At 29.0% G+C, this 57,468-nt stretch carries 53 protein-coding genes and 1 pseudogene; 47 read left to right on the top strand and 7 right to left on the bottom strand.

Translation table 11 applies throughout. The annotated features are described in order from the left end of the window. Positions 1-489 precede the first annotated feature (489 nt). Positions 490-1,692 carry an MFS transporter gene (locus tag VJI77_RS07350; protein ID WP_323988934.1) on the bottom strand — a complete coding sequence of 401 codons (1,203 nt, stop codon included), beginning with the start codon at positions 1,690-1,692 and terminating at the stop codon, positions 490-492. Between the two features lie 321 nt (positions 1,693-2,013). On the opposite strand from VJI77_RS07350, the gene VJI77_RS07345 reads away from it, so the two are divergent. Beyond that, complete coding sequence (locus VJI77_RS07345) at positions 2,014-2,385, top strand: nuclear transport factor 2 family protein (protein WP_323988932.1); 372 nt, start codon at positions 2,014-2,016, stop codon at positions 2,383-2,385. Continuing rightward, a complete protein-coding gene (locus tag VJI77_RS07340; protein ID WP_323988931.1) occupies positions 2,385-3,275 on the top strand; it encodes a GNAT family N-acetyltransferase in 891 nt (296 codons plus the stop codon). Before VJI77_RS07345 ends, VJI77_RS07340 begins: the two co-directional genes overlap by 1 nt. 58 nt (positions 3,276-3,333) lie before the next feature. Here VJI77_RS07340 and pcp read toward each other — a convergent pair whose 3' ends face one another. From pcp to VJI77_RS07325, 3 genes are read right to left on the bottom strand one after another with little or no spacing between them, the layout of a single operon-like run. Then, entirely contained in the window at positions 3,334-3,975 is a 642-nt protein-coding gene (gene pcp, locus VJI77_RS07335; protein ID WP_323988929.1) for a pyroglutamyl-peptidase I, read from the bottom strand. 11 nt (positions 3,976-3,986) lie between these two features. After that, positions 3,987-4,988, bottom strand: a complete 1,002-nt coding sequence (locus tag VJI77_RS07330) for a DUF979 domain-containing protein (RefSeq protein WP_009354876.1) — start codon at positions 4,986-4,988, stop codon at positions 3,987-3,989. Continuing rightward, a complete protein-coding gene (locus VJI77_RS07325; protein ID WP_313961627.1) occupies positions 4,969-5,658 on the bottom strand; it encodes a DUF969 domain-containing protein in 690 nt (229 codons plus the stop codon). Before VJI77_RS07325 ends, VJI77_RS07330 begins: the two co-directional genes overlap by 20 nt. A gap of 546 nt (positions 5,659-6,204) precedes the next feature. Here VJI77_RS07325 and VJI77_RS07320 point away from each other — a divergent pair. The 18 genes from VJI77_RS07320 to VJI77_RS07235 all read left to right on the top strand — a co-directional run bounded on the left by VJI77_RS07320 (position 6,205) and on the right by VJI77_RS07235 (position 23,921). Next, positions 6,205-7,347 carry an aminotransferase class V-fold PLP-dependent enzyme gene (locus tag VJI77_RS07320; RefSeq protein ID WP_323988927.1) on the top strand — a complete coding sequence of 381 codons (1,143 nt, stop codon included), beginning with the start codon at positions 6,205-6,207 and terminating at the stop codon, positions 7,345-7,347. A 4-nt stretch (positions 7,348-7,351) separates the two neighbouring features. Further along, a complete protein-coding gene (yedE, locus tag VJI77_RS07315) occupies positions 7,352-8,455 on the top strand; it encodes a YedE family putative selenium transporter (RefSeq protein WP_323988926.1) in 1,104 nt (367 codons plus the stop codon). Between the two features lie 17 nt (positions 8,456-8,472). Then, entirely contained in the window at positions 8,473-8,679 is a 207-nt protein-coding gene (locus VJI77_RS07310; RefSeq protein WP_004831973.1) for a sulfurtransferase TusA family protein, read from the top strand. Continuing rightward, entirely contained in the window at positions 8,679-8,903 is a 225-nt protein-coding gene (locus tag VJI77_RS07305) for a DUF3343 domain-containing protein (RefSeq protein WP_323988924.1), read from the top strand. The genes VJI77_RS07310 and VJI77_RS07305 overlap by 1 nt, the downstream gene beginning before the upstream one ends. 15 nt (positions 8,904-8,918) lie before the next feature. After that, complete coding sequence (locus VJI77_RS07300; protein WP_323988923.1) at positions 8,919-10,583, top strand: peptide-binding protein; 1,665 nt, start codon at positions 8,919-8,921, stop codon at positions 10,581-10,583. A gap of 108 nt (positions 10,584-10,691) precedes the next feature. Further along, positions 10,692-11,645 (top strand): ABC transporter permease, encoded by a 954-nt coding sequence (locus VJI77_RS07295; RefSeq protein ID WP_323988922.1) that lies wholly within the window; start codon positions 10,692-10,694, stop codon positions 11,643-11,645. A 1-nt stretch (position 11,646) separates the two neighbouring features. Next, entirely contained in the window at positions 11,647-12,441 is a 795-nt protein-coding gene (locus VJI77_RS07290; RefSeq protein ID WP_323988921.1) for an ABC transporter permease, read from the top strand. Further along, the gene (locus tag VJI77_RS07285; protein WP_323988919.1) at positions 12,425-13,177 is read left to right on the top strand and encodes an ABC transporter ATP-binding protein; all 753 of its coding nucleotides are present in this window, start codon (positions 12,425-12,427) and stop codon (positions 13,175-13,177) included. Before VJI77_RS07290 ends, VJI77_RS07285 begins: the two co-directional genes overlap by 17 nt. Then, positions 13,178-13,789: an ATP-binding cassette domain-containing protein gene (locus VJI77_RS07280; RefSeq protein ID WP_323988918.1), complete on the top strand. Its 612-nt coding sequence runs from the start codon at positions 13,178-13,180 to the stop codon at positions 13,787-13,789. It begins immediately after the preceding gene. Between the two features lie 93 nt (positions 13,790-13,882). After that, on the top strand, positions 13,883-15,892 hold the full coding sequence (locus VJI77_RS07275; protein WP_323988917.1) for a hypothetical protein: 2,010 nt from the start codon (positions 13,883-13,885) through the stop codon (positions 15,890-15,892). 125 nt (positions 15,893-16,017) lie between these two features. Further along, positions 16,018-16,308 (top strand): hypothetical protein, encoded by a 291-nt coding sequence (locus VJI77_RS07270; RefSeq protein ID WP_323988916.1) that lies wholly within the window; start codon positions 16,018-16,020, stop codon positions 16,306-16,308. A gap of 101 nt (positions 16,309-16,409) precedes the next feature. Continuing rightward, positions 16,410-17,483 (top strand): acyltransferase family protein, encoded by a 1,074-nt coding sequence (locus VJI77_RS07265; protein WP_323988915.1) that lies wholly within the window; start codon positions 16,410-16,412, stop codon positions 17,481-17,483. 83 nt (positions 17,484-17,566) lie between these two features. Continuing rightward, entirely contained in the window at positions 17,567-18,355 is a 789-nt protein-coding gene (locus VJI77_RS07260; protein WP_323988914.1) for an MBL fold metallo-hydrolase, read from the top strand. 1 nt (position 18,356) lies between these two features. Further along, a complete protein-coding gene (gene rlmH, locus VJI77_RS07255) occupies positions 18,357-18,839 on the top strand; it encodes a 23S rRNA (pseudouridine(1915)-N(3))-methyltransferase RlmH (RefSeq protein WP_293440216.1) in 483 nt (160 codons plus the stop codon). A gap of 7 nt (positions 18,840-18,846) precedes the next feature. Next, on the top strand, positions 18,847-19,764 hold the full coding sequence (locus tag VJI77_RS07250) for a tRNA 2-thiocytidine biosynthesis TtcA family protein (protein WP_323988913.1): 918 nt from the start codon (positions 18,847-18,849) through the stop codon (positions 19,762-19,764). Between the two features lie 1,105 nt (positions 19,765-20,869). After that, the gene (locus tag VJI77_RS07245) at positions 20,870-21,181 is read left to right on the top strand and encodes a PadR family transcriptional regulator (protein ID WP_009354874.1); all 312 of its coding nucleotides are present in this window, start codon (positions 20,870-20,872) and stop codon (positions 21,179-21,181) included. Further along, positions 21,174-22,475 carry an HAAS signaling domain-containing protein gene (locus VJI77_RS07240; protein WP_323988912.1) on the top strand — a complete coding sequence of 434 codons (1,302 nt, stop codon included), beginning with the start codon at positions 21,174-21,176 and terminating at the stop codon, positions 22,473-22,475. Before VJI77_RS07245 ends, VJI77_RS07240 begins: the two co-directional genes overlap by 8 nt. Positions 22,476-22,547: 72 nt before the next feature. After that, positions 22,548-23,921 carry an aminopeptidase gene (locus tag VJI77_RS07235; RefSeq protein ID WP_323988911.1) on the top strand — a complete coding sequence of 458 codons (1,374 nt, stop codon included), beginning with the start codon at positions 22,548-22,550 and terminating at the stop codon, positions 23,919-23,921. A 162-nt stretch (positions 23,922-24,083) separates the two neighbouring features. Here the strand turns inward: VJI77_RS07235 and VJI77_RS07230 are convergent, their stop codons facing one another. Beyond that, on the bottom strand, positions 24,084-24,959 hold the full coding sequence (locus VJI77_RS07230; protein ID WP_313961577.1) for a 5'-nucleotidase, lipoprotein e(P4) family: 876 nt from the start codon (positions 24,957-24,959) through the stop codon (positions 24,084-24,086). A gap of 401 nt (positions 24,960-25,360) precedes the next feature. Here VJI77_RS07230 and adhP point away from each other — a divergent pair, with 401 nt between their 5' ends. The 21 genes from adhP (at position 25,361) to VJI77_RS07125 (ending at position 49,759) form a co-directional block, all read left to right on the top strand. Further along, positions 25,361-26,374, top strand: coding sequence for an alcohol dehydrogenase AdhP (adhP, locus tag VJI77_RS07225; RefSeq protein ID WP_323988910.1), 1,014 nt, complete (start codon positions 25,361-25,363; stop codon positions 26,372-26,374). 377 nt (positions 26,375-26,751) lie between these two features. Continuing rightward, positions 26,752-28,998: a formate C-acetyltransferase gene (pflB, locus tag VJI77_RS07220; protein WP_323988909.1), complete on the top strand. Its 2,247-nt coding sequence runs from the start codon at positions 26,752-26,754 to the stop codon at positions 28,996-28,998. Positions 28,999-29,088: 90 nt separating this feature from the next. Further along, entirely contained in the window at positions 29,089-29,817 is a 729-nt protein-coding gene (gene pflA / locus VJI77_RS07215; RefSeq protein WP_323988908.1) for a pyruvate formate-lyase-activating protein, read from the top strand. 226 nt (positions 29,818-30,043) lie between these two features. Further along, positions 30,044-31,501 (top strand): LCP family glycopolymer transferase CpsA, encoded by a 1,458-nt coding sequence (cpsA, locus tag VJI77_RS07210; RefSeq protein ID WP_323988937.1) that lies wholly within the window; start codon positions 30,044-30,046, stop codon positions 31,499-31,501. A gap of 16 nt (positions 31,502-31,517) precedes the next feature. Beyond that, positions 31,518-32,186, top strand: a complete 669-nt coding sequence (locus VJI77_RS07205; protein ID WP_009354758.1) for a Wzz/FepE/Etk N-terminal domain-containing protein — start codon at positions 31,518-31,520, stop codon at positions 32,184-32,186. A gap of 16 nt (positions 32,187-32,202) precedes the next feature. Beyond that, positions 32,203-32,841, top strand: coding sequence for a polysaccharide biosynthesis tyrosine autokinase (locus VJI77_RS07200; protein ID WP_313961573.1), 639 nt, complete (start codon positions 32,203-32,205; stop codon positions 32,839-32,841). Positions 32,842-32,885: 44 nt separating this feature from the next. Further along, positions 32,886-34,100: a DegT/DnrJ/EryC1/StrS family aminotransferase gene (locus VJI77_RS07195; RefSeq protein ID WP_323988907.1), complete on the top strand. Its 1,215-nt coding sequence runs from the start codon at positions 32,886-32,888 to the stop codon at positions 34,098-34,100. Positions 34,101-34,114: 14 nt separating this feature from the next. After that, complete coding sequence (locus VJI77_RS07190; protein ID WP_313961571.1) at positions 34,115-34,753, top strand: sugar transferase; 639 nt, start codon at positions 34,115-34,117, stop codon at positions 34,751-34,753. Positions 34,754-34,775: 22 nt separating this feature from the next. Beyond that, complete coding sequence (locus VJI77_RS07185; protein WP_323988906.1) at positions 34,776-36,071, top strand: ATP-grasp domain-containing protein; 1,296 nt, start codon at positions 34,776-34,778, stop codon at positions 36,069-36,071. A gap of 1 nt (position 36,072) precedes the next feature. Then, positions 36,073-37,011, top strand: coding sequence for a 1-aminocyclopropane-1-carboxylate deaminase/D-cysteine desulfhydrase (locus VJI77_RS07180; protein ID WP_323988905.1), 939 nt, complete (start codon positions 36,073-36,075; stop codon positions 37,009-37,011). 15 nt (positions 37,012-37,026) lie between these two features. After that, positions 37,027-38,007 carry an ATP-grasp domain-containing protein gene (locus tag VJI77_RS07175; RefSeq protein WP_323988904.1) on the top strand — a complete coding sequence of 327 codons (981 nt, stop codon included), beginning with the start codon at positions 37,027-37,029 and terminating at the stop codon, positions 38,005-38,007. 11 nt (positions 38,008-38,018) lie between these two features. Further along, the gene (locus tag VJI77_RS07170; protein ID WP_323988903.1) at positions 38,019-39,107 is read left to right on the top strand and encodes a sugar-transfer associated ATP-grasp domain-containing protein; all 1,089 of its coding nucleotides are present in this window, start codon (positions 38,019-38,021) and stop codon (positions 39,105-39,107) included. 9 nt (positions 39,108-39,116) lie between these two features. Further along, on the top strand, positions 39,117-40,220 hold the full coding sequence (locus tag VJI77_RS07165) for an NAD/NADP octopine/nopaline dehydrogenase family protein (protein WP_323988902.1): 1,104 nt from the start codon (positions 39,117-39,119) through the stop codon (positions 40,218-40,220). Between the two features lie 28 nt (positions 40,221-40,248). Next, positions 40,249-40,803 (top strand): acyltransferase, encoded by a 555-nt coding sequence (locus tag VJI77_RS07160; protein ID WP_218015457.1) that lies wholly within the window; start codon positions 40,249-40,251, stop codon positions 40,801-40,803. Positions 40,804-40,819: 16 nt separating this feature from the next. Next, positions 40,820-41,809, top strand: a complete 990-nt coding sequence (locus VJI77_RS07155) for a sugar-transfer associated ATP-grasp domain-containing protein (protein WP_323988901.1) — start codon at positions 40,820-40,822, stop codon at positions 41,807-41,809. Between the two features lie 14 nt (positions 41,810-41,823). Next, entirely contained in the window at positions 41,824-42,861 is a 1,038-nt protein-coding gene (locus VJI77_RS07150; RefSeq protein ID WP_323988900.1) for a threonine aldolase family protein, read from the top strand. After that, complete coding sequence (locus VJI77_RS07145; protein WP_293440257.1) at positions 42,845-44,146, top strand: O-antigen ligase family protein; 1,302 nt, start codon at positions 42,845-42,847, stop codon at positions 44,144-44,146. Before VJI77_RS07150 ends, VJI77_RS07145 begins: the two co-directional genes overlap by 17 nt. Then, positions 44,122-45,525 (top strand): oligosaccharide flippase family protein, encoded by a 1,404-nt coding sequence (locus VJI77_RS07140; RefSeq protein ID WP_323988899.1) that lies wholly within the window; start codon positions 44,122-44,124, stop codon positions 45,523-45,525. Before VJI77_RS07145 ends, VJI77_RS07140 begins: the two co-directional genes overlap by 25 nt. Before the next feature lie 148 nt (positions 45,526-45,673). Continuing rightward, positions 45,674-46,354: a response regulator transcription factor gene (locus VJI77_RS07135; protein WP_009354435.1), complete on the top strand. Its 681-nt coding sequence runs from the start codon at positions 45,674-45,676 to the stop codon at positions 46,352-46,354. Beyond that, positions 46,344-47,558: a sensor histidine kinase gene (locus VJI77_RS07130; RefSeq protein ID WP_323988898.1), complete on the top strand. Its 1,215-nt coding sequence runs from the start codon at positions 46,344-46,346 to the stop codon at positions 47,556-47,558. The genes VJI77_RS07135 and VJI77_RS07130 overlap by 11 nt, the downstream gene beginning before the upstream one ends. A gap of 773 nt (positions 47,559-48,331) precedes the next feature. Further along, positions 48,332-49,759, top strand: coding sequence for a carbohydrate-binding domain-containing protein (locus VJI77_RS07125; protein WP_323988897.1), 1,428 nt, complete (start codon positions 48,332-48,334; stop codon positions 49,757-49,759). A gap of 78 nt (positions 49,760-49,837) precedes the next feature. Here VJI77_RS07125 and VJI77_RS07120 read toward each other — a convergent pair whose 3' ends face one another. Both VJI77_RS07120 and pdxR read right to left on the bottom strand, forming a co-directional pair. Then, positions 49,838-50,191 carry a GNAT family N-acetyltransferase gene (locus tag VJI77_RS07120; RefSeq protein WP_323988936.1) on the bottom strand — a complete coding sequence of 118 codons (354 nt, stop codon included), beginning with the start codon at positions 50,189-50,191 and terminating at the stop codon, positions 49,838-49,840. A gap of 59 nt (positions 50,192-50,250) precedes the next feature. Continuing rightward, entirely contained in the window at positions 50,251-51,573 is a 1,323-nt protein-coding gene (gene pdxR / locus VJI77_RS07115) for a MocR-like pyridoxine biosynthesis transcription factor PdxR (protein ID WP_323988896.1), read from the bottom strand. A 95-nt stretch (positions 51,574-51,668) separates the two neighbouring features. Between pdxR and VJI77_RS07110 the strand changes: the two genes are divergently transcribed. The 6 genes and pseudogenes from VJI77_RS07110 to VJI77_RS07085 form a co-directional block, all read left to right on the top strand. Next, entirely contained in the window at positions 51,669-52,220 is a 552-nt protein-coding gene (locus VJI77_RS07110; protein WP_313961559.1) for an ECF transporter S component, read from the top strand. Then, on the top strand, positions 52,221-53,036 hold the full coding sequence (locus VJI77_RS07105) for a bifunctional hydroxymethylpyrimidine kinase/phosphomethylpyrimidine kinase (RefSeq protein ID WP_323988895.1): 816 nt from the start codon (positions 52,221-52,223) through the stop codon (positions 53,034-53,036). Between the two features lie 578 nt (positions 53,037-53,614). Then, entirely contained in the window at positions 53,615-53,926 is a 312-nt protein-coding gene (locus tag VJI77_RS07100; protein WP_323988935.1) for a DUF6556 family protein, read from the top strand. Positions 53,927-53,944: 18 nt separating this feature from the next. Then, positions 53,945-54,244 (top strand): annotated as a pseudogene (locus VJI77_RS07095) (thioredoxin family protein); the annotation flags it as partial. After that, the gene (locus VJI77_RS07090; RefSeq protein WP_323988894.1) at positions 54,234-54,926 is read left to right on the top strand and encodes a cytochrome c biogenesis CcdA family protein; all 693 of its coding nucleotides are present in this window, start codon (positions 54,234-54,236) and stop codon (positions 54,924-54,926) included. The pseudogene VJI77_RS07095 and the gene VJI77_RS07090, both read left to right, overlap by 11 nt. Before the next feature lie 326 nt (positions 54,927-55,252). Beyond that, positions 55,253-57,468 (top strand): GbpC/Spa domain-containing protein (locus tag VJI77_RS07085; protein ID WP_323988893.1); only part of this gene is annotated, 2,216 nt, incomplete at its 3' end.

Below are 57,468 nucleotides of genomic sequence, written 5' to 3'. Positions count from 1 at the left end.
AACACAGAAGTTAAGCTCTTAAACGTCGAAGGTACTAGTACATCTCGTACTGGGAGAATAGAAAACAGCCAAACAAAGTATAAATCACTCGAAAGAGTGATTTTTTGTTTTTAGTAAAAACACAATGCTTAACAGCAAAAATAAATAAACAAGAATGGTTATTAAGGCTTATTGGATATAGAATACAGAAGTTAATGACCTAACAGCAATCTATGATTGCGTCGTAGGTCAGATGCTAAGAAACTCCATTTGTGAAACAAATGGCAAGTTTCGACAGCGAAAGCTCTTAAACGTCGAAGGTACTAGTACATCTCGTACTGGGAGAATAGATAATAGCCAAACAAAAAAATCATCTCAATGAATGGATGATTTTTTTGTTTTAACAACTAAAGTTGAAGAGTAAAAACTCTTCGACTTTTTTTATAAAAGTCGAAATATAAAACTGATGGAAACAGTTTTTAAATTTTTTTATTCTCAGTTGTCAAATATTTAAGCAGGTTTCTTTTCAAAAAGTGTTTCTTTCGGATCGCCTGTTTTATAAAATAATACAATCAAAAATATTACTGTTATAGAAATGAAAGCAAAACAATAACTTCTGCTAATTCCAAATTCCTTTATTATAAATGTAACTAACGGATCACTTAGTATAAATGCAATTTGTACAATTACATTTTTTATTGATAATATTGTAGATTTGTAGTGTAAATCAGTTTTTGAATTTATATACATTGAAAACAGTAAGTAAAAGTAGCCTGTTATAAATCTATATATTGCATAAAAAAACATGGAAACAAAAAAATTTTTCGAAATCCACAACACAAATGTAGAAATCATTAAAAATAAAAAACAGTATTTAAGTTTTACCATGGGATTATATTTTTTTAAATAAATTTGATGAAACTTTGTTCCGAACATACTAATTATATTTGCAATCATATACATAATTCCGATATATTTTGAATTTATTTTGAAAAAGTCCAGATACTCGGGAAAATAAATTGCAACTTGCGGTATGGAAATATATGAAAGTAATAATATTAGAAATATGAAAACTTGTTTTTTAAAAATAAAAAAAGCAGTTTCAAAATTTACATTTTCTATTTGAACTTTTTCTTTTTTAGTATTTATATGTTTCTCAGATATCGATAGATACAAAAATAAATTCAATATTGATAAAACCATCGAAATTAAAAATGGAAGTCGTATATTGATATTGTATATAAAGCCTATTATGAGTCCACCGAGAATGTTTGAAATTCCACTTGATATTGATGAAATTTCAAACACTTCTTCTTCTCTTTCAAGTAAGTTCATTAACAAAACACTATTTGCTCCGGACATTCCGGCATCTCCAACAGCCATAAAAATTGCACATATTAAAAATTGGAAAAAACTCGTACTGAAAAATAATCCGACTAGAGAGAGAGTTATCATAACAGAACCGATGCATACACTTAATTTCGGAGATTTTTTATCTGCAAACAGTCCAAAAGGAATTTCAAAAATTATATTACTTATACTGGTTACTGAAAAAATAATACCTATTTTGAATATGTCTATTCCAAAATTTTTATAAAATAAAAAAATTATTGGAGAATAGAATAAAATAAAATTAGAAATGAAAGTAATTAAATAAACTTTAAATTTATTAGTATTATTTATTTTAAGAAATTTATATTCTAAAACTGACATCTATCATCTCTCCTGTTTTCTATATTCAACGTTTTTTGCTGTTTTATTCTTTCAGCAGGACATCCTCCATTACAAATCTATAAGATATGTTTTATAATACTGGCATTGTATTTTAAGTATATTGTATCATAATTCGAATAAAAAATCTAAATTATTTATAATATATTTCAAATAATTTTTTGTACAAAATATTAAACTAAAATATAAATTTAATTTATAAAAAGAACTATATTCAAACTAATTTGAATTTTCATTTTATTTTAAGTATAATATACATTATATATAAATTTAATAAAATTATTATAGAAAAAAGGAGTAAATATGTTCGATGTTTATAAATTTTTTGATATGGTTTTAAGTCAAAATGCTTTGGAGATTAAAAAATTTTTTAATGAAGATGCTTATATTGATTGGCATAATACTAATGAAAGATTTACTGTTAATGAGTTTATTGAAGTTAATTGCACTTATCCTGATAAATGGGGTGGAGAAGTTGAAAGGGTTGAACAAATCGGAAATTTACTTATTGCAGTTGCAAAAGTAATAAATGTTTTTGATAAATCTTCATTTTATGTTAATTCCTTTATATTGCTAGAAAATGGGAAAATTTCAAAACTTGATGAATATTGGGGAGATAATGGAGAAATTCCACAATGGAGAATTATAAAAAATATAGGAGTTAAAATAAAGTAATGAATTCGTTTTATAAAAATAAGAGTATAACAGATTATTTTAAATTTATTTTTTTGTTAATTATGTTTTTATTTGGATTGGTATTTAAAGCATCTACTGGAGATTATATTTTGCTTGTTGTTTTAGTATTAATTGAATTTGCTTTTAAGATTGGATTTAAATACATAAATTCTATAAGTTACACTATTTCAAATAAATTTTATAAGAATATTTTAAAGATGTTGAATATTATAAATTTTGAATTTGATTTCTTATTTGTATATTTGTTTTTTGATTCGATTTTTGAGTTTAATATAAAGTATCTTGTTGGAATGATCTTTGGTATTTTAGTTATGAGTATAATTTTCTTTTCTTTATTTGTTTCTTTAAATTTAAAATATGAAGTTTTGACATTTAGAATGGCTAATGAGTCAGATAGAGAAAGTATATTAGAAATATATCTTGAAGGAGCAGAAGCACTAAAAACTGATGGAGTTGATCAATGGCAAGGGCAATATGTTCCAAGTTTTAAAGATATTGATGAACATTTGGGAATAGACCTATATGTTTTAGAATATCATAGAAAAAATGTTTCTACAGTTTGTTTGGTTGAAGGAATAGATGAAGATTATGAAAATATAAAAGGAAAATGGAATACCTCAATTCCTTATATCAGTATTCATAAGGTAGCAACTTCTAATAAATATAAAAAACAGAGTTTTGCTAAGAAAATGATGAGCTATATTGAAAATCTTGCAAAGAGAAAGAGAATGGATTTAAGAATTGATACCCATAAAGACAATAAAAAAATGAGAAATTTTATTATCTCTTGTGGTTATAAATATACCGGTGAAGTAGTATTGCAAGGAGAACTTGAAAGACTTGCATATGATAAAGTTATTGTAAAGTAAATATATAATTAAACGAAAAAAAGGTTAGAGTTTTTAGTTTCTCTAACCTTTTTACTTTTTAATGTGTTGCTCCGCCTTCTATCTTAATGTCTTCTTTGTTTTCAACGATAGCTTCGATTGCATATTCTAATCCTTTTGCAATCAATTCTAATGGCATTGATGGCATATTTCTTTTATCTACGACTTGTTCTGGTAAAAATGGAATATGAACAAAGCCTGTTCTCATATTCGGATATTTTGTACTTGCAAGATGTGCCATTCCGTAGCAAACATGGTTACAAACGAAAGTTCCAGCTGTATTTGAAACAGAAGCAGGAATTTTGTTTTCAATCATTTTTTGAACCATAGCTTTTATAGGAATAGTTACAAGATATGCATCAGGACCATCTTTAGCGATTTTTTCATCAATTGGTTGATTTCCTTCATTATCTTTGATTCTAAAATCATCCATATTAATTCCAACTCTTTCTACTGAAATGTCTGTTCTACCACCTGCTTGTCCTACACTTAAAACTACATCTGGTTTTTCAATTTCAATAACTTCTTCAAGTTTCTTTAAACTCTTTCTTGCTACTGTTGGAATTTCTACCTTAATTATTTTTGCTCCCTTAATTTCTTCTGGTAATAATTTTACAGATTCGATTGCAGGATTGATTTTTTCTCCACCAAATGGGTCAAATCCACTAACTAATATTTTCATTTAATCATCTCCTAAAATGCCATTATTAACATAAGCACGATATGAACTAAAATCATTGCAAAAGCCATAGGTGCCTGTGTTTTTATAATCGTGTATTTGTCTTTAGTTTCTAGAATTGCACCAGGAACGATATTGAAGTTTGCAGCCATTGGAGTTAATAGAGTTCCGCAGTAACCACAAGTCATTCCAAGAGCTCCTACTACAGCAGGATTTCCACCTTGAGCGATTACAAAAGGAATACCAACGCCTATTGTGATTACAGTAAATGCAGCAAAAGCATTCCCCATAATCATAGTAAAGATTACCATACCTAAACAGTAAGCAACAACACCAGCGACTCTTCCGCCACCACCAACAACACTTCCTGCTACTTCACCAATTATATTGCCTACACCTGCTGCTGTAAATACAACTCCAAGCGCTCCTAAAAGTTGTGGTAATAAACTTGATGCTCCAACTTGCATTAATAGTCTTGTAGTATCTTCTTTCATATCATCAACTTTAGGTTTAGCGATTATAATAGCTAGAATTAGGGCGATTATTGCTGAGATTCCTAAAACTTGAGCGGTTGAGAAACCAAAAATTACATCTTTACCTTTAGCGTCAGTTCCAATTATAATTTTAAAGGATTTAAATTGTGACATAAAAAATCCAAGTCCTGCCATAATCAATGCTGGAATAAAAATTTTCCAACCAACTTTATTTGCGTTTTGTCTTCTTTCTTCTTCTGATGGTGGATTAAATTCACCAATTTTAACTTGTTTTGTAAGAGTTAAAATACCACAAGCTACAAGCATAGCACCAACAATTGCTCCACCTTGATCAGGAAGATATTTAACTAAAAATCCTCCGCATGAGAAGATAATACCAACTAAAAACCAGAATAAAAATGTACCAATTCTTGCTTCTTTATTTTTCAAACCTCTAAAGGCTGTTAAAATTGAAATTAACCCACAAAGAATATAAATAAATTCATCGATAAAAAATGTATTACTACTTATCCACTTTAACATTTTTTACACCATCCTTTCTAAGTTTCATTTCAAATAAGAAACATTGAATAACTGATAATATAATCATTGCAACACCTACAAAAAGAGAATAGTATGCTATATCAGCACCTTCGACAGCATATCCTTTATCTTTAAGTGTTGAAGCAATAAGCAAAACACCTGAAGCAACAGGGAATACATTTTGTCCAAAGAAATTACCATAATTTTCAACAGCACCAGCTAAACCTTTTAAGTCTTCTAGTTTAGTTTCAGTAAGGTCAACTGTCTTAGTAGCAGCACCTTCTGCCATTGGTAAAATTAAAGGTCTTACAAATTGAACATGTCCACCCAGACGTAAAGAAAATATTGCAGCTAACCAACGGATGAATAAATATAACCAGATAACTAAACCAGCACTAGCACCTTTGATTTTTCGTATTCCGTCAGCAGCCTTTTCTTTAAGACCATTTCTTTCCATAATACCTATTACGATAAGTGTTGTAAAGAATAAACTCATATATCTGTTTTCGACAAATCCTTTACCTATAATATTCAAAATTTCTAGAATTCCTTTTCCACCGGCAAGACCTGTTGCGAAACCTGCGATTAAAACTACAGAAATTACATCAAGTTTTAAAACAAAACCAACAACAATAATTACAATACCGATTAAAACTAAATAATTTTGCATATCTTCCTCCTATAAAATTTATTATTACTTATTTATAAAAAAATCTAAATTCTTCATTACTATACTTAATGAATATTTTCTAATATATAAGTAACTAAGTATAGTATATCATAATTTATATGTTTTTAAAATAGGAATTTTACAATATTTTAGCGATATTTTACATTTTAATCGATAAATATTTTTAATAAAAAAGTTATAATATCTATATTATAATTTAAATAAATATGTTAATTAAGATAAATTAACGGTTTATATAATTTAAACGATAAAACTTATTAAAAAATATAATTTATTTAGATATTTTTATTGAAATATGAGTAAAATTTGACAATATCGATACATTGATATATAATACTAATAGGGTTATGCCTTATGATAAACCTATTAGTATTGCGAAGCAACAAGGTTCTCGGGTACCCACCTGATGCAAAGCATCGAGGAAGGGTGAGGTTCTTCTTTCATCAAAATTACAATGAACAATGAGTTATGAAATAATTATAATATTTAATAGGAAATAAATTTTTTTCACGAAGGAGGATTAAGATGATTTATTTTGATAATGCAGCTACAACAAAAAATAAACCTGTAGAAGTTATTGATGCAGTAGTGAATGCAATGAAAAACTTTGGGAACTCCTCTCGTGGAGTTTATGAGGAGAGTTTAAGTGCTGATAGAATAGTTTTTGAAACTAGAAGAAAAATAGCAAAGATGTTTAATGTTGGGAATTCTCGTCAGGTTGTTTTTACAAAAAATGCTACAGAAAGTTTAAATATTGCAATAAATGGATTATTTTTAGAAAATGATCATATAATAACTTCTGTTTCTGAACATAATTCTGTTTTAAGACCTTTACATTATCTAAAGGAAAAAGGTGTTGAAGTCAGTTATATTGGAGTTTCTGAAAAAGGAGTTTTGAATTTCGAAGAAATCCCATCTTTGATAAAAGCAAATACTAAGGCAATAGTTTTAACTCATGCATCAAATGTTACTGGAAATATTACAGATTTAAAAAAATATGGATATTTTTGTAGAGAAAATAATCTTCTTTTCGTAGTAGATGCTTCTCAAACGGCAGGAGCATTTGATATTGATATGAAAGAGATGAATATTGATGTTCTATGTTTTACAGGACATAAATCTATGCTTGGACCACAGGGAACAGGTGTTTTATGTGTCAGAGAAGAAGTGTACATAAGACCTTTTATAGTTGGTGGAAGTGGAACTCATAGCTATGATGAATTTCAACCTGATAAGATGCCAACAAGACTTGAGGCTGGTACTTTAAATTCACATGGAATTGCTGGACTTCATGCATCTATTGACTATCTTTTAAATAATAAAATTGAAAATTTAACAAAAAGAGCTTTAGAACTTTCAAGGAAATTTTATGATGGGGTTAGTAAATTTCCTGAAGTTACAGTTTATGGGGATTTTGAAACAGAGTTTAGAGCTCCAATTGTATCTTTAAATATCTCAGATATGGACTCTTCAGAAGTAAGCAGTATGTTATATGAAGAGTATAAAATTTCAACAAGACCGGGGGCTCATTGTGCACCACTTATTCACAAGGCACTTGGTACTGTTGAACAGGGTATGGTTAGATTTAGCTTTTCTCATTCAAATACTTTTGATGAGGTCGAGCTTGCTATAAACGCGATTAAAAAAATTATAGAGGATAGGAGGTAATCAAATGCGTTTTTTTAACACTAAAAAAGGGTTGTTGACTATGGGAATTATCGCAGGTCTTGGCGCTGCTTTACTTGCATATTTAGGCAATCCGAAAAACATGGCTTTTTGTATAGCTTGTTTTATTAGAGATACTGCTGGAGCTATGAAGTTCCATAATGCAGAAGTGGTTCAATATTTTAGACCAGAAATTGTAGGTATTATTTTAGGTGCATTTTTAATTTCATTATTTACAAAAGAATACAGATCTACAGGTGGTTCATCACCTGTTATAAGATTTTTCTTAGGTGTAATAATGATGGTTTGTGCTCTTGTATTCTTAGGATGTCCTTTAAGAATGATTTTAAGAATGTCAGCAGGAGATATAAGTTCTTATGTAGGATTTGTAGGCTTTGCAGCAGGTGTTGCAACTGGTGCATTCTTCTTAAGGAAAGGCTTCAGCTTAGGAAGAGCTTATCCTGTTAAAAAAGAAAATGGATATGTTCTACCAGTTGTTGTAGCAGGATTATTTGCTTTAGTTATTGCTGTTCCATCTCTTTATGCATTTAGCCAAAAAGGACCTGGAAGTATGCATGCAGTATGGTATGCAGCACTTGGAGTAGGACTTGTATTTGGTATAATTGCACAAAAAAGTAGAATGTGTTTTGCTGGATCACTTAGAGATATTATTTTACTAAAAGATTTCAGATTATTCTCAGTTATAGGTGGAATTTTTATTGTAATGTTAATTTATAATATAGCAACAGGAAACTTTAAATTCGTTGCTTTTGGACCTGTAGCTCATGCTCAAACAATTTGGAATATATTATCTATGTACGCTGTAGGTTTCTGTGCAGTATTACTTGGTGGTTGTCCATTAAGACAATTAGTTCTTGCAGGAACAGGTTCTTCAGATTCAGTTATAACTGTACTAGGAATGTTCGTGGGAGCTGCCTTTGCTCATAACTTCAAATTAGCAGGTGCAGCAGCTGCAGTTGAAAATGTAGAAAAAGGAATCAAAGCAGTAGCAGGTGGTCCAGGAATAAATGGGCAAATATTTGTTATTGCTTCAATAGTTGTACTATTTATAGTAGCTTTATGTGGATTAAAAAAAGAAAAAAATAGATAAAATTTAAGGAGATTGATATGAAAGAATTAGACGTTAGAGGATTATCTTGTCCAGAACCAGTTTTAATCTTACAAGATGCCCTTAAAGAAAATAAAAACGAAACTTACAAAGTCTTAGCTAGTGAAGCACATGTTGTAAAAAATATCACTCATTTTGCAAACAGCCAAGGCAAGAAAACTTCTGTAAAAGAAGTTGGATTAGACTTTGAAATTATTGTAGAATAATGAAAGAGACTAAGCTGTATACAACATTCTATACGACGGCAGAGGCAATGGCAACTGAAAGTGTATGTAAAGAAAATAACCTTTCAGGAAAACTTGTACCTGTACCAAGAGTTTTATCAGCAGGTTGTGGGATTGCATGGGAATGCAGTCCCATTTTAAAGCCAAGGCTATTAGAACTTTTAGAAAAAGAAGACATAGAATGGGAAGAATGTAAAGAAATTTAGATTTAAGGAGAATTTATGAAGAAAAATTTTAAATTAGCCCTCTTAATGGCATTCTGTTTAACTGTAACTGCTTGTGGAAAAAAGGAAGAGAAACAGTCAGAAAATAAAGTTGAAAAGCAACTTAAGACAGAAATCAATTATGGTATAACTTCTTCTCCTGAGGGGAAATTTAATCCGTTATTTTCAAATACGCAATATGATGGAAATGTAAATGCATTAGTTTATGATTCTCTTTTGAAATTAAATTCAAAACTAGAATTGGAACCAGCAATGGCTGAAAAATATGAAATATCAGAAGATGGTAAAAAAGTTGTATTTACTTTAAAGGATGGACTTAAGTTTCATGATGGAAAGCCCGTTACTTCAAAAGATGTTAAATTTACTTTGGAAGCAATGGCAAGTCCTGACTATGAGGGGGACTTGCAAAGTTATGTTCAATCTATAGAGGGATTTAAGGAGTTTCAAGGTGGAAAAGAAACTGAACTTAAAGGAATAGTTTGTAAAGATGATAAAACCATTGAAATTAATTTTAGTGTCCCTTATTCACCTGTTTTGACTAATATAGGTACATTAGGAATTTTACCTCAACATATATGGGGAGAAGTTCCAGTTAAGGATTGGGTTAATAAAACTGAATTGCTTAATAAACCTATAGGCTCAGGAGCTTATAAATTAGAAGAATTTAAAGCGGGTGAATTTGTAAAACTTTCTGCAAATGAAGATTACTACAATGGGGCGCCAAAATTAAAGACCTTTGTGTTTAAAGTTGTTAAAGAAGAAACTGTAAGTGCTGAACTTATCAATGGAAGTATTGATGTTGCAGACATTTCTAGTATTAAAAAAGCAGATATGACAACACTTAAAGAGTCAGGAATTGAAGTTAAACAATATCCTAATTCAAAAATTCAATATATGGGCTTTAATCTTAGGAATGATATTTTAAAAGATGTAAATGTTAGAACAGCAATAGCTTATGGTATTGATAGACAATCAATTTTAGATGGACTTATAGAAGGAAATGGTGTTATTATTAATACACCAATGGTACCAACTTTATGGTCATATCCTAAAGAAGGTTTAGTTGAATATAAATTTGATGAAGCTAAAGCTAAAGAATTATTAGAAAAAGCTGGATATAAAGACACAAATAATAATGGGACTGTTGATAAAGATGGAAAAGAATTAGAGTTTACTTTAACTGTTCCCACAGGGGATACTGTTAGAGAAAAGACAGCTACAGTAATTCAACAAAATCTTGCTAAAATAGGGATTAAAATAAATTTAGAAATGTTAGAGTTTAAAGCTACAATGAATAAAGTTGTAGGGAATCATGAATTTGATTTGTATTTAATGGGCAATACTTTAGATGCTGATCCGGATCCAACACCAAACTGGTATTCAACTCAAGCGAGTGATAAAAAAGGAGAATTTGGATGGAATATATCTGGATTCAAATCAACTGAGGCAGATAAATTGATGGATGCTAATAGACAAGCTACTAAACAGGAAGAAAGAGCAAAAATTCTTAATGATTTTGGTAAATTGTTGAATAAAGAATTACCTTGGGTACCTCTTTATGCATCTGATATTACTAAAGCTTATAGCAAGAAGTTAAGTAATTATGAACCTAATACATTTGTTGATTTTTATAATGTAGAAAAATGGGAATTAGAAAAGTAAAAGAAGAATATTATAAATAAATCTTCTTTTGATAAATAATATATAAATAGTCATCTTGAAATTCAAGATGACTGTTTTATATATAGAAGAATTTGGATTGGAATTATTATGAAAAAATTTTTAATTAGAAGATTTACAATTTCTCTAATAATTTTGCTTGGAATATGTGTCTTTATGTTTGTTTTATTACAGTTATCCCCAGGTAATCCTTATATGGATTCAATGAAACCTGGAATGAGTCCAGAGCAAATTGAGAATATGTTAACACAAAAAGGGTATTATGACCCTATTTATTTAAAATTTATAAAATGGTTTAGAGATATTCTATTTTTTGATTTTGGATATTCTATAAAATATGGACAAAGTGTGAGTTCTTTGATTATGGAAAGAATTCCAAATACCTTATTTATAACATTACCTGCTTTTACAGTTGCAATTCTTTTATCAATTTTTATTGGACGTTGTGTTGCATATAAAGGGGGATTTTTAGATAAATTTGTAGATATTATTTCTGGAATAGGAATTTCTATACCAACATTTTTATTTGCAATATTATTTATAAAGTGGTTTGCTTTTGATATTAAAATATTTCAAATTTCAGGTACTGGAAATCTTTCTAACAAAGTTGGAATGGAGTTTATTTTGAATAAAATTTATTATGCTTTTTTACCAATTTTAGTTCTAACTGTTATTCAGTTTTCATCATTGGTAAGATTTGTTAGAGCGTTTATGCTATCTGTAAAAAAGGAAGATTATATTAGAACGTATCAAGGGTTTGGAATGACAAGATATGAAGCATACAAAAAAATAGGATTTAGGAATATTTTACCAAGACTTTTAACAATGATTTTTACAGAAGTTCCTAATTTAATTTCTGGAGCTTTGATTACGGAAACAATTTTTGTTTGGCCAGGTCTAGGAAAACTAAATTATGACGCAGTTTTTTCAAGAGATTATCCACTAATTATGGGAATAATTATCGTGATTTCTTTTGTAGTTTTGATTTCTAATTTAATAGCAGATATTATAAACTATTATTTGGATAAGAGGATAGGTATTTAGTATGAAAACGAAATTTACAGTTGGAAGTATTTTATTTATATTAATATTGTCATTTGTTTTTATAGCACCAAAATTTTATGGTAAAAATCCAAATGAAGTAAATTTAACTATGGTTGAAAAAGCTCCAAATAAAGCGAATCCACTTGGAACTGATGAAACTGGAAGAGATGTGCTTGCAAGATTGATGGCAGGCGGAAAAGTTTCTTTGACTGTTGGAATTTTAGCAAGTTTAGTAAAATTGTTTATATCTCTATTTCTTGGATTTTTTGCAGGATATTTTAAAAAGTTAGATGGAATAATTATGAGAATTTGTGATGTGTTTATGTGTTTTCCATTCTATGTGCTTGCTATTTCAATATCTGCATTTATTGGTCCATCAATTAAAAATTTAATTATTATAATTGCATTTTTTACTTTTGCATCGTCTACAAGACTTATAAGGACTGAGATTAAAGCTCTTAAAGATAAAGAATTTATTCAAATTTTAAAGATAAATGGAGAAAGTAACTTTAAAATTTTGATAAATCATATTATTCCAAATCTTAGAAATACAATTTTAGTAATATTCACTACTTCTGTAGCACAAGGAATTTTAATGGAATCTTCATTATCCTTCTTTGGTTTAGGTGTTAAAGAACCTATGTCAAGTTGGGGTTCTATGTTATCTGTTGCATTAAATATTTTAAATATTCAAAAGAAGTGGTTTATGTGGCTACCCGCAGGTATTTTAGTTTTAACTTTAGTATTTTCTATAAATTTGATAGGAGAGGGGCTTAAAAATGATAGAAGTAACTAATTTAAAAATAGAAGCTTCCGGAAAAGTTCTGGTAGATGAAATTAGTTTTAAACTTTCTGAAAATGAGAGTTTAGGAATAATTGGGAGTTCTGGTTCTGGAAAAACATTGACAAGCTTATCTTTAATGGGGCTTTTGGATAAAGAAATTTATAAAATATCAGGAAGTATAAAATTATTTGAAGAAGAAATTATTGGGATTTCAGAAAAAGAGATGGCTAAAAAAAGACTTTCAGAAATATCTTTTGTCTATCAAAATCCATTTAATACTTTTTCTCCAGTAGAAAAAATAAAAAATCAGTTTGATAGAATTTATAAGATAAAAAAGTTAAAAAAAGATAATGAGAAAATAAGAAGATTATTGGAAGAAGTTTCTTTAAATGAAAGTCATCTTGAAAAATTTCCTTATGAACTCTCTGGTGGTGAATTACAAAGATTGGTAATAGTAACCGCTTTATTATTAAATCCAAAAGTATTAATTTGTGATGAACCCACTACTGCACTTGATGTTGAAGTAGGGGAGAAAATAATTGAACTTTTAAATACTATTAGGAAAAAAGAAAAATTATCATTGATTTTTGTAACTCATGACCTTAGTATAATTGGAAATATTACTGAAAGACTTATAATTATGAATAATGGTAAAATTGTTGAGTCTGGTAAAACAGAAGAAATCTTAAGGTCTCCAAAAGATGAATATACAAAAAAATTATTAAGCTATTCAAGGTTAGGTGATTAAATGTTAGAAATAAAAAATTTAACCGTAAAATATGATGAAATTATTCTTAGTAATATTAATCTAAAATTATATAAAAAAATATATGGATTAAAAGGAGGTTCTGGTTCTGGAAAAACTACTTTTATAAAAGCTTTACTCGGACTTGTTGAGTATAAAGGAGAATTATTTCTTGATGGAGAAAAATTGAAAAATAGAAAAGACTTTCAAGTGGTTTTTCAAAATCCTTTTAATTCATTTGATCCAACTAGAAAAATAAGATTTTCTATTAATGAGATTTTAAAGTTAAATGGGGTTGAAGTTAATTTGGAAGAATTGGCTAATAAAGTAGGAGTTGATACTTCGCTTTTTGATAAATATCCTAAAGAATTGTCAGGTGGAGAATTGCAAAGACTTTCTATTGCTAGAGCAATATCAACAAATCCCAAGGTTTTAATTTTTGATGAGCCTACATCTGCTCTTGATGTTGAAAATCAGAAAAAAATTTTAGATTTAATAAAGACATTTAAGGATAAAATTATAATCTTTATAAGTCATGATTTAAAAGTAATAAAGTATATTTCAGACGAAGTTTTAATTTTAGATAAGAAAAGCAAACAAATAGAGTTGCTATAAAGCTCATTTTTTATAAAAATAATTTTCATTTGACATTTTTATTTAACTATTATATAATGACTGGTAGATTGATTATATTTTTAGGAGGATGAAATGAAAGCATTAAAAAAAATATCTTTAATGGTTTTTTCTCTGTTATTAGTTTTTGTTTTTGGATGTAATAATAAACTTTTTGCTGAAAATATAAATGATAATGGGAAAAAATTAGTTTATGTAGAAAATATTTTTTATGATGAAAATGGAAAATCTGCAAATGGATGGTATAATGACGGAAAAGAAATGTACTTTTTCCAAAATGGAAAGAAATTTACTGGTTTTACAAAGGATAAAGGTGAATCTAAATATTTTGTAAATGGAAAGTATGGAACTGGTATTTACAAAGATGTTCTTTATAAAAATGGAGTAAAATCAAAAGGAAGAGTTTATGTGGATGGAATTTTCTATGGAGATGATTCAAAGCCAGCGAACTGGTGGTACAACGACGGAAATGCATGGTATTTTTTTAAAAATGGTAAAAAGCATACAGGACTTGCAAAAGATGGAAATGGCGAGATGCAATTTGTAAATGGAAAATATGCAAATTGTTATATAGATAAAATTTTATATAGAGAAGGAAAGCCAGCGAACTGGTGGTATGATGATGGATCTGCTTGGTATTTCTTTAAAGATGGAAAAAAATTTACAGGTATTGAAAAAGATGCAAGTGGCTATAAATATTTCGTTAAAGGAAAATATGGAAGCGGAATTTATAAGGACATTTTGTATAAAGATGGAGTAAAGTCATCAGGAAGAGTTTATGTTGGAGACTTATTCTATGGAGATGATGCAATGCCTGCAAACTGGTGGTACAATGATGGAAGTGCATGGTATTTCTTTAAAGATGGTAAAAAGTACACAGGACTTGCAAAAGATGGAAATGGCGAAATGCAGTTTATAAATGGTAAATATGCAAATTGTTACATAGATAAAAACTTTTATAAAGAAGGAAAGCTAGCAAACTGGTGGTGTGATGACGGAAATGCATGGTATTTTTTCCAAAACGGTAAGAAACATACAGGATATGGAATTGATGATAATGGAAAAAGATATTTTGTAGATGGAAAATATGCCAACGGGAAATATGATGGAATAATATATAAAGATGGTTTAAAGTCTAAAGGGCAAACTTACATAAATGAAATATTCTATGATGAAAATTTAAAGCCAGCAAACTGGTGGTATGATGATGGAAGTTCATGGTATTTCTTTAAAGATGGTAAAAAGCATACAGGCCTTGCAAAAGATGGAAATGGCGAAATGCAATTTGTAAATGGTAAATATGCAAATTGTTATATAGATAAAATCTTTTACAGAGAAGGTAAAGTTGCTGATTGGTGGTGTGACGATGGAACAGCTTGGTTTTTCTTTAAAGATGGCAAGAAATTTACAGGATATGGAATAGATGGAAACGGTAAAAGATATTTTATAAATGGAAAATATGCCAATGGAATATATGAAGAAAAATTGTATAAAGATGGTCTAGAGTCAGAAGGAAAAACTTATATAAACGAAATTTTTTATGATGGAAATAAACTTCCTGCAAATGGTTGGTATGATGATGGATATGATTGGTTCTTCTTCAAAGATGGTAAAAAACATACAGGAAAAGCTGTTGATGGTAACGGCGAAATGGATTTTGTAGAAGGAAAATATAAAAGTTATAGAAATTATTATATGGCTTCAAAAGAAGTTCAGATGAGAATTTTAAATGCAGCATATAATACAAGTTCTCCAGGTAGAAATTTATGTGCTAAATGGGTTTCAAGAGTTTATCAAAATGCAGGACTAGGATATTTAGGTGGAAATGCTAATGAATTGTATAGAAAATATACTTTTACTTCAGATATTTCCAAACTAAAAGTAGGAATGATTGTAGCTGTTGAAAGTAGCAGTAGTGGAAGTTGGATGGGACGTAAGTATGGACATGCTGGAATATATATTGGTGATGGAAAAGTAATGGAAAGTATTGGTTATAAAAGAATTGTTACTTTGGAATATTGGATTGAAACTTATTGTAAACATCATCCAGTAGGATTTGGCTATCCACCGTCAGTAGAAAAATAAAAATTTATTTATAAAAGTCATCTTGATCTAAGATGACTTTTTGTATAAAAAATGTTATTTTGACATTTTTGTTGAACTATTATATAATTTCTGATAGATTAGTTTTATTTTTTTAGGAGGAGTAAGTGAAAATATTTAAAAAGAAATTCTTAATGTTTTTTTCTTTATTATTAATCCTTAATTTAGGCTTTTGTAATCTACTTGTTGCCGAAAATTCAAGTGGTAAGGTAAAGAAATTAACTTATGTAGAAAATATATTTTATGATGAAAATGGAAAACCGGCAAACTGGTGGTACGATAGCGGAACAGCAAGGTTTTTCTTTAAAGATGGTAAAAAACATACGGGAATAGCAAAAGATGAAAATGGTAAGATATATTTTGAAAGAAAATATAAAGTTAGTAACTTTGCTGTTTAAAAATGGTTTACTAGAGAGATGATATGCAAAAAAAGTTGATGTTGTTGGGAAATTAATTTTAATAAGTTTTGATTGTCATTGAATATGGTGAGGTAGAAATTTTGATAAAGAATCCGAAAATGAAAGACAGAAATTATGGAATTGACTTGCTTAGAATTGTTACAATGTTTATGATTGTAAATTTACATGTTTTTTGGTATGGTGGAATTTTAAGAAGTGAGAATCTATATTTCTTAAGTGCAAAATACAATATTGTATGGATTTTAGAGATAATTTGTTATGTGGCTGTGAACTGTTATGCCTTAATTTCAGGTTTTGTAGGAATAGAATCCAGATACAAATATTCTAATATAGTTTTATTATGGGTAAGAGTTGTTTTTTATTCTATTTCTCTTTACTTGATTGGCTGTATTTTTGGAATTGTAGATTTTAATTTTAAAACTCTTGTAACATTTTGTTTTCCAGTTGTAAATTCAAAATATTGGTATTTTACAGCATATTTTTGTCTGTTCTTCTTTATGCCAATATTAAATTCGGCATTAGAAAATATGGAATACAAGCTTCTTAGAAACTCAATTATTATGATTATAATTATAATTTCTGTACTACCTTTTATTTATGCAGGGGACATTTTCCTTACAAGAAATGGTTCAAGTTTTGTGTGGCTAATGGTATTATACTTAATTGGTGGATTTATCAAAAAATACAATTTGCATAATAAGTTTTCTAATAGTTCTATGATTATTCTATTTGCTTTTTGTATTATTCTAGAATTAGCAAGTGCATATTTGACAAGTTATTTAGATTTAAAAGGAGTTACAGATTTTAAATTTACATTAATCTCCTACACATCTTCTACTATGCTTCTATCGGGAATATCCTTACTAATAATATTTTCAAAGTTGAAAGTAAAATCGTGGAGAAAAATAATTGCATTTCTTTCGCCACTATGTTTTTCAGTTTATTTAATTCATGAACATGAAGTGTTTAGCAAAAGATTTATTGTTGGAAAATCTACAACATTTTTAAACTATTCAACTTTAAAAATGCTACTTTATATAATAATAACAGATATTGCAATATTTGTAGGATGTATATTTATTGATTATTTTAGAGAAAAATTATTTAAAAAATTAGAATTAAAAAAGAGATTAAGTTTTATTGATAAAAATTAGGTGAAAGCCTAATTTTTTTATGTAAAATTTTGGATTTTTTGTCAAAAATATGATAAAATAAAGCTTGTACGAATGGAGGAAATATGGGTTTAAGATTTTGTCCGCTTTTTAGTGGAAGTGATGGGAATTGTTGCTTTTTAGAAGTTGATAATAAAAGATATTTAATAGATGCAGGTTTTAGTGGGAAGAAAATTGAATGTAATTTAAAACAATTGGGAGTTGATCCAAGCACGATTGATTTAATTTTTTTAACTCATGAACATATTGATCATATAAGAGGGGCAGGAGTGCTTTCCAGACGTTATGATATCAAGATTTGCAGTAATGTTGAAACACTAAAGGCTGGAGCATCCAAACTAGGTAAAATTAAAGATGAAAATATTGTTGTTATCGGCACTGAAAAGAAACACAGATTTTCTCTTTTTGATTTATATACCTTGGAAATTTCTCACGATTGTGCGAGAGGAATGGGCTTTGTTTTTAATACGGATTATGGGAAAGTCAGCCTTTTAACTGATACGGGAATTATTACAAACCACATGAAAGAAAAGATTAAGGGTTCAAAGATTTTTTATTTTGAGGCAAATCACGACTTAGAAATGCTTAAAAACGGACCTTATGACTACAATTTAAAACAGAGAATTTTGGGGGATTTCGGTCATATTTCAAATGTTACAAGTGGAAATGTACTCTCCGAAGTTGTAACTGACAAATGCAAAAAGGTATATCTTGGACATTTAAGTGAAACAAATAATGAAGAAAAACTAGCTTATGACGAAGTTTTTGGAATTTTAAATAAAGAAAATGTAATACAATATACGAATTTAGAAGTTGCAAAGAGATTTGACAACAGCAGTATAACGGAAGTGTAATATGAATATAAAAATTTTATGTGTAGGAAAACTATCTGAAAAATTTTTTAAAGATGCTTGTGATGAGTATAAAAAGAGAATTTCAGCTTTTTCAAAAATTGAAATAATTGAAATTCCTGAAGAAAAAATTTTGACACAAACTCCAAGTAAATTGGAAATTGAAAATGTATTAAAAAAAGAAGAGGGAAGAATTTTAAATAAAATTTCAGACTCCGATTTTGTAATTACCCTTGAAATTTTAGGAAAATCAATAGGCAGTGAAGACTTTTCAAAATTTTTAGAAGAAAAAATGAATGACGGAAATTCAAAATTTATATTCGTAATCGGTGGAAGTTTCGGACTTGGAGATGAAATAAAGAAAAGAAGCAATTTCAAACTTTCTTTTTCAAAATTTACACTCCCACATCAACTATTTAGAGTTGTTTTATTAGAACAAATCTACAGAGCTTTTAAAATTATGAATAATCAAATATATCATAAATAGGAGAAATATGGAAAATAAGGAAATAAAAGATATAATGGAAAATAGAGAAAATAACTTACAGGCGACTTGTCCTGTTCTTTTTCCTGAAAATGAAAGAGCCGAGCTTAAAGATATTGAAAGGTCGCTGATAAAAAGATATAGAAAACATATCTGGTCTAAATTTGTAAAGGCGATTAAGGAATACAATTTAATAGAAGACGGAGATAAGATTGCAGTTGCAATTTCAGGTGGAAAAGACAGCTTGATTATGGCAAAACTTTTTCAAGAGCTTAAAAAGAACGGAAAAGATAATTTTGAACTTGAATTTATTGCGATGGATCCGGGTTATCATCCGTCCATAAAAGAGTTACTTTTAGAAAATGCTAAATATCTTGAAATTCCTCTTACATATTATCCTGCAGATATTTTTGCAGTTGCAGACAAAATTGCAGGAGATTATCCTTGCTATATGTGTGCAAGAATGAGAAGGGGTTCACTCTATGCAAAAGCTAAAGAACTTGGATGTAACAAATTGGCATTAGGTCATCATTTTAATGATGTCATTGAAACTACAATGCTTAACTTATTATGTGCTGGAAGTTTTAAGACAATGCCACCTAAACTAAAGGCGAAAAACTTTGAAGATATGGAAATAATAAGACCGTTATATCTTATAGAAGAAGAATATATAATAAGGTGGATGAAGTCAACAGGACTTATGCCTTTAAATTGTGCTTGTATGGTTGCAGCTAAAAAAATTGGAAACAAAAGATATCAAATAAAGGATTTAATCGAAAACTTGAAAAAAGACTTTAAAAATGTCGATAGCTCAATTTTTAGAGCAGCCGAAAATGTAAACATAAATTTACTATTAGGCTATGAAATAAATGGACATAAAGTTGATTTCAATGAGAAATACGAAAAGGACAATCCATTTTATGATTAATTAAATATAAAAAATTTAAACAGTGAATTTATCAATTTGCTGTTTTTTTTGTGGGATAAAATAGTTCACGTCATATTACTTTGCAAAGAAAAGCCCCCAACACGTCATCTCGACCGAAATGAGTGAAGCGAATGAAGTGGAGAGATCTCAACTATTGCTTGGTTACAAGCAATAGTATTTCTGAAAGAAATCTAAAAAGAATTAGAAATTAGTTTTTTATTAAATTTGAAAATCAAATCGCTATTATAAGATTTTTTGTTTCTGTAATATATGTATCTACAATACATTCACTTTTGTTTGCACAAAAGTGTGAGATCTCTAGAGTAATTGTATCTGATGATACAATTACCCCGTCAGACCTACTTTTGTTTACAAGTAAACAAAGTTAGGGCTAGATTCATTCCACTACGTTCCAGTCGAGATGACGTATAAGGGGAAAGACGTTGTTTTAAAGCTAGACGTTAATGGGAAATAAACTTAAAATAATATTAAAAAAATTTAACTATTTATTTTACTTTGTTTTACTCAAAATAACGTGTAAGGAAAATAAAGTGGGTTAAGAAATAGACGTTAGTAGTAAATAAGTTTCAAAAATCTATAAAAATAATATTGAAAAAAATAAAAATTAGTTGAAATTATATAGAAATAAAATAGTTTACGTCATATTACTTTGCAAAGAAAAGCTCCAAACACGTCATCTCGACCGAAATGAGTGAAGCGAATGAAGTGGAGAGATCTCAACTATTGCTTGTTTACAAGCAATAGTATTTCTGAAGGAATCATAAAAGAACTAAAAAATATTTTTTATTAAATTTTAAAGTCAAATTAATTACTATAAGATTTTTTGTTTCTGTAATATATGTATCTACGATACATTCACTTTTGTTTTCAACAAAAGTGTGAGATCTCTCGACTACGCTCGAGATGACGTATAAGGAGAATAACTTTGTTTAGTGGCTAGACGTAAAAAGGAAATAAAGGTCAAAAGATTTCAAAAATTTTTTAGAAACTGCAAAACCAAAAATCTTTAAAAACGTATTGACTTTATATACTATACGTTATATAATATAAGTAAGTTAATAATAATTGATAGAAAGGAGTAGTTATGTTTTCAATTCAAGGAGAAATTTTAGACTTTTGTGTTCTTGCGATTGTTAATCGAAGTGATACTTACGGTTATGAAATTACTCAGAAACTAATGGCTACCATTGAAATTTCAGAGTCAACTCTATATCCGGTTTTAAGAAGACTTTTAAAAAATGGTCTTTTGGATAGTTATGATGTTGCTTTTGACGGTAGAAATAGAAGATATTATCGAATAACTGCAGCAGGACGAGATGTTTTAAATTTTAATAAGAAGAAGTGGAATTTATATGTTGAACAAGTAAATCAAATTGTTGGAGGTAATGATGAATAGAAGAACTTTTATGCGAAAACTTATGTCTTATCTGAAAAATATTTCGAGTACAGAAAGACAAAATGTAGAAAATTTTTATAATGAAATGTTTGATGAACAAGGAATTGGTCTTGATGATGAAGTCCCTGAAAGCTTTGGAAATCCAAGAAAAATTGCAATGGAAATTTTAGCAGAAGATATTGAGATAGAAGAAGAGAGAAATGAAAGAAGTGGAGATAAAAAGGGAAGTTTTTGGAAAAAAATGGCTCTTGTTATAAAAAAATTATCTCTTGTTTTACTTGGAATTTTATCACTTCCATTCTTTCCAATATTTCCATTCCTAGTTCCAATTTTTGCAATTGCTGGTGTTTTCTTTGCGGTTTGGATTGTGTTTTCCGTTATAGGATTAATAATTTCTTTAATTACTTTGCCGTTTTCTATTATTTTTAAACCAGAATTAATTATTACTTGGGGTGGAAGATTATTATTATTTATCATTTTATTATATGTTTTTGGATGGCTTATAAAATGGTTATATAGAATGTTGGTTAAAGATATTTCTAAAAACCCTGGTAAATATACTAAAAAATATGCTAGAGTTCATTATCAATCTAATGATGATGAGGATTATGAAATTTATGAGGAGGAAGATATGGATAACTCAAATATAAATATTGATTCTTTTTTTGAAGATATTGATGAAATAGAAATTGATTTTAGTGCTTTAAGTGCAAAATTTGAAGTAAGTGATGATAAAACAGTAAGAGTGAAGTCAAGAAATTTAAAAAGTACTAAATTGTATTGTGAAAAATCTCAAAATAAATTGAAAATTTATAATAAGGGTTTAGTTGGTCATCTTGATGATAAAGGAATTATAATTGATGGTGATTTTATTAAAGATTCTTCTCTTACAATTTATGTTCCTGAAAATGTTTCAATTAGAGGGGAAATAAGTGCTTCAAGTGTTAAGATGAAAGACTTAGAACTTAAAGATTTTAAATTGGAAATAGATGCGGGAAATGCAACTTTAAAAAATCTAGAAGTTAAAAACTTTGAGGTGGATGTTAATGCTGGAAATATCAAAGGAGATGTTGAATATCAAGATATGTTCGAACTTGATGTTCAAGCTGGAAATGCTACACTTGATGTTGATAAATTGTATGGAGAAATAGAATACGAATACAATGTAGAAATGGGAAGCTTACGAATTTTTGGAGAATCCTTTGCCGGATTTGATAAAAATGGAAGAAAAAACAGAGCTTCTGATGTTAATATGAAGATTAATTGTGAAGCAGGAAAAGTTACCATAAATTAAGTTAATAATTTACTTGTTACCTTAATTATGTTATAATGGTCTTGTAAAATATTTTATATTAGGAGGAAGGTTATGACTAACAAGAGTGCATGGTTACAAATTGAAGATGCAGAAAAAAATTTAGTTTTTGATTTCTGTGAAGACTATAAAAAGTTTTTGACAGTTGCAAAGACAGAAAGACTTGCTTGTGCAGAAATTATTCGCCAAGCAAAAGAAAAAGGCTTTAGAGATTTAGAAGAACTTTACAAAACAGGAGAAAAATTCAAAGCTGGAGATAAATTTTATCTAAATCATAAAAATAAGTCAGTTGCTCTTTTTGTAATGGGAACTGAACCTTTAGAAAATGGACTAAATATCGTTGGGGCGCATATTGACAGTCCACGTTTAGATGTTAAACAAAATCCTTTGTATGAAGCGAATAATTTAACAAAAATGAAAACTCATTATTATGGTGGAGTTAAATTATATCAATATGCAACAATTCCTTTAGCAATTCATGGAGTTGTTTACAATTCTGCTGGAGAAAAGATTGATATTCACATTGGTGAAGATAAAGACGATCCAGTATTTTGTGTAACAGATTTATTGATTCACTTATCAAAAAATCAATTAGCAAAAACAGCTCGTGAAGCATTAGTTGGAGAACAAATGAATATTCTAATGGGTAATATGCCTTTAAAGGATACTGAAAAAGATGCTGTTAAAGAAAATGTTCTAAAATTAATAAAAGAAAAATATAATTTTGAAGAAGAAGATTTCAAAATTGCTGAATTAGAAATTGTACCAGCAGGAGAAGCTAGAGATTTAGGACTTGATAGATCAATGGTTTTAAGCTATGGTCAAGATGATAGAGTATGTGCTTTTACAACAATGCGTGCTATTTTTGAAATTGAAAATCCAAAGAGAACAGCTTGTGGATTATTCATGGATAAAGAAGAAATAGGTTCAATGGGTAATACAGGAATGGCATCATATTTCTGGGAAAATACAATGACTGAACTTGTAAATCTTGAAGGAGAATTTTGCCAATTAAAAGTTAATCGTTCATTAAAGAATTCTAAAGTATTATCTGCAGACGTTGCAGCAGGTTTTGATCCTGACTTTGCGGATGCTAGTGAACAAATGAACTCTGCATATATCGGTTCAGGTATTTCAATTTGTAAATATACTGGAAGCGGTGGAAAATTCGGATCAAGTGATGCAAATGCTGAATTTTTAGCAGAAGTTAGAAAAGTATTTAAAGAAAACAAAGTTGTATGGCAAACTTCAGAACTTGGTAAAGTTGACCAAGGTGGTGGCGGAACAATCGCATTACTTCTTGCAAAATATGGTGCAGAAGTTTTAGATGCAGGTCCTGCTACATTGAGTATGCACTCACCTTATGAAGTTACAAGTAAAATAGATGTTTATATGAGTTATAAAGCATATAAGGCATTTATGTTATAAGATTTAATATAAAAACAAACCCACCTGAAAGATGTTAAACATCAAGCGGGTGGGTTTTTGTTGTAAAATAATCTACTTCTTAATTATTTATGAAATAAATCAAAAGTAGCTAGTTTTAATTTGTAAAATTGTAATTTGATTTTAAAAATTTTAATTTAATTTCTATTTATAGTCTTCAACTGTATTTTTTTCAACATTAAATATTTTTAGAGCTGATTTTCTAAGTTTATCTTTTTCTTCATCAGACTTTTTAAAATCATTATTATATAGAGTACCTTCCCAACTTCCATACATTGGATTTGGTAACATTATATATTTATCTCCCCATTCTTTTGCATGATCTTTAACGAATTTATCTCTTCCTGCTAATGAGCTGTCTTCAGGAGTTGCAAAGTCAAGCAAATTATCTCCAACTAACATAACTATCTTATGAGTTTCTTCAACTTTTTTACGTCTTCCATCTTTACCTTTTTCTCCCTTAGGTCTTAACATCAAGTTATCATCGGATTGTAGAGGAAGCTCTTTTTCTAAGAGATTTTTCTTAGTAGCTTCAAATTCAGTTTCTGCATTTCTATCTGTTACATAATAAATTCCAACGCCATTTTTATTTGCAAAATCTAAAAATTCTTTTGCTCCATAAACAACTTCGGCTTTTCCGTACATAACCCATTCATGCCATCCTTCTGGATATGATTTACCATTAGCTGCATAATAAGCTTGAATAGGTGAGTTGTCAAGAACAGTTTCATCTAAATCTAAAACAACGGCCAATTTTTCGCCTTTAGTATTGTTTTTGATTTTTTCTTCTAAAGATTTTTTTGCAGCATTATAGCCTTGAGTATAAAGTGCTTTTGCTTCAGCAGAAGTTTGATACCAAGCAACAGCCATTAAACCCTGATTAGGCAGATTGACATTATCTTTTTTCTCTTGAGTTTCAGTTTGTTGTTTAGGTGTTTCTGCTTCCTTTTTAGCAGGTGCAGAACAAGCACTTAATAATAACAGCATAGCTAGTAATAAACTAGATTTTTTCTTAAACATAATATCCTCCTAAATTTATTACAATCTTACAAAACTATTATATCATAACATATTTTTTATAATCAATATATTTTCACATATAAAAAGCTAAAGAATAGGAATTAACTTTACTCCAAAAAACTAAGAATTAAATAATATTTAAAAATTTATTTATATTATTAGCAAAAAAATTTATTAACTAGATTAGATTGAACAAAAAATTAAAATATATTTTTACTTAATGACGTTATTTGTTAAAAATATCAATAACACGATAAACCAAAACATTTTTAAAATATTTTGTTAAAAGTTGTTGACATCATTTATTAATAGAGTTATAATATGGCTGTAAAAAGATAATTTTAAAAATCAAGATTTTTTAAAATTACAAAAATATAATAATTATTTTAAGGAGGTTTTTTATGAAAGCTGTAGTTGTTAATAAAGAAGGAACTTGGGTTGAATTAGTTGAAAGAGATATAAGAAAACCAGGTTATGGAGAAGCGTTAATAGATGTTGAATACTGTGGAGTTTGCCATACTGACTTGCATGTTGCAAAGGGAGATTTTGGAAAAGTTCCAGGTCGTGTTCTTGGACATGAAGGTATCGGTATTGTAAAAGAACTTGGAGAAGGTGTTAAATCTTTAAAAGTTGGAGATAGAGTAAGCGTTGCTTGGTTCTATGAAGGCTGTGGTTGTTGTGAATACTGTAATACAGGAAGAGAAACTCTTTGTAGAACTGTTAAAAATGCAGGATATTCCGTTGATGGTGCAATGGCAACTCAATGTATTGTAACTGCTGATTATGCAGTTAAAGTACCTGACGGATTGGATCCGGCTCAAGCAAGTAGTATTACTTGTGCAGGTGTTACTTGTTATGCGGCAATTAAAGCAGCAAAACTAAGACCGGGTCAATGGATTGCACTATACGGAGCAGGCGGACTTGGAAACTTGGCTGTTCAATATGCAAAGAAAGTTTTTAATGCTCACGTTGTAGCTGTTGATATAAATGACGATAAACTTGCTCTTGCAAAAGAATGCGGTGCAGATATTGTTATAAACGGACTTAAAGAAAATCCTGTTGAAGTGATTAAAGAAAAAACAGGTGGTTGTCATTCATCAGTTGTTACCGCTGTTTCAAAAGTTGCTTTCAACCAAGCTATTGATTCAGTAAGAGCTGGTGGAATAGTTGTAGCTGTTGGATTACCATCAGAAACAATGGATGTATCTATAGTTAAAACTGTTCTTGACGGAATTGAAATTATTGGTTCACTTGTAGGAACAAGAAAAGATTTGGAAGAAGCGTTCCAATTCGGTGCAGAAGGAATGGTTGTTCCGGTTGTTAAAAAACGTCCAATAGAAGATGCCCCTGCTATTTTCAAAGAAATGGAAGACGGAGTTATTACAGGTCGTATGGTTATAGATATGAAAATGTAAGATATGTAAATTTATAAAGGGGCTTAAGCCCCTTTTTTGTTAAATAAAATATTATTGATGATGTTTATGTAATTTTTAGTATTATGATGCTACCAAAAAAATTTTTAAACTAAAAAACTTTATAGTAATGTTGTAAATTTGTTAAAAATATTAATATCTTTGCAAGTAATATGAAAACGATACATAAAAGTAATCAATTCTACTTTGTAGTAATTTAAATATATTTACACAATGTAAAATAAACTTGAAAATTTTGTGAAAATGTTTGAAAAATTATCTTTTTGTGATTACAATCACAGACGGAAGATTTAGTTGGGTATATACTATATATATAGTAAATAAATTACATAATGAATATAAATATAGGAGATGATTTTATGGACGCATGGAGAGGTTTTAAAAAAGGTAATTGGAGTGAAAATATTGATACTAGAGATTTCATTCAATTAAATTATACACCTTATGAAGGAGATGAAAGTTTCTTAGCAGAACCAACTGAAAGAACTAAGAACTTATGGAAAAAAGCTGAAGACTTAATCTTAGAAGAAGTTAGAACAAAGACTGTAAAAGTTGATACTACAAGAGTTTCAGGAATTAATAATTTTCCTGCTGGATATTTAGATAAAGAAAATGAATTGATTGTAGGTTTCCAAACTGATGAACCAATGAAGAGAATCGTAAATCCTTATGGCGGATACAGAATGGTTACAAATTCTTTAGATGCTTATGGATTAAAGATGGATCCAACAATTGAAAAATATTTCAATGAATTTAGAAAAACTCATAATCAAGGTGTTTTTGACGCTTATACTTCTCAAATGAGAAAAGCTAGAACTGTTGGCCTTTTAACAGGTCTTCCAGATGCTTATGGTCGTGGAAGAATTATAGGAGATTACAGAAGAGTTGCCCTTTATGGAATTGATAGATTAAGAGAAGATAAATTAAATGAATTTAGAAAATTAGAAAGCGAATTAGCTTCAGAAGAAATTATCAGACTTAGAGAAGAACTTTCTGAACAATACAGAGCTTTAGATGAAATGAAGAAAATGGCTTTGGAATATGGATATGATATTTCTGTTCCGGCTACAAATGCTAAAGAAGCTATTCAATGGTTATACTTTGCTTATTTAGCAGCGGTTAAAGAAAATAACGGAGCTGCAATGAGCCTTGGTAGAAATGGTGCATTCTTAGATATCTACATCAAGAGAGATATTGACGAAGGAACTTTAACAGAAAGTGAAGCTCAAGAATTAATCGACCAATTCGTAATGAAACTTAGAATGATGAGACATTTAAGAACTCCTGAATATGATGATTTATTCGCTGGAGATCCTACTTGGGTTACTGAATCTCTAGGTGGTATGGGTCTTGATGGAAGAACACTAGTTACTAAGACTGCTTTTAGAATTTTACACACTTTAACTAATTTAGATTCTTCACCAGAACCAAATATGACTGTTCTTTGGAGTTTAGATTTACCAGAAGCTTGGAAAAATTATTGTTCAAAAATGAGTATTCAAACAGGTTCATTACAATATGAAAATGATGATGCAATGAGACCAGTTCACGGAGATGACTATGCAATTGCTTGTTGTGTATCTTCAATGGTAATTGGTAAACAAATGCAATTCTTTGGAGCTAGAGCAAATCTTGCAAAATCACTTCTTTACGCTATTAACGGTGGCGTTGATGAAATGAAGAGAGCAAAAGATGGTTCTTTAATCAAAGTTTTAGATGGTATTGAACCAATTAAAGATGAAGTTTTAGATTTTGACAAAGTTTATGCTAATTACAAATTAGTTTTAGAAAAAGTTGCAAAACTTTATGTAAATACAATGAATACAATTCACTATATGCATGATAAATATGCTTATGAAGCTGGACAAATGGCTCTACATGATACTTTTGTTCACAGATATATGGCATTTGGTGTAGCTGGTATTTCAATCGTAGCTGACTCATTAAGTGCAATTAAATACGCAAAAGTTAAACCAATCAGAGATGAAAATGGATTAGCTATTGACTTCGAAATTGAAGGAGATTTTCCAACTTACGGAAATGATGATGACAGAGTTGACTCAATAGGAGTAGAAGTTATCGAAGGATTTATGGAAGAACTTAGAAAAACTCCTACTTACAGAAATTCTGAACACACACTTTCAATCTTAACTATAACTTCAAATGTAGTTTATGGTAAAAAGACAGGAACAACTCCTGACGGAAGAAAGAAAGGCGAACCATTCGCACCAGGAGCTAACCCAATGCATGGAAGAGATAAGACAGGTGCAATTGCATCACTTAACTCAGTTGCAAAAATTCCTTTTGCAGGGTGTTGTCAAGACGGTATTTCTAATACATTCTCAATAGTTCCAACAGCTTTAGGAAAGAGTGAAGATGAAAGAAAAGTTAATTTAACAAACTTAATGGACGGTTATTTTGAACAATTAGCATTCCATTTGAATGTTAATGTACTTGATAGAGCAACTTTAATGGATGCTTATGATCATCCAGAAAAATATCCAAACTTAACAATTCGTGTTTCTGGATATGCAGTTAGATTTAACAGATTAACTAAAGAACAACAAATGGAAGTAATTCATAGAACTTTCCATGAAAGTCGTTAAGAAGTTGCAAAGTAAATGATAAAATAAACAAAGCAGGTTGTCCTGCTTTGTTTTTTCTACATTTTTTTAAAATAATTAAAAGGTGATTTTATGGTAATAGGCAGGTTGCATTCAATTGAAACAATGGGGCTTGTTGACGGACCAGGCATAAGAACAATTTTCTTTTTACAAGGTTGTCCTCTTAGATGTCTTTACTGTCATAACCCAGATACTCAAGCGTTGCAAGGCGGTACGGAGATAACGCCTGATTTTGTGCTGTCTAAAGCCAAAAGATATAAGACATATTATAGAGATAATGGAGGAATAACTTTTTCAGGTGGAGAGCCTCTTTTACAAGGCGAATTTCTGGCTGAAACTCTAAAATTATTAAAAGAGAATGGTTATAACACTTGTATTGACACAAGTGGTTATGGAAATGAAAAATATTTTAAAGAAATTTTAGAAAATACTGATACAATTCTTTTGGATGTAAAAAGTTTTTCAAACCAAGGCTATATAGAAATGGTAAAACAAAAAATGGATGGTTTCTATAAATTTCTAGAATATGTAGAAAAATATTTTAAAGGAAAAATTTGGTTTAGACATGTTATGGTTCCAGGTTTTACAGATAATAAGGAATCAATGGATAAGCTTATTGAAATAATCAAACCTTATCGAGATAAAATAGAAAGAGTAGAAATTTTGCCATACCATGTAATGGGTGTTGCAAAGTATAAAGAAATTGGAAGAGATTACAAACTAAAGGGTGTGCCAGCAATGAATAAGGAAAAAGCTGTTATGCTTGAAAGTTATGTAAGACATAAATTAAATTTTAACTAAGTCATCATTTTTGATGACTTTTTTTATTGTGAAATAACAAGGTTCCTGGGAACCCACTCGATGCAAAGCATCGTAGAAGGCTGGGGTTCTCATGTCTATGAATATTTATACAACATTTGATTAATTTTTATGTAAAATATATTAAAATATGTTGAAAAATTCTTAATTTTATGTTATAATAAGGTGAATTTTTATTATACATTTTTAGGAGGAATGAAAATTGGATATGCAGGCTGGGGGCAAAAGAGCTGAAGGAAAGATTCTAATGGTTATTAATTGGATCCTTTTTGCTATTTTGTCATTTTTTACGATTACAGATTTATTTATTATGTTTAAGTATAATCTGTTAAATTTCAAAAAAATTAATTATATTATTTTAGCTTTTATGGCAATTATTTTAATTTTATTATTGGTGTTAAATATAATTCGTAAAGGAAAAATATTTACTACTATTATTTCAACATTCTTTATAATAGTTACATTATTTGCATTTAATTATATGAATAAAGGACTTAACTTGTTTAATAAATTAAATGAAAATGCTAAAGTAACTGAAAATACTATGGTTGTCTTGGTTCGTGCAGATAGTGATATGAATAGTATTAACGATGTTAAAGGTAAAGTTCTTGCACCAACTGAGTTGGATAAAGAAAATATTGATAAACTAGTTAAAGAAGTTGAAGAAAAAGCAAATGTAAAGTTAAATATTCAAGATACTAAATCATATTTACAAGCATATGAAGATTTGATTTCAGGGAAATCTCAAGTTATGGTGTTAAATGCAGCTCATGGAGATTTAATAGCAAATGCTTATCCTGATTATCTTGATAAGGTAAAAAAAATATATGAATACAAAATTGTTGAAGAAGTAAAAGAAGAAAAAAAAGATAAAGAAGTTACAGGAAAAGATAGCTTCAATATATATGTAAGTGGTATAGATACTTATGGTCCAATAACTACAGTATCAAGAAGTGATGTAAATGTTCTTATTACAGTTAATAAAAAGACACATAAGATTGTTTTAACTACGACACCTAGGGATGCTTATGTAAAAATTGCTGGTGGTGGAAACAATCAATACGACAAATTGACTCACTCAGGAATTTATGGAGTAAAGGCTTCAGTTAAAACTTTAGAAAATTTATATGGAATAAATATTGAACATTATGCTAGAGTTAATTTCACAACTTTTATGAAATTAATTGACTTAGTTGGCGGAATTGATGTATATAATGACCAAGATTTTGTTTCTAGAATAGGAAATTATCACTTCCCAGTAGGGACTGTTCATCTAAATTCTGAAAAAGCATTAGGCTTTGTTCGTGAAAGATATAATCTTGCAGATGGGGATAGAGATAGAGGTAAGAATCACGAAAAAGTTATAGCTGCAATAATAAAGAAAATGACTTCAAAGGCAGCCTTAAGTAATTTTAGTTCAATTTTGGATGAGCTTTCTTCTTCAGTTCAAACTGACATGCCGGTTAGTGAAATTATGGAATTGGTAAATCAACAAATCGATTCAGGAGAAGACTTCAAAATAGAATCTCAAGCGCTTAATGGAGTTGGAAAGACAGGTTTACCATCCTATGCAATGCCAGGATATAAACTTTATATGATGGAAGTTGATAAACAAAGTTTAGAAAACTGTAAAAGTAAAATACAAAGTGTATTACAAGGAAAATAAATATTGAGAGGGAATTATGGAAAAATCATTTGTAGAAATTGATATTGATTTTGGTAAAGTGTTCAGCCAAGTTTTTCAAAAGAGATTTATAATTTTAATAACATCTTGTGCTGTTGCTCTTATGACAATCATATATCTTGGAATTATCACACCTGCTGAATATCGTATAACTTCAAAGATATATATTGTAGAAAAAGAAAATATAACAAATTATTCGAATCTTCAATACCTAAGTAGAGAAGTTAGAGAATATATGAAATCTGAAGGAATGTTAAAAGAAGTTATCGAACAAAATCAAGATAAAAAAATTGATCTTGAAGATTTAAAAGTAAAACTTCTATTATCTTCAAACGGTGGCAGAATTATTACTGCTACAATAAGAGGTACAAATGTACAAGAAATGAAAGAAATAATGGATTCCTTCATAAAAATATCTTCAAAAAAAGTTGTTTCAGACTTAAAGATATCAGAAGTAAGAGTTTTAGAAGAAAGTAGCGAACCAAAAAAAGTTGAAAGACATATTATAAAAAAATCACTTATGTACTTTTTTGCTACTGCAATAGGTTTTGTTTTGATAGAATTATTAATTAGACTTTTTGATAATAAAATCTATTCAAGAGATGACTTGAAAAATGATATTTTAGATACAGAACTTTTAGGTATTATTCCTAAGGACAATTTGTAATAAGGAGAGCGAAAATATGAAAAAGAGAATATCTACTAAAAATGTAATAAATACAACAGTAGAAGATTATTACAATACTATTAGGACTAATATCATTTTAAAAAATAAGAATTTTAAGACTATAGTTGCAACATCAATAAAACAAAGTAATACAAAAAGTAAAAATGCTCTTAATATTGCATTTTCATTTGCTAAATTGGGGATAAGAGTACTTTACGTAGATTGCGACTTTAGAAAATTAAATAAGGATAGACTTTTTAAATTTAAAGAAAATCTTGTTGGATTAAGAAACTTTTTAGAATATAAAACAGATTTTTATGATATTGTATTCCAAACAGAATTGGATAACTTTGATGTTATTTTAGCTGGAGATTCTACAAAGAATCCTCTTGATTTATTACAAAATGATAGAATTAATTTATTTTTTGAATATATTAATTCAGAATACGACTTAGTAATTATTGATGTTCCGGACTTAAACTCAAGTATTGATGCATCATTAATTGCAAGAAAATGTGATTCAAGTATTTTATTTGTTGAATCTGGAAAATCAAATAAGGAAGAAATATTACATTCTAAATCAAAATTGGAGAATATAGGGGTTGATGTCTTAGGAATTATTTTAAATCAAGTACAAATAAAGACTAAGCATTAAGATAGGAGCATTTATTTATTTACGGATAGGAGATATTTATTAAAATGGGAAATGAAACTGACATAGTTTTTGATAGGAGAATATGGCTGAGTTCCCCTACTATGCATGGATTAGAATTGGATTATATGAAAGAGGCTTATGACACGAACTGGATGTCAACTATCGGAGAAAATATCGATCAAATAGAAAAAATTATCACTGACAAACTAAATTGTAAATTTGCAGTTGCTCTTTCTTCCGGAACTGCAGCTTTGCATTTGGCTATTAAGAGTGCTGGAATAAAAAAAGGGGATAAAGTTTTTTGCTCAGATATGACTTTTAGTGCAACGGTAAATCCAGTTGTTTATGAAGGTGGCGAACCTATTTTCATAGATACTGAGTATGATACTTGGAATATGGATCCAGTGGCTCTTGAAAAGGCATTTGAACTTTATCCTGATGTCAAATGTGTTATTTTAGTACATCTATATGGAGTTCCTGCAAAATTAGATGAGATAAAGTCTATATGTAAGAAGCATAATGCGATATTAATTGAAGATTCTGCAGAAGCTTTAGGAGCTACATATAAAGGAAAACCTATAGGAACAGAAAACAACTTTAATATTTTGTCTTTTAATGGAAACAAGATAATAACAGGAACTTCAGGTGGTATGTTTTTAACTAATGACGAAAAGTTGGCAAATAAAGTTAAAAAATGGTCTACACAATCAAGAGAGGATACTATTTGGTATCAACATCATGAAATTGGTTATAATTACAGAATGAGTAATGTTGTCGCTGGTGTTGTAAGAGGTCAACTGCCTTATTTGGAAGAACATATAGCACAAAAAACTGAAATATATAAAAGGTACAAAGAGGGACTTAAAAGATTACCTTTAAAGATGAATCCATTTGATAAAGAAAAATCAGTTCCTAATTTTTGGCTATCTTGTATAATCATTGACAAAGAAGCTATGTGCGAACAAAATATTGGAGACCTTGAGGCAGATTATGTTAAGAAAAGTGGAAAGAGTTGTCCAATTGAAATTTTGAATACTTTAAGAACATATGTTGTTGAAAGCAGACCTATTTGGAAACCAATGCATATGCAACCTATATATAAAGACAATATTTTTATTACTAAAAATGGATTGTATGATGGAAATATTGATGTTAGTAGAGATATTTTCCATAGAGGACTTTGTTTACCAAGCGATAATAAGATGACAAAAGAAGAACAAGATAAAATTATTAAAATTATTAGAAATTGTTTCAAATAAAGGGATGTATAACTTTGGATAGGAAAAGAAAAACAAAAGTTTATGAAAATTTCATAAAAAGATTATTAGATATTATTCTTTCATTTTTTGCAATAATAATTTTTTCTCCAATTTTAATTATCGTGGCTATTTTAGTTCGAATTAAACTTGGAAGTCCAGTAATTTTTACACAAAATAGACCTGGAAAAAACGGAAAAATATTTAAACTTTACAAATTCAGAACTATGAAAGATTTAAAAGATGAAAATGGCGAATGGCTTCCTGATTCTGAAAGATTAACTACTTTTGGAAAAAGACTTAGAGCCACATCTTTAGACGAATTGCCTGAATTATTTAATATTCTAAAAGGAGATATGGCAATAATAGGTCCAAGACCTCTTTTAGAAGAATATATTCCCTATTACACAGAAAAAGAAATGCATAGACATGATGTAAGACCGGGACTTAGTGGATTGGCTCAAATTAATGGTAGGAATGCATCTTCTTGGGAAGAAACTTTAGGTTATGATATAGATTATGTGAATAATATTAGTTTTACTGGAGATTTGAGTATTGTATTTCAAACTATTGGTAAAGTTGTAAAAAAATCAGATATTATTCAAGGTTCTGATAATAAAATTGGACGTTTTGATGACTATAGAAAATCAATGTAAATAAGCAAAATTGGAGAGATTTATGGGCAAAAAATTATTAATATTAGGTAGTGATTTTAGTACCGTTCACTTAGTTGAAGAAGCCAAGAAAATGGGTGTCTATGTAATAGTTACAGACTTGATGACAACTTCTCCAACAAAGGAAATAGCAGATGAAGCGTGGAATATTAGCACTACTGATATTGAAATTTTGATAAAAAAAATAAAAGAAGAAAATATAGACGGAATTCTAGCTGGAGCTAGTGAATTTAACATTGAAAATTGTAGAGAAATCTGTAAAAGACTAGACTTGCCTTTATACTGTTCAAGCGATAATGCTTGGGAAGTTTCAAGAAATAAAAGGAAATTTAAAGACTTGTGCTTGAAACATGGTGTTAGAGTTGCGGAAGATTATCATCTTACTGATGAATTATCTGAAGAGAGCTTAAAAAATATTAAATATCCCGTAGTAGTAAAGCCTGTAGATAAAAGTGGGAATAGAGGTATGAGCTACTGCAATAATAAAGAAGAATTGATTAAAGGATATAAAAAAGCCAGAGCAATATCAGATAATGAAAATATAATTGTGGAAAGACAATTAAAAGGTGGAGAATATACAAGTTATTATGTAATAGCTGATGGCGAGATTGTACTTTCATATTATACATCTATGCACCACGAACCGGGAATGGCAGAAAATTTATATTCAATAGAATATATAGCTTCTTGCCACTTAAAACAATATTTAGAAGAGGTAAATGAACCTCTTATTAAAGTTTTTAAAGATGCAGGTTGTAAAAATGGAATAGCATGGTCTGAATTGATGTATGATAATGATGGACATTTTTATGCCCTTGAAATGGGACATAGATTTGCAGGCCCAGGCATTTATGCAGTTCATGAAAAAATTTCAGGTTTTAATACTTATAAATGGATGATAGAATTTGCTTTAGGCAAGGAACATAAAAAATCTGATCTTCCTAAGCCTTTAGACAGTGCTTATATTAAATGTGCTGGAGCTTATGACTTATTTACCACTCATGAAGCAGTCGTAGATAAAATGGAAGGCCTTGATGAAGTTTTGAAATTAAAAAATGTTGTAATTGATATGCCTAAAAGACAAGGTGACTCCGTAAGAAAGAATGTAAATATGGGAATTGTCAAAATTTATGGCAAAGATTGTGAAGAAATGTGTGATACTATAAAAAAAGTAAATGAATTATTAACAGTTACTGATGAAGCTGGAGAGAATATATACATTCACTACACAGATTTTGAAACTTTAAGAAAAGAGTACAAAGAAGGACTTAGACAATTTGCAGTTATAGATAAGGAATAATATGAAAAAATATAAAACTTGTATTCATAGATTGGGAGATTATAATTCTAATTTTATTTATATGAAAAGAGAGGATTTAATCCCTTTTTCATTTGGAGGAAATAAAGCGAGAAAAGCTAAATATTTTTTTGATGAAATTGATAGAGGAAATTTTGACTCTGTTGTAACCTATGGAAGTGGAAGCTCTAATCATTGCAGAATAATTTCAAATATGGCAAAACAAAGAGGATTGGAATGTTACATAATCAGTCCTAAAGAAGCATTTGAAGAGACTTTCAATCAAAGTATGATGAATTTATTTGATGCTAAAATTCAAGTTGTTTCTGTAGATGAAGTATCTGATACAATAGAGAAAACATTAGAATCCTTAAAAAATTCTGGTAAGAAACCTTATTTTATTCAAGGTGGTGGACATGGAAACTTGGGAACAAGAGCCTATGTAGATTGCTATGAAGAAATAAAAGAATATGAAAAAGAAAACGGAATTATTTTTGATTATATATTCTTTGCATCAGGAACTGGAACAACTCAGGCAGGTCTTGTTTGTGGGAAACTGATTAATGAAGACAATAAAAAAATTGTAGGAATTAGCATTGCAAGAAAAAATCCTAGAGGAAGAGATATTGTATTATCAAGTATTTATGAATATTTTAGTGAAAGAAATATAGAAAAAGATTCAAGCTTAATAGAAGAGTCAACAATATTTATTGATGACTATGTAGGAAATGGATATGGAAATATGAATGATGATATTTCTAAGACCATAGAAAATATGATTTTGAACTATGGGATTCCTATGGATTCAACTTATACTGCAAAGGCATATAATGGAATGGAAAATTATATTGAAAAAAATAATATTTCAGGTAAAAATATACTTTTTATTCATACTGGTGGAACACCGCTGTTTTTTGATTATTTAAGAAATAAAAATATATAATTTATTGGAGAAATTATGGAAGTTAATGTTTTAGTCTTGAGTTCAGGCACAAGAAATAAGATAATTGAATATTTTAAAGAAAATCTTGTAGATGAAAATGGAAATAGAATGGGAAAAGTAATCGCAACAGATATGAGCAATTTAGCTCCTTCTATTTATGAAGCCGATAAATTTTATATTGTTCCTGGAATTTTTTCGGATGGATATATTGAAAGAATTTTAGAAATATGTAAAAAAGAAAATATTTCTGGAGTTTTAAGTTTAATAGACCCAGAACTTTCTTTATTAGCTAAAAACGAAGAAAAGTTTAAGGAATTAGGAGTTAAAATAGTAGGTTCACCTTATGAATTATGTGAAATGAGCTTAGATAAAATTAGAATGTTTAATTGGTTGACTGAAAATGAATATAAAACAGCTAAAAGCTATGACAATAGAGAAGATTTTATAAAGGATTATGAAAATAAGACTATAGACTTTCCTGTTTTTGTAAAACCCATTAAGGGAAGTGCGTCAGTTGCAATAAATAAAGTTGAAAATATGGAAACTTTGGATTTATTATTTAAAAATTCTGACAATTTAATGATTCAAGAATTTTTAAAAGGACAAGAATTTGGAGTTGATGTCTATATAGATTTAATAAGTGGAGAAATTTGTTCGATTTTTGCAAAGAAAAAATTGCTTATGAGAGCAGGTGAAACCGATAAGTCAGTATCTTTTAAAGACGAAAAACTATTTGCTTTAGTTAAGGATTTCGTAAAATCTGCAGGATATAGAGGACAAATAGATATAGATATTTTTGAAATTGATGGAGAATATTACATTTCAGAAGTTAATCCAAGATTTGGCGGCGGTTATCCTCATGCCTATGAAAGTGGATGTAATCATATGAAGATGATTATTTCTAACTTAAAGGGAATAAAAAATGAAGTTGAAATTGGAAACTATGACGAAAATATATATATGATGAAATATAATGAAGTAAAAATCATTAGATAAGGAGAATTTCTGTGAGAAGTGGAGTAAGAAAAAAAATAGATGATTTTAATTTTTTTATGGAATCAACTTTTAGAAAACATAAAGCCAGAAAGTCTGCAAAATTAAGATTAAAAAGGATGAATGGAGGATATGACTGTACAGAAGACTATAAAAAAATAGTCATACCTTATTGGGAAAAGTACGGGCTAAAACCTGCTAAGATGTGGTATCAAATCTTTTGGGATAGAAGTCATGATTTAGATCCAAGATACATACCTGATGATTTGTTTTATGGAGTTATAGTTCCGTATTTCAGTAATCCTCAATTTAGAAGATTTGGAGAAGATAAATGTCTTCATTCAGTTTGGTTTAGAGATATAAAAAGACCAAGAACAATTATAATGAATATAGCAAGTGTCTATTATGATGCTGATTTTAATCCGATAACTAAAGAAGAAGCGGTGGATATTTGCTTAAAAGAAAATAAATTTATGTTAAAACCATCTATAGATAGTGGTGAAGGAAGACTTATAACTTTCTTTGATGAAAATAATATAAAAAAAGAAATTATTTCACAAGCTTTTGATGACCTTAAAGCAAATTTTATTGCTCAAGATTTTGTAAAACAACATGCTCTTTTAAATGAATTAAATGAATCATCTCTAAATACAGTTAGAGTAATTTCATTTTTCTTTAAAGGTAAAGTTCATATACTCTCATCTATTTTGAGAATTGGAGCAAAAGGAGCTAGAGTTGATAATATCGGAGCAGGTGGATATGCTTGTGTAATTAATCCTGACGGAACACTTCAAGAAAAGGGAGTGAATAGAAAAGCTGAATGGATTGAAAAAACTGATGAAGGAATTGAATTTAAGGGTAGATTTGTACCTTCATTTGATAAAGTTATAGAAATAGTTAAAAATGAACATAGAAAATTAGCTCATTTTAAATTGATTGGTTGGGACTTTAGCATTGATGAAAGTGGAGATCCAGTTTTCATTGAATACAATGTTACACCAGGAGCTAATCAAATAACTTTTGGTCCTACATTTGGAGATTTAACAGATGAAGTATTAGAAGAAGTTTTTATAACAAAAACTTTACAATATAGTCAAAATTAGGAGGAATTTATGAAAGTAGCTGTTGTAGGTGCTGGCAATGGAGGCTGTGCAGTTGCAGGAGATATGGCATATAGAGGACTGGATGTTACACTAATAAAGACATCTAATTCTATACATGATGACAATTTTAATTATCTTGAAAAAAATAATGGGAAAATGACTCTAATAGACTTTGGAGATGACGGTTGTATGAATCCTGATGAACAGGAAAAGGTAGAAAAAGTGGGTTGCATTTCCAAAGTTACAAGAGATTTGTCTGAAATTTCAAAAATGGATATAGTTTTAATCTATGTTCAAACTAATTATCATGAAGAGGTCATAAAAAGAATAGCTGAATATATAGTTGACGGACAAATCATTCTAATAAATCCTGGATATTTTTCAACAGCATATCTTTTAAAATATTGCAAAAAAGATATTACAATAGTTGAAGCACAAAGCTCTTTTATTGACGGAAGAATAATTGAAAACGGGAAATTTAGAGTTGGTTTTAGAAATGTAAGAAATCCACTTGGAGTATATCCTGTGAAAAATTTAGAATATGCCAAAGAAAAATTGGAAAAATTAGGATTTCCTTTCTACTATTTAAAAAATGTAGCAGAAGCTGGATTACATAATCCTAATATGATAGTACATACTATCGGCTCCGTCTTAAGTATTCCAATGATTGACTCTATGAAAGAGAATTTCTGTATGTATCATTATGCCTTTACAGAACATGTTTGGAACATTTTGGAAGCTTTGGATGATGAAAAGATGAATATTCTAGAAAAATTAGGGTTAGAAAGATTGTCCTATGTTAAAGCCTGTAAATTTAGAAATTCACTAGATGACAGTCAAGACGCAAAAGAAGTTTTCTTTGCTTATGCTTCTATGCCTACAAGAGCAAAGGCTCCGACAAATGTTAATTCTAGATATATAACTGAAGATGTTCCTCAAGGCTTGGTAATGTTAGAATCTTTAGGAAAATCTTTAGGAATAAAAACTCCGATAGCAACTTCTTTAATAGAAATTGCAAGTTCAGCTTTAGGTGTGGATATGAGAGCAAATGGAAGAACACCAGAAAGACTTGGAGAAGAAAATATTAAAAAAATATTAAATGATTGTTTATAAAAATTTTTAAAAATGAAAGTGAGTAGAAATGAGCTCCAGATATTTTATGATTTTAAGAACTCTTTTTATAAAATCACCAATGAAGAGAGTTGAATATTTGAAAAAACATAATGTTTTTAGAAAATGTGGAAATAGAGTGATGATAAATTCAAGAAAAATACCATTGTATCCAAATTTAATTAGCATTGGAAATAATGTTTGGATTGCTTCAGGAGTTAATTTTGTTACTCATGATGTAATACATTATATGTTAAATGGACTTGGCAGAGGACAATTTACTGAAAAAGTAGGTTGTATAGATATAGGAGATAATGTATTTATCGGTTCTAATTCACAGATTATGTATGATGTAAAAATTGGAAATAATGTTGTAATAGCAGCAGGAAGTTGTGTTACTAAAGATATTCCAGATAATTCTGTTGTTGGAGGAGTACCTGCTAAAGTAATAGGAGATTTTGAATCCTTAGTTAAAAAACGTGCAGAATTTAAGCTAGAACATGAATTCAACAAGTCGAAACAAGAAATTTCTAAAGAATGTGAAGATGAAATTTGGGAACAATTTTATAAAATAAAAAATAAGTAAGGTATTGGGAAAAATTATGGAAAGAGAAAGTTTATTTAGTAAAATATCAAGATTTAATAGAGATATAACATCTAATTTACCAGAGGATATATCATTTTTTAAGAAGATAAGAGTTTTCTTTGATTTTGTTGTAGAATGGAAATTTCATGGAGTATATTTGCTCGACTATATTCAATATGGCTTTTATTGGAAGACAAAACCAGAAAGAAGAAAATATTTTGTTCATGGAAGATTAATAGAGATGATGCAAAGAGCAAATAATCCAGAACATAGATATATTTTTGACCAAAAACCTGAATTTGATAAGAAGTTTGCTGATTTTTTACAAAGAGATTGGATAGATACAAAAGATGCAAACTTATCAGACTTTATTAAATTTTTAGATGGTAAGGATACATTTTTTGCAAAAGACCCTTGTGGAATGTTTGGTTTAGGAGTAAAGAAAGTTTCTGTTAGCGAGATAGAAGATGTAGAAAAATACTTTGAGGAGTATAAAAAACAAAATATTCTTTGCGAAGAATCTTTAAATCAATGCAAGGAAATGTCTGATTTTAATGATACTTCTATAAATAGTATAAGAGTAGTTTCTTTTGTTAGAGCTAATGGTGAAGTTGAAATAATTGGTGCATTACTAAGAATTGGGAGGAAAGGTAAAATAGCGGATAATTTTCATCATATGGGAATTGCTTCTTATGTAGATCCAAAAACTGGAATAGTTTGTACTAAAGGTTTAGATAAAAATAATGATTGGCATATCTTCCATCCAGATTCAAATACTCAAATAGTAGGCTTCAAAGTTCCAATTTGGAATGATGTTGTAGATACGATTAAAAGGGCTGCAAAAGTAGTTCCTGATATGAGATATATAGGTTGGGATGTTGTAATAACTAAGGATTATAAAGTAGAATTAGTTGAAGGGAATCCTGGTGCTGACCCAGATGCCGAACAAATTACTACTAAAGAGGGAAGATGGCCTTATTATAAACAATATTTGGATGAATTATAATTCGGAGGAATGTTATGATAAGTTTTGTTAACGATTATAGCAATGGGGCTTGTCCCGAAATTTTAGAAGTAATGATTAATAATAATTTTGAAAATAACAATCCTTATGGAAGAGATTATCATACTGAAAATGCTATAAAGTTGATTAGAGAAAAAATAAAAAATGAAAATGCCTATGTTCGTATTTTTTCTGGCGGAACTCAAACTAATTTGGTAGCAATTTGTGCTTTTTTACGTCCTCATGAAGCTGTTATAGCTGTAAAGACAGGACATATATGTGTTCATGAAACTGGTTCCATAGAAGCAACAGGACACAAGTGTATTGAAGTTGCAGGAAAAGATGGGAAAGTAACAGTTGAAGATATTGAAAAAGCTTGTGGAGAGCAAAATTGGGACCATGCAGGAATACTAATTGTAAAACCTAAATTAGTTTACATAAGTCAAACGACTGAGGTAGGAACAGTTTATACAAAAGAAGAGCTTTATAATTTAAGAAAAGCTTGTGATAAACATAATTTGTACTTATATTGTGATGGGGCAAGACTTGCAAGTGCTCTTGATTGCTCTGATGTTACTTATGAGTTACTTGCTAAATTATGCGATTCTTTTTATATAGGTGGAACAAAAAATGGTGCTTTATTTGGTGAAGCACTTGTAATAATTAATGATAGGTTAAAAGAAGATTTTGGATATATCGCAAAGCAAAGAGGTGGAGTTTTAGCCAAAGGTTGGTTATTAGGATTGCAATTTGAAAGACTAATGGAAGGTGACCTTTATAAGAATATTGGTGCTTATTCTAATAGATTAGCTATTAAATTAAAAAAGGGGATTTTAGATTTAGGTTTGAAATCAAGAATTGAAAGTCCGTCTAACCAACAATTTTTTGTATTTCCTAATAAAATATTAGCTAAATTAAAAGATAAATTTGATTGGGAAATAATTGAGAAGATAGATTCAGAACATACTGAGATAAGATTAGTAACAAGTTGGTCTACAAAAGAAGAAGAAGTAGAACTATTTTTACAGGAGTTAAAAAATGCTTTTAAGTATTAGAGAAAGAAGATTACATTTTTCAATAACTAAAGAGAATTTTCCTAAATTATTGGTATTTTTATGGTTACTTAGCGACTTTTTTCTTACAGCAGCTAGATTTTTTCTTCATAGATTGAATATTGAAGGAAATCCTAGAGAAATTGTATTATTCGCAGTAGCTTCTTTTCCAATACTTTTATTAATAAGATATTATAGAGAAGATAAAGAGATATTAAAAGATAGTAAATTATTTTTCCTAATTTATATTTTTTCTGCATTGAGTTTTCTAATTAATTATGTATTTTTTCCTCAATATAGATATTTCTATTTTAGAAAAGAATATGGATTGTTAAGAGTTTTTAGACCGGATTCAGCTATTTATGCACTTTTGTTTTTTTCCATTTTAGATGATCCTAAAGATTTTTATAAAATAATTAAAAATTTTTCATATCTAAATTTCTTAAAGATATTCATTTCAGTTTATATTCCAAGACTTATTCGTGGATATTGGGTTGACGTAAACCATGTGGGAGCAAAGGTAACAAGATTATACAGTTTGAGTTTTGGATATACTCTGATTTTTCCTACAATAGTTTTTCTTTACGTTTATATGAAAGAAAAAAAACCAAAAGACTTGCTTTTAAGCATACTTTGTATAGGAATGATATTTTTTCAAGGCTCAAGAGGTGCATTGTTTTTGCCAATATTATTTTTAATTTTTATGGCTATTTCTAATTCAATACATCTTGATAATAAAAGAAAAAGTTTGAAAAAAATAACTATAATAATTGGAGTTTTAGGACTTATATTTTTATTTAAAAATGAAATTTATGATTTTCTTATAAATACTTTCCAAAATCTTGGTTTGAAAACTAGAACTATAACAAAACTACTTGAATCAAGCATCACGGACGATAGTGGTAGAAATGAAATTTGGACATTAGTTAGAAAAGCAATAAAAGATAACTGGGTATTTGGTTATGGTGCATATGGAGATAGACCTTTTGTATTTCCTGAACATTTTGTAGGATATTCACATAATATAGTCTTAGAAATGGTATGTAGTTTTGGATTAGTTGGAGTAGGTATTCTTACATTTTTGTTAATTCAGACAATAAAGATGTTTTTATGTAAAGATAGACTTTGGAGAGAACTCTATATAGTATTCTTTACAGTTTCTTGCCAATTATTCTTATCTTTATCTTTCTGGTATGTAACAGAGTTTTGGATTATGATAGCTATTTTATATAAGTATTATAGAAACAATAAAAGGATGGAAGTATGTCAAAGGTTAAAGGAAATGTAGTTTTAAAATCAGGAATATGGTATACGATAAGCAATTTTCTTTTTAGATCGATTGCATTTATTACTGCACCAATTTTTTCCAGAGTTTTGAGCAAAGATGATTATGGGCAATATAATAATATTGCGAGTTGGGTAGCTGTAATGTCTATCCTTTTTGCATGTGATATACATTCTTCTATAATTAGAGCAAAACTTGATTACGAAGAGGATTTGCCTAGTTATTCTTTTTCAGCTCTAGTTTTATCGAATATAATAACAATTTCTTTTTATATAGTTTTTTTGATTTTTGGTAATCAGATAAGTGCTTTTACAGGAATAGATAAAAAATATTTCCATATAATATTCTTATTTATTCTTTTTCAAGAGGCATTTTATAATTTCATAACAACTGAAAGAGCTTTTTATAGATATAAGGCATTTTCATTATTAACGGGTTTAATTGTAGTATCTACAAGTTTACTTTCCGTTTTCTTAGTTGTTCTTTGTAATAATAAATTAGATGGAAGAGTTTATGGTCAATACATTCCTTATGTAGTCATTGGACTATTTATGTATATTCTAATTGTTAAAAGAGGGAAGATTATAAAAAAATCGTATCTTAAATATGCTTTATTTTTTAGTTTACCTCTAGTGCCACATCAATTATCTTTGATTGTATTAGGTTCTTCTGATAGGATTATGCTTACCAAAATGGCAGGGACAGAGCATACTGCAATTTACAGTGTTGCTTATATAATTACTGTAATAATTTATGCTCTATTGGATTCAATGAACAAGGCATGGGCTCCTTGGGTTCTCGATAATTTAAAACAAGGTAATAAAAGATTAATAAAAAAATATTCAACTAAATATTTTGGACTGTTCTTTGTAATGATTGTTGGAATACTATTAGTTGCCCCTGAAGTTATGTTATTTTTAGGTGGAAAAAAGTATATTGAAGGTGTTGGTGTTTTACCACCTTTGATTATTGGTTGTTTATTCCAATTCGCATATACAATGTTTGTTCAAGTAGAATTTTTTGAAAAGAAAATGAAAGTTGTTGCAATGGGAACTACAGTTGCAGCAATTGTTAATATTGTTTTGAATTATATTTTTATAGGAAAGTATGGATATATAGCAGCAGGATATACAACTTTAGCAGGATATGTTGTACTATTTTTAATTCATTACAATACTATATGTAAATTGGGATATAAGAAGCTTTTTGATTTAAAGACAATTCTTACTTGTCTAGTAATTTCTTTTCCAATGATTTTAATTTTTGAGTTGATTTACAAAAATAATATCATTAGATATATTTTATTTGTTATATATATGATTTTATTTATATATATTCTATTCATAAACAAGAAGAGAATCAAGAAATTGTTGAGGGGATAAATATCTTTAAATTACAAAATTTGTACTGCACCTAAAATCATGAATTTTAAAAAAAGGGTGCAGTTTTTATATACTTGATTTTAAGTTATTTTAAGGTTATACTGTTATAGTATATAAAAAAAGTATAGAAAAAATACGGGGTGTTTTTATGAGGATTTTAATTTGTGAAGATGAGATTGATTTAGCAGATGGTCTTTGTGCTATTCTAAAAGGTAATAAGTATTCTGTTGATGTCGTTTATGACGGAGAAGAAGCACTTACTTATTTGGAAGCGGAAAACTATGATGCTGTTGTTTTAGATATTATGATGCCGAAAGTTGATGGTATTACTGTTTTAAAAACTATAAGAGAAAATGGAAATAGTATTCCAGTTATTATGCTTACTGCAAAGTCTGAACTTGACGATAAGATTGTGGGACTTGATAGTGGAGCAGACGACTATTTAACTAAGCCTTTTGAAGTTAAGGAATTGCTCGCTAGACTTAGAGCTATAACTAGAAGAAAAGAAAATGTAACAGACAATGTTTTGACTTTTGGAAATATTACTTTAAACAGAACTACTTTTGAATTGTCATCAGAAAAGGGCAATTACAAACTTACAAACAAAGAATTTCAAATGCTTGAAATGTTAATGTCAACACCTTCAAATATCATTTCAGCTGATACATTTATGGATAAAATATGGGGTTATGATACAGATTCTGATATAAGTGTCGTTTGGGTTTATATTTCATATCTTAGAAAGAAACTTGCAAAACTAGATGCAGATGTTGAGATAAAAGTAACTAGAAATGTTGGTTACTCTTTGGAGGCTATAAATGGAAAGTAAACTTAGAAAAAAGTTTATCTATTTTTCAGTTGGAATTATCTCCATTGTAATTTTGGCAATTATGGCTTTTGTAAATGTTGCTAACTTCTATAATCTTAAACATAGTTCAGATGAACTACTAAAAACATTAATTGAAAATAATGGAGTTATGCCAAGTTTTGCAGTAGTTAATGAAAATGCTGATGAAAAAAAGACATTATATCTTAAGAACTTTTCTAACAGATTTTTTACAGTTAGAACAGATAATCAAAAAAATATTGTAACGGTTAATACAGATGATGTTTTTTTTACAAGTGCTTCCGATGCTGTTGATTATGCAAAAGAAGTTTTGGCTAAAGGAAAACATAGTGGCTATTACAAGGGTTTTAAATATATGGTTGAAAATACGGATAAGGGAAAGTTGATTGCCTTTGTAGATGTTGTAAAAGATTTTGATGTCTTTTATTCAAATCTTGGAAATAGTGTTATTATAAGCCTTTTAGTTTTAGGACTTGTTACATTCTTTTCATATGTTTTATCAAAAAAAGCTGTTGCACCTATGGTTCAAGCATATGAAAAGCAAAATGCTTTTATCACAGATGCAAGCCACGAGTTAAAAACACCACTTGCTATAATAAAGACAAGTGCAGATGTGCTTGAAATGGAAGGTGGGGAGAGTAAGTGGACAGGAAATATTCATAAGCAGGTAAATAGATTAAATGGACTTATCGGTAATTTGATTTCACTTACTAAACTTGAAGAATCCGATGACTTAGATAAATTAGATTTTTCTTTTTCAGATGTGCTTAATGATTGTATTACAGATGTTAAAGACTATGCTTTAAGTTTGGATAAAAATATAGTCACAGATATTGAAGATGGAATTTCTTTTAAAGGGAATGAAAAATTAATTAGACAGGTTATAGGAATTTTGCTTGATAATGCTATTAAATATGCAAAAGAAAATAGTGATATAAATGTAAGATTAACAAAGCAAAATAAAAAAATAGTATTTACTGTAGAAAATGAAGCAGACAATTTAGAAATTAAAAATTATAATGTCCTATTTGAAAGATTTTACAGAGCAGATAGTTCAAGAAACAGTAAAACTGGCGGATATGGAATTGGGCTTTCTATCGCTCAATCAATTGTTTTAAAACATAAGGGGAAAATTTCTGCTGATAGTTTTGATGGAGAAAAAATTGTTTTTATAGTTAAATTATAAAAAATTGAATAATATAGATTAGAGCTGTTATTAAATTAATAGCTCTTTTTTGTGTTTTTTTATATATAAATTTAAATAATTTTTAAAGTTTTTTTTAAATTTTTTAATACTTTTTGAAGATGATTTACGATTCACGTTCAGCTATTAAACTAAGATTTCTCTCTATACGTCATTTTGACTGTAGCGAAGCGGAATATGGAAATCTCATTTTTTTATTAAAGTATAGTCAACTACAATCATTACATATATAATCACTGGGCTTTATGAGATCTCTCGACTGCGCTCGAGATGACGTGTTAGGGGTGTTTCTCTTCAAAGTGATAAGACGTGAAATATTTTGTTTTCTATGCAATTTTTAAAATAATTTTTGAAATTTGTTTGCTCTTAACGTCTAGCTCTTAATCGAAGATTTCTCCAAATACGTCATTTCGACTGTAGCGAAGCGGAATGGAGAAATCTCATTTGATTGTTTACTTGTAAACAATCAACAGTAGGTCTGATGCAAAGATTGTCCAAATCTTTGATTTGAGTACAATCGACTGTAGAGATCTCACACTTTTGCTTGTAAGCAAGCAAAAGTGAAATGTATCGTAGATACATTAATTATTGGAGTCTAATTTTTATAATTTACTGCTTTCATTAAGCTTTTTTACTCAAAAATATCTTTTAAAATAAAAATATATTTAAGGTTAATCAAAGGTTACTTTTGTAAAATGTAATTACAAAATATGAATAAGAATTTAATTGTGTTGAAATAGTATTAAGGAGGACATATGAAGGCTAATAAATTGGTAGTTGAATTATTCAGTTTGGCTATATTGTCTGGTTGTTTGGTAGCTTGTAGTAAACCTACAAAAGAAACCAATACACATTCGATGCAAAATATGAAAGTAAATAGAACTAATTCAAATGCTAAGTCGAATATTTTTGCTGATGATGATTATGATGCGATGATCGATGAAAAAAATAGTACAATTTTGAATTTAAGTGATATTTCTAAAATAAAAGGAGAACATGTAAGTGTTTCTGGAAATGTTATAACTATTTCTGCAGGAGGAACTTATATTTTAACCGGTAAACTCGATGATGGTCAAATTGTAGTTAATGCAAAAAGTAATGATAAAGTAAAACTTGTGTTGAAAGGAGTTGATATTTCTTCATCTAAAGGAAGTCCTATTTTAGTTGAAAATGCTAAAAAGACTATTATTACTCTAGCATCAGACACTAATAATAAATTGGAACTAAAAGGTGAATATAATAAAGAGGACAACAAGGATTCAGTTATTTTTTCAAAGAGTGATTTAAGTTTTAACGGTACAGGAATTTTAAATCTTTTCTCACCTTATGGGAGAGGAATTGTATCTCAAGATAAGGTAGTCTTTGTAGATGGAAAGTATGCAATGGATACTGCTGGAAATACTGTAAGTGCTAATAATTCTGTAGCAATAGCCGATGGTAAATATGATATTAAGTCTGGCGAGAAAGGTACAGGATTAAAAGCTTTTGGAGATGGTAATAAAGGCAGAGTATATATTGCAAATGGAAATTTTAAGATTTCCGCTGGGAAAGACGGAATAAATTCAAATTCGAAAGTTACAATAAACAATGGAAATATAAATATAAAAAGTGGAGATAACGGCATCGAAAGCGAAAATATAGACATAAGAGGCGGAAACACACAGGTTGTTTCGAAAGATGATGGCATATTTGCAAGTAGCAAAAAAGATACTGAGCCAGATTCTCTACATATACAAATAAGTGGGGGAAAAGTTAGTGTTTATTCCGAAAAAAATGGATTAAATTCTAAGGGTGATATTTCCGTAACTGGAGGAGAAACTATTGTAGAAAGTTCAAATAACAGCGAAAATTCAGTACTGAATTATGAAGGCTCTGCTAAAATAAGTGGAGGAACTTTTGTAGGTGCTGGAAATTCTTCAACAGTTAAAAGTTTTGGAGATTCTTCAACTCAGGGAAGTATGTTGATGAAATTTGACAAAAAAACTAAAGAAAATCTGAAAGTTTTGGATGAATCAGGAAAAACCTTAACGGAATATAAACCAAAATCGGAATATCAAACTGTTATAGTGAGTACAAAAGGGATAAAAGAAAATAATAAATATACTTTAGTGGCAGGGAATCAGACTTTAGACGTTTTCTTAGATAAGATAAATTATAAATCTGCCGAACTTGTTGAAAAATAATTGAAATATATGGAAAAAGTAACTGATGATTGTAAAAAGCTGTGAAAAAATTCACAGCTTTTTTAATGTAAAATAAAACTATCTAATATATGAAATCATATCTTTTTCTTCAATCCTAACCATTTTCATAGACTTGTAAAATTCATTATCTCTAATATCGTGAATATCTGTAAAAAGGCAAAAAGTTCTAACATCTTTATATTTATCTGAAACATACTTAAATAGTTTTGTTCCAATTCCTTGCCTATAGTAATTAGAATCTACAATTAAGTCTTGAATAAGTAATATGTGTTCGCCATCTCCAACACAACGAATAAAGGCAATTAATTTATCATTCTCGAAAGCACCTAAAAGATAAAGTGAATTTTTAAAAGTTCTTTTTAGTTTTTCATCATCTTTTAGATATGCAGACCAGTTTGCAGATTTAAAGATTCTCTTTATTTCTTCAAAATACTTATTATAATCAAATTCCTTAAACTCTATAAAACCTCCTATATTTCTAGGAATAATTTAATCCCCTCTTTTAATTTTTCGTCACTAAGTGTTGCAAAACCTAATAAAATCGAAGGTGTTTCTCTTTTTGTTCCATAAGAACCAAGTCCATAAACTTTTATCTTTTTTTCTTTTGCTTTTTTTATAATATATTCTTCTGAGTAAGTTTTTGGATATTCTAAAACCACATGAAGCCCTGCATCTGCACCTCTTATAGTGAGATCTTTTCTTTCGTTTAACATATCCATTAATAGTTGTCGTTTTTTAGAGTAGATTTTTCTCATTCTGTTAAGATGTTTTTCAAACTCCCCAGACTCTATAAAAGTTGTAAGCATTTTTTGCACCATAATTGAAACGGGACAGATGAAAAATTTGAAAATTTTATTATATTTTTCAACCAAATCGAATGGTAAAACCATAAAACTTACTCTAAAGCTTGGAGAAATTGACTTTGAAAAAGAGCCAATATAAATTACTTTATCATTCACATCAATTGATTTTAATGCTGGAACGGGTCTTTTTGAATACTTAAATTCACTGTCATAGTCGTCCTCGATTACATATTTTATCCTTTTCATATTCAAGAGTTCAACACGTCTTTGCATATTCATTATAACACCGGTTGGAAATTGATGAGCTGGAGTAATAACACAAAAATCTGACTTTGATTTTTTTAATTTTGTTAAATCCATTCCATTTTCATCTACTGGTATAAATTCATAGTTTATATCATTTGTATCCATGATATTGGAAAGCATGTTGTATCCTGGGTCTTCAATTCCAAATTTTCCTGAAATCAATTTAAAAATAATTTGGAAAAGATATTCTGAACCACTTGAAATTACAATTTGTGAAGGGTCAGCCTTAAAACCTCTTGATTTATCAAGATATTCTGAAATTTGTGTTCTAAGTGGAAGATAACCTTGATAATCAACTTTCTCTAAAATATCTTTATTGTCGAAAATATTTGAAGATATTTTTTTGAATATCTTATAAGGAAATTCTTCACTTACACCGCTGTATGAAAAGTCATATTCGATATTTTCTTCTTCTTTTGTTATGTGGATTGGCTTGCTATCTAGGACATAAAGCTCTCCAACATCAGAAACAAAAAAACCCTGTCTTTCTTTTGAGTAAATAAAGCCTTCTTCAAAGAGTTTTGAATAGGCGTTATCTACAGTATTTAAAGAGATATTATACTCTTTTGCAAGATTTCTCTTGCTAGGTAGTTTTTTATTAGCTTTGTAAGTTCCTTTTATTATTTCATTTTTAAAATACTCATATATTTGCATATAGAGTACACCATTATTTAATATTAACATTCTGACACCATAAAAAAATATTATTTTGATACTACAAACAGTATCAATATCTATATTATACTATATTTGATTAGAATTAACAAAGGAGCATTTATATGGAAAACAAATTAAGTATTAAAAAAATAACATTAATAGGAGTAATGGCAGCAGTTGTTTTTGTAGCTTCACAAATCCAAATCCAAATACCACTTGGAGCAAGTGCAACTAGAGTACATATCGGAAATGGATTTTGCCTATTATGTGGACTTTTATTAGGGCCTCTTGCAGGTGGTCTTGCTTCTGGCTTGGGCTCAGCAATTTTTGACCTAATAAATCCAATTTATCTACCTTCTGCACCATTTACATTTACATTTAAATTTTTAATGGCTTTCATATGTGGTAAAATCGCATACTCAAACGGAGCAAAAGCAGAAGACTTTAAGAAAAATTTAATAGGTTCAATAACAGGAGCTGTCACTTATGTAATTTTATATTTATCTAAAAGTTATATATCTGATATTTATGTTAAAGGATTACCACAAGCAGGAGCAATTGCAAAAGGGCTACAAAGATTATGGGCTTCATCAGTTAATGCAATTGTTGGAGTTTTAATTGCTGTTATATTGGTAAAGGTTTTAAAGCCAATTTTGAAAAAGAGTATAAGATAAATGAGAATTTTAGTATTTAATGACTACTGTGTAGTTGGAAATATGGCATTAAAGGCAAATATTTCAGTATTAACACAAAATGGTCATGAAGTGATTGGAGTTCCAACCAAAATATTCTCTTCTAATATGAGTTATAAGGATTATATTAGTTTTAATATTCCAAACTTTTCTGAAACAGTCCAAAAAGTTCTTGAAATTAAGAAAGTTGATGCAATTTATATTGGATTTATTGATAATGATGAAGTTTTTGTAATAATAAAAGAAATTTTACAAAATTTTAAAGGGAAAGTCATTTTAGATCCAATACTTGGAGATAATGGTATAAAATACTCCGGAACAACTGCAAAACAAATATCTTTTTATAGAGAACTTTTGAATTTTGCAGATGTAGTAACACCAAATCTCACAGAGGCTATTTTGCTGACGGATTATAAAAAAGTATTTTCTAAAATAGAAAGGGAAGATGTAGAAAAAATCGCAAAAAAACTTGCTGAAATGGGTGCAAAACTGGTTATAATCAAAAGTTTTGAAGAAAAAAACAAACTTAATACTTTTTCTTTTTGCGAAAACTCAATAAAATGGTTTGAAAGTGAAAAAGTTGATATAAAAATTTGTGGAACGGGGGACGTGTTTTCGTCTCTTGTAGCAAGTGAGTTGATAAAAGGAGAAAATGTAGCAAGTGAGTTGATAAAAGGAGAAAATCTAGAATATTCAATCGATGAAATCCAAAATCTAATAACTGAAAATATTAGAAAACAAGAAAAACAAGACGGGCTAAATGAAATACAATTAGAAAACTTTAAAATAGGCGGATAGCCTATTTTTTGTTGGGAAAAACTACCAAAGTCCTATTAAGAATAAGATTATTATAATGTATGTATCTACGATACATTTAGTTTTGCTTGTTTACAAGCAAAACTATGAGATCTCTCCATTCCGCTACGCTACAGTCGAGATGACGTGTTGGGAAGATTTTTTTCCAAGTGCTATGACGTGAATTATTTAGTTTATTTATATTTTTAAAATACTATGATGTAGATTTTTATTTGTTCTACTATAGTTATAAAGATAATTTGAAGTTTATTTACAGTTAACGTCTAGCCATCAAACGAAGATATTTTCTTATACGTCATCTCGACTGTAGCGTAGCGGAATGGAGAGATCTCATACTATTATTTGTTTACAAATAATAGTAAGTCCTGTAAAGGACTTGTATAAAAATACAATAATAAGATTCAATGACTCTGGAAATCTCCTAAATCTCCATGTTTGTAGATAATTAAATAAAATTATCACGGACATTTGTACTAAATTTAAAGAAAATAGAAAATTTTTTATCATACTTCTTTTTGATTATGATTATTCATTTTTATTAGAGGGTATAATTTTATCAAATTCTAAAAGGAGAGAGAACTATGAAAAAGAAGATTGCAGTTTTATGCTCAGTGTTCGTTATAGTTTTTGGAATTTTCATTTTTAAAAACTTTTATATGAATAAAAACAATAAAGATGATAGTAATGAAAACTCCAAAAATAATACTATCACAGAAAACAAATCTAATAACAATAACAATAAAAATGATAGTAGTAACGACAACAAAAACAGTTCAGATTCTAAAAACTCTAATTCAGATGAGAATCTAACTTTAGAAAGTCTAAAAAGTCAAAAAAAGGTTATGATTTTAGACTTTAGCCAAAATGGATGACATGCTTGTGCTGTTCAGCACCCAGTTTTGGAAAAACTGAGAAAAGAATATAAGGATAAAGTAATAATAAAAACTATCGACCTTAGAAAACAACAAGCATTTGCATCACAATTTCCAGTAAGAGTAACACCTACTTTATTTTACTTCAATGCAGATGGAACACCTTATGAAGCAAAGGGAGATTTGGCGAAGAAAATAAGTTATGTTGCTTATGAAGATAAGAAAACTGGCGAATTAAAGTTTGGTGGATCAGAAGGTGTTGTTAAATATGAAGAATTAAAGCAAGTTATTGAGGAGATGTTGAAGAATGTTAAATAATTTAGAGAATATCATTGGAGAAGGATTGAAATCTTTTGGTATCTTAGCTCCAATCCTCGCATTACTTGGAGGAATACTAACTTCTATTTCACCTTGCTCGCTTGCATCAATTCCTTTGATTATTGGTTTTATGACTGGAACTAAGGAAGATGACACTAAAAGAGCTTTTAAAATTTCTGTTGTATTCGCCATTGGAATGGCAATAACTTATACAACTTTAGGTGTTTTAGCAGCTTTACTTAGTAAGATTTTTAATCAATCAGGACAACTTTGGAATATATTTTTAGGGATTGTAATGATTTTAATGGCATTGCAAACTTGGGAGATAATAAATGTAGTTCCAAGTAAAATTTTGACTAATAAAAGCAAAAAGACTGGATATATAGGTGCTTTGATAGTTGGAATAATGGCAGGATTGTTTTCAAGTCCTTGTTCAACTCCAATTTTAGTTGCATTACTTGCGATTGTTGCTTCAAAAGGAAGTTTACTTTGGGGAGTATTACTATTTTTGCTATATTCAATAGGCAACAGTATTTTGGTAATAATTGCAGGAACTAGTACAGGCTTTGTTGGAAAAGTGATGTCAAATAAATCTTATGGAAAAATATCAGATATTGTAAAAATTGTTTTTGGAATAATAATTTTACTTATAGGTCTATATTTCTTATATTTAGGCTTTTAATTAGAAATTTTAGAAAAAAATTCGCCCTTCTGAAATATTTGTATTGGGTGAGTTTTCGGAAGATTTTTTACTTCACAAGAATTAGAACTTAGTAAAAAACTAAGTTCTTTTTTATGGTTTTTATATATAAATTATTAAAAAAATAGAATTTCTAACGATTTAAGCCTCAAAAATGTGGACATTTGTTGTTATTTATGATAAAATATAATAGGTGACATTTTTTATTAAATATTATTTAGAATGTTAGCAAATTTTTGAGATTTTTAAAAATTATAGTTAAAAAGCAATTATTAAAAAAATATTTCTTATGGAAAGGGGATTGAATAGTGAAGAAAAGGGAATTTATTAATAAGCTTGTATCGGTAATGGCAATAGTTTCATTGATTATGCCAATCGCATCTCAAGCTTATGCAGCAGATCCAATTAAGGGAATAGAAGTAAAAGCTGATAGAACTGAGTTGGATAAAGCTGTAAAGGAAGCAAAAGATTCTGGATTAGATATTACAGAAGATTCTGTAGTGGATAAAGGTTCTGTTGGTTCTAATGCAGAGGCTAATACTAAATTAGCGGAAATTGATGCTGATTATAAAGCTCAGATTAAAAAAATTAAAGAAACAAAAGTTAAATTGGATGAGTATAAGGCTAAAAAAGCAGAATACGACAAGAAAAAAGAACAATATGATAAAGATTTAGCTAAATATGAGGAAGATTATAAAAAATACTTAAAAGAGTATGATGATTTTCAAAAGCAATACGAAAAAGAAAAAAAAGAAATGGAAAAGGCATTAGAAGATTACAAAAAGAATAAAGATAAACCTGGATTTTTGTCTTCTCCATATGCTAAAACACTTGTGTATGATTCAGAACCAGATGCAAAGTTAACTCTATCTGAGAATCAAGGAAAGTATGTATCAGCTAATGCGGTTGATAATGCATTTAGTAAAACAGACAAATATGCTGGAAAAACGTTGCAATTAGATGATATGAGTGTTAAAGATTTGGAAAATGCCGGTGGTATTACAAGCAAATCGGAATTGTATGGTAACTTTGGAGATAAAGCTTCATGGAAAACTACTGTTAGTAATAATGGTACGGTAAAATGGGCAACAGTTCTATTACAAAAGGGACAAAGTGTAACAGCCACATATACAAACCTTCAAAAAACTTATTACAATGGTAAAAAAATCTCAAAAATAGTTTTTAAATATACTTTAACTTCAGACTCTGCTTTTAAGAATACTAAGGCATGGTTAGGAATCTTTACAGACCCAACACTTGGGATATTCGCATCTGCTTACACAGGCGACACTGAAAAAGATACTTCCATTTTTGTTAAAAATGAATTCACTTTTTATGATCAAGATGGAAATCCAGTTGAATTTCAAGATGCGTTAATGTCAGTCGCATCTCTTAACCGTGAACACAATTCTATAGAGCTTGCTAAAGATTATATGCCAGGACAATTTGTAAAAATTTCCGGTTCAACAGTAGGCGAAGATACAAAACGTAATTTGATTTATGCAACTGAAAGCTTGAACTTTAAACAAGGTGAAGGTGGTTGTAAACATTCTATGTATAAACGTCCAAGTGAACCTGGATCAGGTTGGGATACTGCTGATGCAGAAAATTCATGGTATGGTGCTGGTGTAGTTAGATTACAAGGTAGTAAAAATTATATTACACTTGGGGCAGCTTCTGCTACAACTATTTTAGATCCTCCAAATTATGGACCTATAGTTACAAATAAAGATAATAAAGAAGGTAAAAAACCTAATATTTGGTACTCTTTAAATGGTAAAGTTCGTGCGATTGGTATTCCTGAAATTAAAGCAAAGGAACCTAATAAGCCAACTAAACCTACACCACCAGAAGAACCACAAAAGCCGGATACAAAAGTTACTTATCACTACAGTGTGCTTTATGTAAAATCACAAGTAGAAAAGAAAGTGCTTAATGAAAACAATCAAGATATAAATAATAGTGTAGTAAAAACAGGTTCAGTAGTAAATTTTGAATTAAATACTTCTGCTTTTCCAAAAGGACATGAAGAAATAAAATCCTTAGTTTTTACTGATACATTACCTGAAGGTTATGAACTTGATTTAGCAGGAACTCAAGCAAAGAATATTGATTATAATGTAGAATATACAGAAGGAACAAGAGTTCTTAAATTTACAGCAAAGGAAAGTTTATTACAAAAAATAAACGGAGACCTTACAAAAGAAGCAAAAGTAACTTCACCTATAATTACAGGTAAGGTAACAAAAGAAGGAACAAAATACGAAAATAAATTTGATATCAATATAAACAATGTTTATAAAGTTGAATCAAAACCAGTAAAAGTATTTACACCAAAGAAACCAGTAAAAGATGTATTTGATAGTAAAGATAATAAAGCAAGTATAGACGGTAAAGAAGTAAAAGCAGGTCAAGAACTACTTTACAAGGTCACTTATACAAATACAACTGGAAAAGAACAAAAGGTTGTAATAAAGGATAAGATTCCAAAACATACAACTTATGTTAAAGACTCCGCTGATAA

Origin of the sequence: Parvimonas sp. D2 (genome assembly GCF_035282635.1) — a bacterium.
Taxonomy (GTDB): domain Bacteria; phylum Bacillota; class Clostridia; order Tissierellales; family Peptoniphilaceae; genus Parvimonas.
The sequence above is the reverse complement of the archived record's forward strand: the minus strand, read 5'-3'. Positions and strand labels throughout refer to the sequence as shown.

Coding starts and splice junctions, on each gene's coding strand:
- VJI77_RS07350 (WP_323988934.1), bottom strand. CDS start 1,692: ATGTCAGTTTTAGAATATAAATTTCTTAAAATAAATAATACTAATAAA.
- VJI77_RS07345 (WP_323988932.1), top strand. CDS start 2,014: ATGTTCGATGTTTATAAATTTTTTGATATGGTTTTAAGTCAAAATGCT.
- VJI77_RS07340 (WP_323988931.1), top strand. CDS start 2,385: ATGAATTCGTTTTATAAAAATAAGAGTATAACAGATTATTTTAAATTT.
- pcp (WP_323988929.1), bottom strand. CDS start 3,975: ATGAAAATATTAGTTAGTGGATTTGACCCATTTGGTGGAGAAAAAATC.
- VJI77_RS07330 (WP_009354876.1), bottom strand. CDS start 4,988: ATGTTAAAGTGGATAAGTAGTAATACATTTTTTATCGATGAATTTATT.
- VJI77_RS07325 (WP_313961627.1), bottom strand. CDS start 5,658: ATGCAAAATTATTTAGTTTTAATCGGTATTGTAATTATTGTTGTTGGT.
- VJI77_RS07320 (WP_323988927.1), top strand. CDS start 6,205: ATGATTTATTTTGATAATGCAGCTACAACAAAAAATAAACCTGTAGAA.
- yedE (WP_323988926.1), top strand. CDS start 7,352: ATGCGTTTTTTTAACACTAAAAAAGGGTTGTTGACTATGGGAATTATC.
- VJI77_RS07310 (WP_004831973.1), top strand. CDS start 8,473: ATGAAAGAATTAGACGTTAGAGGATTATCTTGTCCAGAACCAGTTTTA.
- VJI77_RS07305 (WP_323988924.1), top strand. CDS start 8,679: ATGAAAGAGACTAAGCTGTATACAACATTCTATACGACGGCAGAGGCA.
- VJI77_RS07300 (WP_323988923.1), top strand. CDS start 8,919: ATGAAGAAAAATTTTAAATTAGCCCTCTTAATGGCATTCTGTTTAACT.
- VJI77_RS07295 (WP_323988922.1), top strand. CDS start 10,692: ATGAAAAAATTTTTAATTAGAAGATTTACAATTTCTCTAATAATTTTG.
- VJI77_RS07290 (WP_323988921.1), top strand. CDS start 11,647: ATGAAAACGAAATTTACAGTTGGAAGTATTTTATTTATATTAATATTG.
- VJI77_RS07285 (WP_323988919.1), top strand. CDS start 12,425: ATGATAGAAGTAACTAATTTAAAAATAGAAGCTTCCGGAAAAGTTCTG.
- VJI77_RS07280 (WP_323988918.1), top strand. CDS start 13,178: ATGTTAGAAATAAAAAATTTAACCGTAAAATATGATGAAATTATTCTT.
- VJI77_RS07275 (WP_323988917.1), top strand. CDS start 13,883: ATGAAAGCATTAAAAAAAATATCTTTAATGGTTTTTTCTCTGTTATTA.
- VJI77_RS07260 (WP_323988914.1), top strand. CDS start 17,567: ATGGGTTTAAGATTTTGTCCGCTTTTTAGTGGAAGTGATGGGAATTGT.
- rlmH (WP_293440216.1), top strand. CDS start 18,357: ATGAATATAAAAATTTTATGTGTAGGAAAACTATCTGAAAAATTTTTT.
- VJI77_RS07250 (WP_323988913.1), top strand. CDS start 18,847: ATGGAAAATAAGGAAATAAAAGATATAATGGAAAATAGAGAAAATAAC.
- VJI77_RS07245 (WP_009354874.1), top strand. CDS start 20,870: ATGTTTTCAATTCAAGGAGAAATTTTAGACTTTTGTGTTCTTGCGATT.
- VJI77_RS07240 (WP_323988912.1), top strand. CDS start 21,174: ATGAATAGAAGAACTTTTATGCGAAAACTTATGTCTTATCTGAAAAAT.
- VJI77_RS07235 (WP_323988911.1), top strand. CDS start 22,548: ATGACTAACAAGAGTGCATGGTTACAAATTGAAGATGCAGAAAAAAAT.
- VJI77_RS07230 (WP_313961577.1), bottom strand. CDS start 24,959: ATGTTTAAGAAAAAATCTAGTTTATTACTAGCTATGCTGTTATTATTA.
- adhP (WP_323988910.1), top strand. CDS start 25,361: ATGAAAGCTGTAGTTGTTAATAAAGAAGGAACTTGGGTTGAATTAGTT.
- pflB (WP_323988909.1), top strand. CDS start 26,752: ATGGACGCATGGAGAGGTTTTAAAAAAGGTAATTGGAGTGAAAATATT.
- pflA (WP_323988908.1), top strand. CDS start 29,089: ATGGTAATAGGCAGGTTGCATTCAATTGAAACAATGGGGCTTGTTGAC.
- cpsA (WP_323988937.1), top strand. CDS start 30,044: ATGCAGGCTGGGGGCAAAAGAGCTGAAGGAAAGATTCTAATGGTTATT.
- VJI77_RS07205 (WP_009354758.1), top strand. CDS start 31,518: ATGGAAAAATCATTTGTAGAAATTGATATTGATTTTGGTAAAGTGTTC.
- VJI77_RS07200 (WP_313961573.1), top strand. CDS start 32,203: ATGAAAAAGAGAATATCTACTAAAAATGTAATAAATACAACAGTAGAA.
- VJI77_RS07195 (WP_323988907.1), top strand. CDS start 32,886: ATGGGAAATGAAACTGACATAGTTTTTGATAGGAGAATATGGCTGAGT.
- VJI77_RS07185 (WP_323988906.1), top strand. CDS start 34,776: ATGGGCAAAAAATTATTAATATTAGGTAGTGATTTTAGTACCGTTCAC.
- VJI77_RS07180 (WP_323988905.1), top strand. CDS start 36,073: ATGAAAAAATATAAAACTTGTATTCATAGATTGGGAGATTATAATTCT.
- VJI77_RS07175 (WP_323988904.1), top strand. CDS start 37,027: ATGGAAGTTAATGTTTTAGTCTTGAGTTCAGGCACAAGAAATAAGATA.
- VJI77_RS07165 (WP_323988902.1), top strand. CDS start 39,117: ATGAAAGTAGCTGTTGTAGGTGCTGGCAATGGAGGCTGTGCAGTTGCA.
- VJI77_RS07160 (WP_218015457.1), top strand. CDS start 40,249: ATGAGCTCCAGATATTTTATGATTTTAAGAACTCTTTTTATAAAATCA.
- VJI77_RS07155 (WP_323988901.1), top strand. CDS start 40,820: ATGGAAAGAGAAAGTTTATTTAGTAAAATATCAAGATTTAATAGAGAT.
- VJI77_RS07150 (WP_323988900.1), top strand. CDS start 41,824: ATGATAAGTTTTGTTAACGATTATAGCAATGGGGCTTGTCCCGAAATT.
- VJI77_RS07145 (WP_293440257.1), top strand. CDS start 42,845: ATGCTTTTAAGTATTAGAGAAAGAAGATTACATTTTTCAATAACTAAA.
- VJI77_RS07140 (WP_323988899.1), top strand. CDS start 44,122: ATGTCAAAGGTTAAAGGAAATGTAGTTTTAAAATCAGGAATATGGTAT.
- VJI77_RS07135 (WP_009354435.1), top strand. CDS start 45,674: ATGAGGATTTTAATTTGTGAAGATGAGATTGATTTAGCAGATGGTCTT.
- VJI77_RS07130 (WP_323988898.1), top strand. CDS start 46,344: ATGGAAAGTAAACTTAGAAAAAAGTTTATCTATTTTTCAGTTGGAATT.
- VJI77_RS07125 (WP_323988897.1), top strand. CDS start 48,332: ATGAAGGCTAATAAATTGGTAGTTGAATTATTCAGTTTGGCTATATTG.
- pdxR (WP_323988896.1), bottom strand. CDS start 51,573: ATGTTAATATTAAATAATGGTGTACTCTATATGCAAATATATGAGTAT.
- VJI77_RS07110 (WP_313961559.1), top strand. CDS start 51,669: ATGGAAAACAAATTAAGTATTAAAAAAATAACATTAATAGGAGTAATG.
- VJI77_RS07105 (WP_323988895.1), top strand. CDS start 52,221: ATGAGAATTTTAGTATTTAATGACTACTGTGTAGTTGGAAATATGGCA.
- VJI77_RS07090 (WP_323988894.1), top strand. CDS start 54,234: ATGTTAAATAATTTAGAGAATATCATTGGAGAAGGATTGAAATCTTTT.